55 protein-coding genes (1 of these 55 running past the window's edge) are annotated in these 56,387 nt (G+C 68.8%); 35 read left to right on the top strand and 20 right to left on the bottom strand.

What is annotated here, in order from left to right; genetic code table 11:
• Together ACIBG5_RS37670 and ACIBG5_RS37665 are read right to left on the bottom strand one after the other, a co-directional pair.
• Positions 1-2,855: the 5' portion of a multifunctional oxoglutarate decarboxylase/oxoglutarate dehydrogenase thiamine pyrophosphate-binding subunit/dihydrolipoyllysine-residue succinyltransferase subunit gene (locus tag ACIBG5_RS37670; protein WP_396396564.1), read on the bottom strand. It extends 961 nt beyond the left edge of the window; the window shows 2,855 of its 3,816 coding nt (coding positions 1-2,855); it begins with the start codon at positions 2,853-2,855; its stop codon lies beyond the left edge, outside the window.
• 426 nt (positions 2,856-3,281) lie between these two features.
• A complete protein-coding gene (locus ACIBG5_RS37665; RefSeq protein ID WP_396396562.1) occupies positions 3,282-3,680 on the bottom strand; it encodes a DUF3052 domain-containing protein in 399 nt (132 codons plus the stop codon).
• Positions 3,681-3,830: 150 nt separating this feature from the next.
• On the opposite strand from ACIBG5_RS37665, the gene ACIBG5_RS37660 reads away from it, so the two are divergent.
• The 5 genes from ACIBG5_RS37660 (at position 3,831) to ACIBG5_RS37640 (ending at position 8,716) form a co-directional block, all read left to right on the top strand.
• Complete coding sequence (locus ACIBG5_RS37660; RefSeq protein WP_396396560.1) at positions 3,831-3,971, top strand: hypothetical protein; 141 nt, start codon at positions 3,831-3,833, stop codon at positions 3,969-3,971.
• Positions 3,972-3,996: 25 nt separating this feature from the next.
• Positions 3,997-4,668: a FadR/GntR family transcriptional regulator gene (locus ACIBG5_RS37655; RefSeq protein WP_360444408.1), complete on the top strand. Its 672-nt coding sequence runs from the start codon at positions 3,997-3,999 to the stop codon at positions 4,666-4,668.
• Between the two features lie 14 nt (positions 4,669-4,682).
• Positions 4,683-4,892: a DUF6343 family protein gene (locus ACIBG5_RS37650; protein ID WP_396396559.1), complete on the top strand. Its 210-nt coding sequence runs from the start codon at positions 4,683-4,685 to the stop codon at positions 4,890-4,892.
• Between the two features lie 149 nt (positions 4,893-5,041).
• Complete coding sequence (locus ACIBG5_RS37645) at positions 5,042-6,622, top strand: ABC-F family ATP-binding cassette domain-containing protein (RefSeq protein ID WP_396396557.1); 1,581 nt, start codon at positions 5,042-5,044, stop codon at positions 6,620-6,622.
• A 33-nt stretch (positions 6,623-6,655) separates the two neighbouring features.
• A complete protein-coding gene (locus ACIBG5_RS37640) occupies positions 6,656-8,716 on the top strand; it encodes a copper-translocating P-type ATPase (RefSeq protein ID WP_396396556.1) in 2,061 nt (686 codons plus the stop codon).
• On the opposite strand, the gene ACIBG5_RS37635 is transcribed toward ACIBG5_RS37640, so the two are convergent.
• A complete protein-coding gene (locus ACIBG5_RS37635; RefSeq protein ID WP_396396555.1) occupies positions 8,693-9,244 on the bottom strand; it encodes a TetR/AcrR family transcriptional regulator in 552 nt (183 codons plus the stop codon). The genes ACIBG5_RS37640 and ACIBG5_RS37635 overlap by 24 nt on opposite strands.
• A gap of 69 nt (positions 9,245-9,313) precedes the next feature.
• On the opposite strand from ACIBG5_RS37635, the gene ACIBG5_RS37630 reads away from it, so the two are divergent.
• On the top strand, positions 9,314-9,610 hold the full coding sequence (locus tag ACIBG5_RS37630) for a DUF2218 domain-containing protein (protein ID WP_396396553.1): 297 nt from the start codon (positions 9,314-9,316) through the stop codon (positions 9,608-9,610).
• 82 nt (positions 9,611-9,692) lie between these two features.
• On the opposite strand, the gene ACIBG5_RS37625 is transcribed toward ACIBG5_RS37630, so the two are convergent.
• Genes ACIBG5_RS37625 through ACIBG5_RS37615 form a run of 3 tightly spaced genes read right to left on the bottom strand, consistent with a single transcriptional unit; the run spans position 9,693 to position 12,729 of the window.
• A complete protein-coding gene (locus ACIBG5_RS37625) occupies positions 9,693-10,655 on the bottom strand; it encodes an aldo/keto reductase (RefSeq protein ID WP_396396551.1) in 963 nt (320 codons plus the stop codon).
• A gap of 8 nt (positions 10,656-10,663) precedes the next feature.
• Positions 10,664-11,416: an SDR family NAD(P)-dependent oxidoreductase gene (locus tag ACIBG5_RS37620; protein WP_396396549.1), complete on the bottom strand. Its 753-nt coding sequence runs from the start codon at positions 11,414-11,416 to the stop codon at positions 10,664-10,666.
• The gene (locus ACIBG5_RS37615; protein WP_396396548.1) at positions 11,413-12,729 is read right to left on the bottom strand and encodes an L-fuconate dehydratase; all 1,317 of its coding nucleotides are present in this window, start codon (positions 12,727-12,729) and stop codon (positions 11,413-11,415) included. Before ACIBG5_RS37615 ends, ACIBG5_RS37620 begins: the two co-directional genes overlap by 4 nt.
• A 200-nt stretch (positions 12,730-12,929) precedes the next feature.
• Here ACIBG5_RS37615 and folP point away from each other — a divergent pair, with 200 nt between their 5' ends.
• From folP to ACIBG5_RS37590, 5 genes are all read left to right on the top strand, one after another.
• A complete protein-coding gene (gene folP, locus ACIBG5_RS37610) occupies positions 12,930-13,742 on the top strand; it encodes a dihydropteroate synthase (protein ID WP_360444672.1) in 813 nt (270 codons plus the stop codon).
• Positions 13,739-14,482 carry a pyrimidine reductase family protein gene (locus ACIBG5_RS37605; protein ID WP_396396547.1) on the top strand — a complete coding sequence of 248 codons (744 nt, stop codon included), beginning with the start codon at positions 13,739-13,741 and terminating at the stop codon, positions 14,480-14,482. Before folP ends, ACIBG5_RS37605 begins: the two co-directional genes overlap by 4 nt.
• Positions 14,482-15,168, top strand: coding sequence for a class III extradiol dioxygenase subunit B-like domain-containing protein (locus ACIBG5_RS37600; RefSeq protein ID WP_396396545.1), 687 nt, complete (start codon positions 14,482-14,484; stop codon positions 15,166-15,168). The genes ACIBG5_RS37605 and ACIBG5_RS37600 overlap by 1 nt, the downstream gene beginning before the upstream one ends.
• A 14-nt stretch (positions 15,169-15,182) precedes the next feature.
• Positions 15,183-15,782 carry a hypothetical protein gene (locus ACIBG5_RS37595; protein ID WP_396396544.1) on the top strand — a complete coding sequence of 200 codons (600 nt, stop codon included), beginning with the start codon at positions 15,183-15,185 and terminating at the stop codon, positions 15,780-15,782.
• 68 nt (positions 15,783-15,850) lie between these two features.
• Positions 15,851-16,771 carry an alpha/beta hydrolase gene (locus tag ACIBG5_RS37590; protein WP_396396542.1) on the top strand — a complete coding sequence of 307 codons (921 nt, stop codon included), beginning with the start codon at positions 15,851-15,853 and terminating at the stop codon, positions 16,769-16,771.
• Positions 16,772-17,067: 296 nt separating this feature from the next.
• On the opposite strand, the gene ACIBG5_RS37585 is transcribed toward ACIBG5_RS37590, so the two are convergent.
• Positions 17,068-17,754, bottom strand: a complete 687-nt coding sequence (locus ACIBG5_RS37585; protein ID WP_396396541.1) for a hypothetical protein — start codon at positions 17,752-17,754, stop codon at positions 17,068-17,070.
• A 21-nt stretch (positions 17,755-17,775) separates the two neighbouring features.
• Positions 17,776-18,759 (bottom strand): ABC transporter substrate-binding protein, encoded by a 984-nt coding sequence (locus ACIBG5_RS37580; RefSeq protein ID WP_396396540.1) that lies wholly within the window; start codon positions 18,757-18,759, stop codon positions 17,776-17,778.
• A 75-nt stretch (positions 18,760-18,834) separates the two neighbouring features.
• Between ACIBG5_RS37580 and ACIBG5_RS37575 the strand changes: the two genes are divergently transcribed.
• The 9 genes from ACIBG5_RS37575 to egtD all read left to right on the top strand — a co-directional run bounded on the left by ACIBG5_RS37575 (position 18,835) and on the right by egtD (position 29,460).
• The gene (locus ACIBG5_RS37575) at positions 18,835-19,884 is read left to right on the top strand and encodes a FecCD family ABC transporter permease (RefSeq protein ID WP_396396538.1); all 1,050 of its coding nucleotides are present in this window, start codon (positions 18,835-18,837) and stop codon (positions 19,882-19,884) included.
• Positions 19,881-20,909 carry a FecCD family ABC transporter permease gene (locus ACIBG5_RS37570; RefSeq protein WP_396396537.1) on the top strand — a complete coding sequence of 343 codons (1,029 nt, stop codon included), beginning with the start codon at positions 19,881-19,883 and terminating at the stop codon, positions 20,907-20,909. Before ACIBG5_RS37575 ends, ACIBG5_RS37570 begins: the two co-directional genes overlap by 4 nt.
• A gap of 3 nt (positions 20,910-20,912) precedes the next feature.
• The gene (locus ACIBG5_RS37565) at positions 20,913-21,689 is read left to right on the top strand and encodes an ABC transporter ATP-binding protein (RefSeq protein WP_396396536.1); all 777 of its coding nucleotides are present in this window, start codon (positions 20,913-20,915) and stop codon (positions 21,687-21,689) included.
• Positions 21,686-22,345, top strand: coding sequence for a (2Fe-2S)-binding protein (locus ACIBG5_RS37560; protein ID WP_396396534.1), 660 nt, complete (start codon positions 21,686-21,688; stop codon positions 22,343-22,345). Before ACIBG5_RS37565 ends, ACIBG5_RS37560 begins: the two co-directional genes overlap by 4 nt.
• Positions 22,346-22,448: 103 nt before the next feature.
• Positions 22,449-25,022, top strand: coding sequence for a glycoside hydrolase domain-containing protein (locus ACIBG5_RS37555; protein WP_396396532.1), 2,574 nt, complete (start codon positions 22,449-22,451; stop codon positions 25,020-25,022).
• Between the two features lie 175 nt (positions 25,023-25,197).
• The gene (locus tag ACIBG5_RS37550; protein ID WP_396396531.1) at positions 25,198-26,424 is read left to right on the top strand and encodes a glutamate-cysteine ligase family protein; all 1,227 of its coding nucleotides are present in this window, start codon (positions 25,198-25,200) and stop codon (positions 26,422-26,424) included.
• Positions 26,421-27,758 carry an ergothioneine biosynthesis protein EgtB gene (gene egtB, locus ACIBG5_RS37545; protein WP_396396530.1) on the top strand — a complete coding sequence of 446 codons (1,338 nt, stop codon included), beginning with the start codon at positions 26,421-26,423 and terminating at the stop codon, positions 27,756-27,758. The genes ACIBG5_RS37550 and egtB overlap by 4 nt, the downstream gene beginning before the upstream one ends.
• Complete coding sequence (gene egtC, locus ACIBG5_RS37540; RefSeq protein WP_396396528.1) at positions 27,758-28,498, top strand: ergothioneine biosynthesis protein EgtC; 741 nt, start codon at positions 27,758-27,760, stop codon at positions 28,496-28,498. The genes egtB and egtC overlap by 1 nt, the downstream gene beginning before the upstream one ends.
• Entirely contained in the window at positions 28,495-29,460 is a 966-nt protein-coding gene (egtD, locus tag ACIBG5_RS37535) for an L-histidine N(alpha)-methyltransferase (protein WP_396396527.1), read from the top strand. The genes egtC and egtD overlap by 4 nt, the downstream gene beginning before the upstream one ends.
• Positions 29,461-29,462: 2 nt before the next feature.
• Here egtD and ACIBG5_RS37530 read toward each other — a convergent pair whose 3' ends face one another.
• Genes ACIBG5_RS37530 through ACIBG5_RS37520 form a run of 3 tightly spaced genes read right to left on the bottom strand, consistent with a single transcriptional unit; the run spans position 29,463 to position 32,572 of the window.
• Positions 29,463-30,764, bottom strand: coding sequence for an ABC transporter substrate-binding protein (locus tag ACIBG5_RS37530; RefSeq protein WP_396396525.1), 1,302 nt, complete (start codon positions 30,762-30,764; stop codon positions 29,463-29,465).
• Positions 30,765-30,777: 13 nt separating this feature from the next.
• The gene (locus ACIBG5_RS37525; protein WP_396396523.1) at positions 30,778-31,689 is read right to left on the bottom strand and encodes a carbohydrate ABC transporter permease; all 912 of its coding nucleotides are present in this window, start codon (positions 31,687-31,689) and stop codon (positions 30,778-30,780) included.
• Positions 31,670-32,572 (bottom strand): carbohydrate ABC transporter permease, encoded by a 903-nt coding sequence (locus tag ACIBG5_RS37520; RefSeq protein WP_396396521.1) that lies wholly within the window; start codon positions 32,570-32,572, stop codon positions 31,670-31,672. The genes ACIBG5_RS37525 and ACIBG5_RS37520 overlap by 20 nt, the downstream gene beginning before the upstream one ends.
• Positions 32,573-32,706: 134 nt before the next feature.
• On the opposite strand from ACIBG5_RS37520, the gene ACIBG5_RS37515 reads away from it, so the two are divergent.
• Entirely contained in the window at positions 32,707-33,753 is a 1,047-nt protein-coding gene (locus ACIBG5_RS37515; protein ID WP_396396520.1) for a LacI family DNA-binding transcriptional regulator, read from the top strand.
• A gap of 29 nt (positions 33,754-33,782) precedes the next feature.
• Positions 33,783-34,523 (top strand): alpha/beta fold hydrolase, encoded by a 741-nt coding sequence (locus ACIBG5_RS37510; RefSeq protein WP_396396518.1) that lies wholly within the window; start codon positions 33,783-33,785, stop codon positions 34,521-34,523.
• A 37-nt stretch (positions 34,524-34,560) separates the two neighbouring features.
• On the opposite strand, the gene ACIBG5_RS37505 is transcribed toward ACIBG5_RS37510, so the two are convergent.
• Positions 34,561-35,256 (bottom strand): CHAP domain-containing protein, encoded by a 696-nt coding sequence (locus tag ACIBG5_RS37505; protein WP_396396516.1) that lies wholly within the window; start codon positions 35,254-35,256, stop codon positions 34,561-34,563.
• Between the two features lie 108 nt (positions 35,257-35,364).
• Here ACIBG5_RS37505 and ACIBG5_RS37500 point away from each other — a divergent pair, with 108 nt between their 5' ends.
• Positions 35,365-36,048: an NBR1-Ig-like domain-containing protein gene (locus ACIBG5_RS37500; protein WP_396396515.1), complete on the top strand. Its 684-nt coding sequence runs from the start codon at positions 35,365-35,367 to the stop codon at positions 36,046-36,048.
• 110 nt (positions 36,049-36,158) lie between these two features.
• Positions 36,159-38,018: an alpha/beta fold hydrolase gene (locus ACIBG5_RS37495; protein WP_396396514.1), complete on the top strand. Its 1,860-nt coding sequence runs from the start codon at positions 36,159-36,161 to the stop codon at positions 38,016-38,018.
• A gap of 87 nt (positions 38,019-38,105) precedes the next feature.
• On the opposite strand, the gene ACIBG5_RS37490 is transcribed toward ACIBG5_RS37495, so the two are convergent.
• On the bottom strand, positions 38,106-39,071 hold the full coding sequence (locus ACIBG5_RS37490; protein WP_396396512.1) for a type IV toxin-antitoxin system AbiEi family antitoxin domain-containing protein: 966 nt from the start codon (positions 39,069-39,071) through the stop codon (positions 38,106-38,108).
• 214 nt (positions 39,072-39,285) lie between these two features.
• Positions 39,286-39,798 (bottom strand): GbsR/MarR family transcriptional regulator, encoded by a 513-nt coding sequence (locus tag ACIBG5_RS37485; RefSeq protein WP_396396511.1) that lies wholly within the window; start codon positions 39,796-39,798, stop codon positions 39,286-39,288.
• 97 nt (positions 39,799-39,895) lie between these two features.
• On the opposite strand from ACIBG5_RS37485, the gene ACIBG5_RS37480 reads away from it, so the two are divergent.
• From ACIBG5_RS37480 to rpe, 9 genes are all read left to right on the top strand, one after another.
• On the top strand, positions 39,896-40,810 hold the full coding sequence (locus tag ACIBG5_RS37480; RefSeq protein ID WP_396396509.1) for an ATP-binding cassette domain-containing protein: 915 nt from the start codon (positions 39,896-39,898) through the stop codon (positions 40,808-40,810).
• The gene (locus ACIBG5_RS37475) at positions 40,807-42,405 is read left to right on the top strand and encodes an ABC transporter permease (RefSeq protein WP_396396507.1); all 1,599 of its coding nucleotides are present in this window, start codon (positions 40,807-40,809) and stop codon (positions 42,403-42,405) included. Before ACIBG5_RS37480 ends, ACIBG5_RS37475 begins: the two co-directional genes overlap by 4 nt.
• A gap of 189 nt (positions 42,406-42,594) precedes the next feature.
• Positions 42,595-42,804, top strand: coding sequence for a hypothetical protein (locus tag ACIBG5_RS37470; protein ID WP_396396505.1), 210 nt, complete (start codon positions 42,595-42,597; stop codon positions 42,802-42,804).
• Positions 42,805-42,869: 65 nt separating this feature from the next.
• Positions 42,870-43,025, top strand: coding sequence for a hypothetical protein (locus ACIBG5_RS37465; RefSeq protein WP_396396503.1), 156 nt, complete (start codon positions 42,870-42,872; stop codon positions 43,023-43,025).
• 38 nt (positions 43,026-43,063) lie between these two features.
• Entirely contained in the window at positions 43,064-43,453 is a 390-nt protein-coding gene (locus ACIBG5_RS37460) for a pyridoxamine 5'-phosphate oxidase family protein (protein WP_396396502.1), read from the top strand.
• On the top strand, positions 43,443-44,642 hold the full coding sequence (cbiE, locus tag ACIBG5_RS37455; RefSeq protein ID WP_396396500.1) for a precorrin-6y C5,15-methyltransferase (decarboxylating) subunit CbiE: 1,200 nt from the start codon (positions 43,443-43,445) through the stop codon (positions 44,640-44,642). The genes ACIBG5_RS37460 and cbiE overlap by 11 nt, the downstream gene beginning before the upstream one ends.
• Before the next feature lie 19 nt (positions 44,643-44,661).
• On the top strand, positions 44,662-45,402 hold the full coding sequence (gene cobM / locus ACIBG5_RS37450) for a precorrin-4 C(11)-methyltransferase (protein WP_396396498.1): 741 nt from the start codon (positions 44,662-44,664) through the stop codon (positions 45,400-45,402).
• Positions 45,399-46,121, top strand: a complete 723-nt coding sequence (locus ACIBG5_RS37445) for a cobalt-precorrin-6A reductase (protein WP_396396496.1) — start codon at positions 45,399-45,401, stop codon at positions 46,119-46,121. Before cobM ends, ACIBG5_RS37445 begins: the two co-directional genes overlap by 4 nt.
• A 9-nt stretch (positions 46,122-46,130) precedes the next feature.
• A complete protein-coding gene (gene rpe / locus ACIBG5_RS37440) occupies positions 46,131-46,796 on the top strand; it encodes a ribulose-phosphate 3-epimerase (RefSeq protein ID WP_396396495.1) in 666 nt (221 codons plus the stop codon).
• Here rpe and ACIBG5_RS37435 read toward each other — a convergent pair.
• Positions 46,761-47,987 carry an MFS transporter gene (locus tag ACIBG5_RS37435; protein ID WP_396396493.1) on the bottom strand — a complete coding sequence of 409 codons (1,227 nt, stop codon included), beginning with the start codon at positions 47,985-47,987 and terminating at the stop codon, positions 46,761-46,763. The genes rpe and ACIBG5_RS37435 overlap by 36 nt on opposite strands.
• A 61-nt stretch (positions 47,988-48,048) precedes the next feature.
• Between ACIBG5_RS37435 and ACIBG5_RS37430 the strand changes: the two genes are divergently transcribed.
• Positions 48,049-48,840: an HAD-IIA family hydrolase gene (locus tag ACIBG5_RS37430; RefSeq protein WP_396396492.1), complete on the top strand. Its 792-nt coding sequence runs from the start codon at positions 48,049-48,051 to the stop codon at positions 48,838-48,840.
• A gap of 15 nt (positions 48,841-48,855) precedes the next feature.
• Here the strand turns inward: ACIBG5_RS37430 and ACIBG5_RS37425 are convergent, their stop codons facing one another.
• The 5 genes from ACIBG5_RS37425 to ACIBG5_RS37405 all read right to left on the bottom strand — a co-directional run bounded on the left by ACIBG5_RS37425 (position 48,856) and on the right by ACIBG5_RS37405 (position 52,918).
• A complete protein-coding gene (locus ACIBG5_RS37425; RefSeq protein ID WP_396396490.1) occupies positions 48,856-49,590 on the bottom strand; it encodes a polysaccharide deacetylase family protein in 735 nt (244 codons plus the stop codon).
• A 140-nt stretch (positions 49,591-49,730) separates the two neighbouring features.
• Positions 49,731-50,477 (bottom strand): amino acid ABC transporter ATP-binding protein, encoded by a 747-nt coding sequence (locus ACIBG5_RS37420; RefSeq protein WP_396396489.1) that lies wholly within the window; start codon positions 50,475-50,477, stop codon positions 49,731-49,733.
• Positions 50,464-51,219, bottom strand: coding sequence for an amino acid ABC transporter permease (locus tag ACIBG5_RS37415; protein WP_396396487.1), 756 nt, complete (start codon positions 51,217-51,219; stop codon positions 50,464-50,466). Before ACIBG5_RS37415 ends, ACIBG5_RS37420 begins: the two co-directional genes overlap by 14 nt.
• Positions 51,219-52,082, bottom strand: coding sequence for a substrate-binding periplasmic protein (locus ACIBG5_RS37410; protein WP_396396485.1), 864 nt, complete (start codon positions 52,080-52,082; stop codon positions 51,219-51,221). The genes ACIBG5_RS37415 and ACIBG5_RS37410 overlap by 1 nt, the downstream gene beginning before the upstream one ends.
• A 176-nt stretch (positions 52,083-52,258) precedes the next feature.
• Positions 52,259-52,918 (bottom strand): helix-turn-helix domain-containing protein, encoded by a 660-nt coding sequence (locus tag ACIBG5_RS37405; RefSeq protein ID WP_396396484.1) that lies wholly within the window; start codon positions 52,916-52,918, stop codon positions 52,259-52,261.
• Positions 52,919-53,100: 182 nt separating this feature from the next.
• Between ACIBG5_RS37405 and ACIBG5_RS37400 the strand changes: the two genes are divergently transcribed.
• Positions 53,101-55,146, top strand: coding sequence for a VWA domain-containing protein (locus tag ACIBG5_RS37400; protein WP_396396483.1), 2,046 nt, complete (start codon positions 53,101-53,103; stop codon positions 55,144-55,146).
• Positions 55,147-56,387 lie beyond the last annotated feature (1,241 nt).

Below are 56,387 nucleotides of genomic sequence, written 5' to 3'. Positions count from 1 at the left end.
GCGAGCCGCACCGGGCGCCCGGCCAGCAGCAGCGAACCGAACGCGGTGATCTCCGCGCTGGCCCAGTCGATCGGGCCCTGGGTGATCGCGGTCGCCCGGCGCTGCAGCTGGGGCAGCACCTTCGGGTGCACGGTGAAGCCCTCCGGCAGCGTGGTGTGCGCGTCGGCGATCTTCTTCAGCACCTCGGGCGTTGTCGCGGTTGCGTCCGGGCCCTCCGGCTTGTCCGGGTAGACCGGCACCGTCACGTACGGCGCTGGGGTGTCCGGCTGGCTCTTGGCCTCGCGGACCTCGGCGAACACCCGCTCCAGCCGCTGCTGGAAGTCGCGCATCGCCTGCTCGGCCTCTTCGACCGTGATGTCGCCACGGCCGATCAGGGCCTCGGTGTAGAGCTTGCGGACCGACCGCTTCTGCTCGATCAGGTCGTACATCAGCGGCTGGGTGAAGCTCGGGTCGTCGCCCTCGTTGTGCCCGCGGCGGCGGTAGCAGACCAGGTCGATGACGACGTCCTTGTTGAACGCCTGGCGGTACTCGAAGGCCAGGTCGGCGACCCGGACACAGGCCTCGGGGTCGTCGCCGTTGACATGGAAGATCGGCGCCTGCACCATCCGGGCCACGTCGGTGGAGTACATCGACGAGCGGGACGAGGCCGGCGAGGTGGTGAAGCCGACCTGGTTGTTCACGATCACGTGGATCGTGCCGCCGGTGCGGTAGCCGCGCAGCTGGGACAGGTTCAGCGTCTCCGCCACCACGCCCTGGCCGGCGAAGGCCGCGTCACCGTGGACCAGCACCGGCAGCACCGGGAACGCGACGCCGCGGTCCAGGATGTCCTGCTTGGCCCGGACGATGCCCTCGAGCACCGGGTCGACCGTCTCCAGGTGGGACGGGTTCGCCGCCACCGACACCTTGATCTTGTCGCCGAACTCGGAGACGAACTCGCCCTCGGCGCCCAGGTGGTACTTGACGTCACCGGAGCCCTGCACGGTCCGCGGGTCGATGTTGCCGTCGAACTCGCGGAAGATCTGGCCGTAGGACTTGCCCACGATGTTGGCCAGCACGTTCAGCCGGCCACGGTGCGCCATACCGATGACGACCTCGTCCAGGCCGGCCCCGGCCGCCTCCTCGCAGAGCTCGTCGAGCAGCGGGATGGTGGTCTCGCCGCCTTCCAGCGAGAACCGCTTCTGGCCGACGTACTTGGTCTGCAGGAAGGTCTCGAACGCCTCGGCCTCGTTCAGCTTGGCCAGGATCCGCAACTGCTCCTCGCGCGGCACCTTGGTGTGCGGCCGCTCGACCCGCTCCTGGATCCACTTGCGCTGCTCGGGGTCCTGGATGTGCATGTACTCGATACCGGTGGTCCGGCAGTACGAGTCGCGCAGGATGCCGAGGATCTCGCGCAGCTTCATGAACTTGCGCTCGCTGGCCGCCCCGAACGAGCCGGTGGCGAACTCGCGGTCCAGGTCCCACAGGGTCAGGCCGTGGGTGGCCACGTCCAGGTCCGGGTGGCTGCGCTGCTTGTACTCCAGCGGGTCGGTGTCGGCCATGATGTGGCCGCGCACCCGGTAGGCGTGGATCATCTCGAGGATGCGCGCCTGCTTGGAGACGTCCTCCTCGTGGCTGTGCGGGAGGTCGGCCGCCCAGCGGATCGGCTCGTACGGGATCCGCAGCGACTGGAAGATCTCGTCGAAGAAGCCCTCTCCGCCGAGCAGCAGCTGGTGCAGCCGGCGCAGGAACTCACCCGACTGGGCGCCCTGGATGATCCGGTGGTCGTACGTCGAGGTCAGCGTCATCACCTTGCTGACCGCGAGCTTGGCCATCGTCTCGTCGGCCGCGCCCTGGTACTCCGGCGGGTACTCCATCGCGCCGACGCCGACGATGCAGCCCTGGCCGGCCATCAGCCGCGGCACCGAGTGCTGGGTGCCGATGGTGCCGGGGTTGGTCAGGCTGATCGTGGTGCCCTGGAAGTCGGGCAGCGCGAGCTTGTTGTCCCGGGCCCGCCGTACGACGTCCTCGTAGGCCATCCAGAACTCGGCGAACGTCATCGTCTCGGCGGCCTTGATCGACGGCACCAGCAGCTGCCGGGTGCCGTCCGGCTTCTGCATGTCGATGGCCAGGCCGAGGTTGATGTGCTGCGGCTGGACGTGGGTCGGCTTGCCGTCGGTCTCGTCGTACGACGCGTTCATCTCCGGCAGCGTCTTCAGCGCCTTCACCAGCGCCCAGCCGATCAGGTGGGTGAAGGAGACCTTGCCGCCGCGGGCCCGCTTGAGGTGGTTGTTGATGACGATGCGGTTGTCGATCAGCAGCTTGACCGGGACCTGCCGGACGCTGGTCGCGGTCGGGACCTGGAGGCTGGTCTCCATGTTCTGCGCCGTCCGCGCGGGCGCGCCGCGCATGATCTGGCGCTCGGTGTCCGCGGTGGTGGCGGGAGTGGCCTTGGGCTGGGCGCTGGGCGGCTGGTTCACCGTGCCTCCGGTCGGGGCGGCGGCTTTCGTGGCCGGCGCTTGCTTCGCTGCTGGCTGGCTCTGCGGTACGGCGGCCTGCGTGGCCGGGGTCTGCGTGGCGGCTGCGGCCGCGGCAGGTGCGCTCGAAGCCGGCGCAGACGGCGCAGTGCCGCGGCTCGGTGCCTCGGGAGTCTTGTTGTCCGATACGGCGTCGGGCCGGGGAGCGTCGGCCGGGGTGCTCGTCACCGGCTGCGCGTCACCAGGCTGGGATGCCTTGAAGCTGTCACTCTTGAAATAGGCGAGCCACGCCGGATCCACCGAATTCGGGTCCTGCAGGTACTTCTCGTACAGCTCGTCGACCAGCCATTCGTTCGCACCGAAGGCTGCTAGGGGATTTGTGTCTGATGGCTCGGTGGCCACTTGGCAGTTCGCCTCTTCCGATCGGGTCCGGTACCGCGGTGGTTAATGCTGATGTTATGGGTGGTTCCCCAGGGCAAGGCTAATAGCACGCGACCCTCTTCCACAGCCTGGGACCACCGGACCAGTGTGTCGGGTGGTCGGGCTTTGGCGGCTGGATCGCTCGAGGCCTGAAACACTGTGCTGACAGGTGTTTCAGCTCACCGGGCCGACGCTGATCGACCGGTGCTCCGCCGTCCGGACGAACCGTGTCCGGGACGCCTTGCAGTGGAGGGTTTCCGGCGACTCTGACGGTGACCCACGGTGTACGGTTCCAGCCTAACTGGCCACTGTATGCAGTTGCGCACTCGCCCCAGGTGATGATCAGGACTGTGCAGGAATGTGGCCAACGTCACGCTCCGGATCAGTCCACTTCGACACGACTGGTCTTCAGCGGTTGCTGAGCCGCCGAACCAGCTTGAGGCCGGACCAGGTGGCGTCGACCGCACAGACCTTCACGTCCACGACGCCGAGCGGCAGCGCCAGCTCGCGAATGCCGTTCTCGTCCAGGTCGGTCGGTACGCCGGACGACCGCTTCGGCCATGCGATCCAGATCATCCCCGCGGTCGTCGTCTTCGCCAGCAACACCGGCAGCCGCTTCGCCAGCCGGGCCCGGTCCGGGCAGAACGCGAACACCACGTCGTACGGCCCGCGCCCCAACCGCCGCGTCGCCGGCACGCCCTCGATCACGAACCCGTCCGGAGCGTTGTCGAGGAGCACTGCGTGTTCCGCCTTGATCCCGAGCTTGGCGACCAGCGGCTTACCCGAATACCCAGGTGTCGTGCCCATAGCCGGATGCTATGTTCTGGATATCAAACATCCAGAAAAAGCAGAGGTGCGCGATGGCCTCCACGATCCGGCCGGGTTCGGTTACAGCGGTCCGCCGGGCTCGACTACGAGAACGTCTTCCAGCTGCGGACGTACATCGTCGACCACTCGATGGACAAACTCGCTGCGCTCGGTCGGGTGATCGCGACGTACTGGCCGGAGCGGCCGCCGGTCCAGACCCTGCTCGGCGTCGCCTCGCTCGCGCTGCCGGAGATGAGCTTCGAAGTGGACGCTGTCGCGGTACGTCGTTGAGCGGTGCGGGCGGCATACTGACCAGATGGCGTTGACGGACGAGGCGATCGTCAAGATCAAAGGGATGATCACCTCGGGGGAACTGGGTCCGGGGGATCGGCTGCCGAAGGAGGCGGACCTCGCGGCGAGGCTGGGCCTGTCACGGAACTCGCTGCGCGAAGCGGTGAAGGCGTTGACACTGGTCAACGTCCTCGACGTCCGGCACGGTGACGGCACCTACGTCACCAGCCTGGACTCGTCGCACCTGCTGGACGCGCTGAACTTCATGGTCGACCTGCACCGCGACGACTCCGTGCTGCAGTTCTTCGAGGTACGGCGGTTGCTCGAGCCCGGGGTCGCCGCGCTGGCCGCGGTCCGGATCAGTCGGGAACAGGTCACCGAGCTGCGGCTGCTGTGCAGCGACCTCACGCCCGACGCGGAGGTGGAGGAACTGGTCGCCAACGACCTCAGGTTCCATCGCTGCATCGCCGAGGCGACCGGGAACATGGTTGTCTGCTCGCTGCTCGACGGAATCTCCGGAGCGACCCAGCGGGCCCGGATCTGGCGCGGTGTCACCCAGGCCGGCGCGGTCGAGCGGACGCTGTCCGAGCACGCCGCGATCCTGGACGCGATCGAGGCCGGTGACGCCGAGGCTGCCCGCGCCTGGATGACCGCCCACATCGCCGGCGTCGAGACCTGGCTCCGCAAGGCGCCCTGAGGTAGTCCGGTGGTATGGCGTTCGAACCGCCGCCACCCCGCAGTGCGCTGACGCTACGGCTGGTCCTGTCGTGCTTCGGCGTGGCGCTGTTCGTCACGTCCGCGATCCTGTTCGCGGCGTACGACGTACCGGCCGGCTGGGTGATCACCTGCGTGGTCCTGGCGGTCGTCGCCCTGGTCGACCTGGTGATCGTTGCCTGGCGCAAGCGCCGGGAACATGGTTGAAACGGTGAAGCACGGCCCGCTACTCTGGTGGACGTCCCATTCCCGACGTCAGGGGTCGCGTTGTAACTCCGAGGTCTTTTCTGCAGCCGGTGATCGCCGCCCGTTCTGGTGCGCGGTCTCGTCCAAGACCTCGTTCGGAGTACACGCATATGAGTAATTCCCTGACCTGTACGGACCTCTTCTTCGCCTGGCCGGACGGCGACGTCCTGTTCGACGGACTCAACTTCGTCGCCGGACCCGTGCGGTCCGGCCTGGTCGGCCGCAACGGCGCCGGCAAGTCGACGCTGCTGCGCCTGATCGCGGGCCGGCTGACGCCGCAGCGCGGCACGATCCGGGTGGCCGGCGAGCTCGGGTACCTGCCTCAGGACCTGACCCTCGACACCGGTCTGCGGGTCGACCAGGCGCTCGGCATCGACGCGATCCGCCGCGCCGTCACCGCGATCGAGTCCGGTGACGCCTCGGAGGAGAACTTCGCGATCGTCGGCGACGAGTGGGACGTCGACGAACGCGCCGAGGCGTTGCTGGGCAAGCTCGGCCTGGGCGCGATCGACCTCGACCGCAGTGTCGGTGAGCTGTCCGGCGGCGAGACGATCCTGCTCGGCCTGGCCGCCGAGTTGCTGCGGCGTCCCGACGTACTGCTGCTCGACGAGCCGACCAACAACCTCGACCTGCGGGCTCGCCGGCACCTGTACGACGCCGTCGACCAGTTCCGTGGTGCATTGCTGATCGTCAGCCACGACCGCGAACTGCTCGACCGGGTCGACCAGATCGGTGACCTGCGCAAGGGCGACATCACCTGGTACGGCGGCAACCTGACGGCGTACGAGGAGGCGGTGGCGGTCGAGCAGGACGCCGCGGAGCGGATACTCCGGACGGCCGAGGCCGACGCCCGCAAGCAGAAGCGCGATCTGGTCGAGGCGCGGATGAAGATGGACCAGCGCCGGGCGCGGGGCCAGCGGGCGTTCGAGCAGGGCGGGATCCCGAAGATCATCGCTGGTGGGCTCAAGCGGTCGGCCCAGGTGTCGGCGGGCAAGCATCTCGGGATGCAGTCCGAGCGGCTCGAGTCGGCGCAGGAGGCGGTGGCCGAGGCGGAGGCGAAGGTCCACGAGGACGAGGCGATCCGCGTCGACCTGCCGAAGACCGCCGTACCGGCTGGGCGGGTCGTGCTCCGGCTGGAGGAGCACAAGCTCCGCACCGGCGCGACCGTGGATCTGGAGATCCGTGGGCCGGAGCGGATCGCGCTGACCGGGCCGAACGGCGCAGGCAAGACGACGCTGCTGCAGTCGATCACGAGTGATTCGTTGCCGGTCGTCCCGTTCCGGTACCTGCCGCAGCGGCTCGACCTGCTCCGCGACGACCTGTCGATCGTGGACAACCTGGCGCTGCTGGCATCGAGCACGGAGAACCAGGAACGCCGGTCGCGGCTGGCGCGCTTCCTCTTCCGTGGCCGGGCTGCCGATCAGCTGGTCAGCACGTTGTCCGGTGGTGAACGCTTCCGGGCCACGCTGGCCGCACTGCTGCTGGCCGAGCCTCCGCCGCAGTTGCTGATGCTCGACGAGCCGACCAACAGCCTCGATCTGGCCAGCGTTGCCCAGCTCAAGGGCGCGCTCTCGTCGTACAGCGGTGCGCTGATCATCGCGAGCCACGATGTGCCGTTCCTGCGCGAGATCGGCATCACCCGCTGGCTCGAGCTCACCCCGGAGACCCTGACCGACATCGACCCCCTCTAGTGGTTTCATACCCCTAGGGGGTACCTTCGGGGTATGGAGGAGCACGAGCACGGCGCGCACGTTGAGCCTGCGGATCACGCCGGGCATTCAGGTCATACCGGGCATGGGGATCATGCGGCGCAGTTCAAGGACAGGTTCTGGATCAGCCTGGCGCTGGCCGTGCCGGTGGTGTTCTTCAGCGAGATGTTCGCCGACCTGCTCGGCTACACCCGGCCGGACTTCCCCGGCTCCGAGCTGATCGCGCCGGTCCTCGGCACGGTGATCTTCGTGTACGGCGGCCGTCCGTTCCTGACCGGCGGATGGAGCGAACTGAAGTCCCGCCGGCCCGGGATGATGCTGCTGATCTCGATGGCGATCACGGTCGCGTTCGTCGCGTCGTGGGTGACGACCTTGGAGATCGGCGGGTTCGACCTGGACTTCTGGTGGGAGCTCGCGCTGCTGATCGTGATCATGCTCCTCGGTCACTGGCTGGAGATGCGGGCGCTCGGCGCCGCGTCCGGTGCGCTTGACGCACTGGCCGCCCTGCTGCCCGACTCGGCCGAGAAGGTGACCGACGACGGTGTGGTCGAGGTGATGCTGCACGACCTGCGTGAGGGTGACGTCGTACTGGTGCGGTCGGGCGGGCGCGTGCCTGCGGACGGCACTGTGGTCGAAGGGCAGGCCGAGGTCGATGAGTCGATGATCACCGGCGAATCGCGGCCGGTTGCCCGTGCGGTCGGCGACTCGGTGGTCGCGGGGACCGTTGCCACCGACAGCGCTCTGCGGGTCGAGATCACCGCTGTCGGGGATGACACGGCACTGGCCGGCATCCAACGGCTGGTCGCTGAGGCGCAAGCGTCGTCGTCTCGCGCGCAGGCGCTGGCCGATCGGGCTGCGGCGTTCCTCTTCTACTTCGCGTCGATCGCCGGGCTGATCACGTTCGTGGTGTGGACGTTGCTCGGCGAGGTCGACGAAGCCGTGACGCGGACCGTGACCGTACTGGTGATCGCCTGCCCGCACGCGCTGGGGCTGGCGATTCCGCTGGTGATCGCGATCTCCACCGAGCGCGCCGCGAAGGCCGGCGTACTGGTGAAGGATCGGTTGGCGCTGGAGCGGATGCGGACGATCGATGTGGTCCTGTTCGACAAGACCGGCACGCTGACGAAAGGCGAGCCGGCCGTGACCGGGGTGGCCGCGGCCGGATCCGTATCCGACGAGGAGTTGCTGGAGCTGGCGGCCGCGGTCGAGGCGGACAGCGAGCACCCGCTGGCGAAGGCGATCGTCCGGGCGCATTCCGACCGGGTCCCGGCTGGTCGCGGCCGCGCCGCGGTCGCGTCGGAGTTCCGGTCGCTCACCGGGCGCGGTGTCCAGGCGGTTGTGAACGGCGCGGAGGTCGCCGTCGGCGGTCCGGCGTTCCTGCGGGAGTACGGCGTACCTGAGCCGGCTGAGCTGGAGGCGGATGTCGCGGCGTGGAAGGGGCGTGGGGCCGCGGTGCTGCACGTGGTTCGCGACGGGCGGGTGCTCGGAGCGATCGCGTTGGAGGACGAGGTTCGCGAGGAATCTCGCCAGGCCGTCGATGCGCTGCACCGGCGCGGTGTGAAGGTCGCGATGATCACCGGCGACGCGCACCAGGTCGCTGACGCGGTGGCCAGGGAACTCGGGATCGACGAGGTCTTCGCCGAGGTCCTCCCGCAGGACAAGGACGCCAAGGTCGCCGAACTACAGGCTCGTGGGCTCAAGGTCGCGATGGTCGGCGACGGCGTGAACGACGCGCCCGCCCTGGCTCGCGCCGAGGTCGGCATCGCCATCGGCGCCGGCACCGACGTCGCGATCGAATCCGCCGGCGTGGTCCTGGCCGCCGATGACCCCAGAGCCGTCCTGTCCGTGATCACTCTCTCGAAGGCCAGCTACCGCAAGATGTGGCAGAACCTGGCCTGGGCCACGGGCTACAACGTCATCACGGTCCCGTTGGCTGCCGGCGTACTGGCGTTCGCAGGCATCCTCGTCTCGCCGGCCGTAGGCGCCATCCTGATGTCCATCTCCACCATCGTCGTGGCCCTCAACGCCCAACTACTCCGCCGCCTCGACCTCTCACCCCGACGGCTCGCCGCGTAACCCGGCCAGCGTCACCGCGACCAGACGTCGTACCGCAGCTTTCGACGGTATGGCGCCTGCCGCGGCCAGCGCATGAACACAGTACGTCGCCAGCTCCTTCGGCGGGACGTCGTTGCGGACCTCGGATTCGGCCAGCACCTCCGCCAAGTAGTCGACGAGCCGCTGCCGTGCTTGTTTGACGTGTTCGGCTCGGTGGAGTGAGGCGGCGGGCTCGGTTGCCGGGTGCTCGTGGCAGATCAGTGCGTAGGCTTCGAGCACCGCCTCCAGTCGCCCTGTCGGTGGGTCGATGGCGACGAGTTGCGCCAGATGGTTCCCCACCTGCCGTTCATGCCAGGCGACCAGGATCGCCTCCACGTCCGGGAAGTACTTGTACAGCGTCGCCCGTCCGAGCCCGGTCCGCTTCGCCACCTCCGACATCGTCACGCCGGCCGGCCCACGCTCTGCGACCAATGCCGCCGCGGCATCGAGCGTCGCGTCCCGCACCGCACGCCGATGCGCCTCGATGCTGTCGTCCCACAGTTTCGGCACAGCCACACTCTATCTGGACAATCTGTCGTCGTACGAGACACTATGTATCGAAAAAAGGGAGTGACCTCGATGACAGTCCTGGAAGCGCACGTCACCACCACGCGAGCAGCCCGCTACGTAGAGCAACTCAGCAGCCACTTCACCCACCAGCCAGGCGGCATGCGCCTGCTCGCGGACGACCCGGAACAGCTACTGGTCGACCTCAACGGAGTCACCTGGCTGATCCGAGCCGAGGATGACCGCCTGCTGTTGCGGCTGGAAGCAGATGACCCCACTCACCTGAACGACGCAAGCGCCCACGTCACCCAACGCATCGAACAAATAGGCCGCCGCGACGACCTACGGGTGACCTGGCACCCGGCCTGACCCGCAACGGAGCCCTTGAACAGGAACTGGTGGGCTCGGACAAGGCACAACCTGTTCAAGCCCACCAGATGGTGTCCAAGCGCTACGGCGTGGGGGCGTCTTGGCGGAGGAGGCCTTCGGACTTCAGGTCGGACCAGAGTGCGTTGGGGACCTCGGTCCGGGCCAGCGTCGCGTTGGTGTGGACCTCCTCCGGGGTGCGGCAGCCAACGGCGATGCCGGCTACTGCCGGGTGGAAGAGAGGAAAGGCGAGAGCCGCGGCAGGCAGGGTGGTGTTGTGGGCCTCGCAGACGTCAGCCAGGCGATTCGCCTTGTCCACCAGGGATGCGGCGGCCGGCTCGTAGTTGAAGGTGGCACCGGGCGCCGGGCGGGGCTGGGACAGCAGACCGGAGTTGAAGATGCCCACGGCAACTACCTGTACGTCGTGCTCGAGACAGGCCGGCAGTACGTCGTCCAGGCCGTCGGGGTCGATCAGGGAGTAGCGGCCGGCCAGCATGATCGCGTCGATGTCGATCTCCTGGACGAACCGGGTCAGCATCGCGGTCTGGTTCATGCCGGACCCGATCGCGCCGATCACGCCCTGGTCGCGGAGCTCGACCAGCGTCGGGAAGGCGGTCGCGACGGCCTCCTCGTAGTGGTCGTCCGGGTCGTGTACGAACACGACGTCCAGCCGGTCGGTGCCGATCCGGCGCAGCGAGTCCTCGATGCTCCGCAGCACACCGTCGCGGGAGAAGTCCCAGCGCCGCCGCCGCTTCGAGCTGACCTCGAACCCTTCGTCGTCGGTCGCCGCGTCCTCGGCCTCGTAGATGATCCGGCCGACCTTGCTCGACAGTACGAACTCGTCCCGCGGCTTGCCCCGCAGGCCGACCCCGAGCCGTTCCTCGGCCAGCCCGAGACCGTAGTGCGGAGCGGTGTCGAAGTACCGCCACCCCTCGTCCCAGGCCGCGTTCACGGTCGCGACCGCGTCGGCGTCGTGCACCTCGCCCAGCAGGTTGCCCAGCGGCGCACCGCCGAGTCCGATCCGCTGGTCGTCACCGAAGAGCCTCACGCCGGTGCTCATTTCTGGACCGCCGGAAGCCGCAGGTTCTGCATCCCGCCGTCGACGGCGACCGCCGTACCCGTGGTCGAACCCGACAACGGACTGGCCAGGTAGGCGATCGCGTGCGCGACCTCGTCGGCCGATACCAACCGGCCCATCGGCTGCCGCGCCTCCAGCGCCGCCCGCTCCGCCGCCGGGTCGTCCGCGACGTCGAGCAGCCGGCCGACCCATGGGGTGTCCGCGGTGCCCGGGTTCACGCAGTTCACCCGGATCCCCTCGCGGACGTGGTCCGCTGCCATCGCCATCGTCAGAGCAAGTACGGCGCCCTTGCTCGCGGAGTACAGGGCCCGATTCGGCAGGCCCGCGGTGGCGGCGATCGAGCAGGTGTTGACGATCGCCGCGGATTCGGACTTGCGCAGGTGCGGCAGCGCGGCCCGGGTCACCCGGGCGATCCCGACCACGTTGACGTCGAAGACGCGGTGCCACTCGTCGTCGTCGTTGGCCGCGACCGTGCCCTGCGCGCCGATGCCCGCGTTGTTCACGACGATGTCGATCCCACCGAGCTGCAGCGCCGCCGCGGCAACGGCGTCGCGGACCGAGCCGTCGTCGGTCACATCCGCGGCGATCCCGGTCAGCGGTTCCGCGACATCGGGCTTGAGGTCGAAGACGACCACCCGGGCGCCCCGGGCGGCCAGTAGTTGGGCGGCCGCGAGGCCGATGCCCGACGCGCCACCGGTGACAACTGCACGGAGGCCGGCGAAGTCCGTCACTTGTTCTCCTTTGTGAGGTCGGTCCAGATCTTGCCACTCGGGTACCGGAAGTCGCAGAGCGTCTCGGCATCCATCTCGGCACCGAACCCGGGCCGCACCGGCGCCACGTAGTGCCCGTCCCGGATCACCACCGGGTCCAGGAAGTGTTCGTGCAGGTGGTCGACGTACTCGATCACCCGGTTCTCCATCGACCCGCTGACCGCGACGTAGTCGAACATCGACAGGTGCTGGACGAGCTCACACAGTCCGACCCCGCCCGCGTGCGGGCACACCGGTACGCCGAACTTCGCCGCCAGCAGCAGGATCGCGATGTTCTCGTTCACCCCGGCGACCCGGGCCGAGTCGAGCTGCAGGATCGACAGCGCCTCGGCCTGCAGCAACTGCTTGAACACGACCCGGTTCTGCACATGTTCACCCGTCGCGACCTGGATCGGAGCGATCGCGCGCGCGATGGCCGCGTGCCCGAGTACGTCGTCCGGGCTGGTCGGTTCCTCAACCCACCAGACGTCGTACGGCGCCAGCGCCTCGACCCACCGGATCGCGTCGGCGACGTCCCAGCGCTGGTTCGCGTCGATCGCGATCCGGATGTCCGGGCCGACGGCCTTGCGGGCCAGCCGCATCCGGCGGATGTCGTCGTCCAGGTCCGCGCCGACCTTGAGCTTGATCTGGGTGAAGCCCTCGGCGACCGCCTCGTGGCAGAGCCGCACCAGCTTGTCGTCGTCGTACCCGAGCCAGCCCGGCGTGGTGGTGTACGCCGGATAACCGCGCTCGCGCAGCGTCGCCTCGCGCTCCGCGCGACCGGGCTCGGCGGCCCGCAGGATCTCCAGCGCCTCGTCCCGGGTCAGCGCGTCGGTGAGGTACCGGAAGTCGACCAGGTCGACGATCTGCTCCGGAGTCAGGTCTGCCAGCAGCTTCCACAGCGGTACGCCGGCCCGCTTGGCAGCCAGGTCCCAGACCGCGTTCACGACGGCGCCGATGGCCATGTGCATGACGCCCTTCTCCGGGCCGAGCCAACGCAGCTGCGAGTCGTGGACGAGCGACTTCCAGAAACCACCGAGGTCGGACAGCGTCGCATCCAGGTCGAGCCCGAGCACGTGGTAGCGGAGCGCCTCGATCGCCGCGGTCTGGACGTCGTTGCCACGGCCGATGGTGAAGGCGAACCCGTGCCCCTCGAGCCCGTCGCCGGCATCGGTCCGCAGGATCAGGTACGCCGCCGAGTAGTCCGGGTCGGTGTTCATCGCGTCGGAGCCGTCCAGGTCCAGGGACGTGGGGAAGCGGACGTCGTACGTCTCTAACTCGGTGAACCGTGGCATGGAGGACCCGTTCTGCAGCTGTGGGCGGTCTGTCGCGGGGAATCCTATAGGATATGTGGCGTGAGCGATACCGTCGGCCGACGCTCAGGCCGCCCGGCGGCGGCCCTGGGACCGGCCGATAGAGTCGGCGCGTGGCTCAGGAACCCAGTGGCGTGCTGCGGCTCGGCAGCCGGTCGTTCGGGCCGGGGGAGTTCGCGGTGATGGCGATCGTGAACCGCACCCCGGACTCGTTCTTCGACGGCGGCGCCACCTTCGCGGAAGAGGCCGCGCTGTCGGCGATCGACCAGGCCGTCGCCGACGGGGCGGACCTGGTCGACATCGGCGGCGTCAAGGCCGGGTACGGCGAAGCGGTCGACGAGACCGAGGAACTGCGCCGGACCGTGGACTTCGTCGCCACCGTGCGCGATCGCCACCCGGAGCTCCTGATCAGCGTGGACACCTTCCGCAGCGGGGTCGCGCGCCGGGTCGGAGCGGCCGGCGCGAACCTCATCAACGACACCTGGTCCGGCCACGATCCTGACATCGCGGCGGCGGCCGCCGAGTCCGGCGCCGGGCTGATCTGCAGCCACGTCGGTGGGCTGAAACCCCGCACCGACCCGCACCGGATGGCGTACGACGACGTGGTGGCGGACGTGATCCGGACGACCACCGCACTGGCCGAGCGAGCCATCGCCGCCGGGGTCCGGCCGGACGGGATCGTGATCGATCCGACCCACGACTTCGGTAAGAACACCCTGCACTCGCTCGAGGTCACCCGCCGGATCGACGAGTTGGCCGCGACCGGCTGGCCGGTCCTGGTGGCGATGTCGAACAAGGACTTCCTGGGCGAGACCCTCGACCTGCCGTCCGGCCGGCGCGGACCCGCGACGCTGGCGGCCGTCAGCATCGCCGCCTGGCTCGGCGCCCGGGTGTTCCGGGTCCACGACATCGCCGGGACCCGGCAGGCCCTCGACCTGATCGCCGTACTGCGGAAGACGGCGACGCCCGCGTACACCCGAAGGAGCCTGGTGTGATCCGGAACTGTGCTGTCGGGGCGGAGCTGACCGAGGATGAACTGATCGCCGCCTACACGGTGCCCGATCGGTCGGTCCCGCGGCTGCGGGCGAACTTCGTCACCAGCCTCGACGGCGCCGTGACGCTGGAGGGTCTGTCCGGCGGCCTGTCCAGCAAGGACGACCAGAGCATGCTCGGCCGGCTGCGGATGCTCGCTGACGCCGTCCTGGTCGGCGCGGGCACACTCCGCGCCGAGGGGTACGGCGGTCTCCGGCTCGGCGCGAAGCGTCGTGGATGGCGGAACGAGCAGGGCTGGCCCGAGAACCCGACACTCGCCGTGGTCTCCGCGCGACTCGAACTGGCTGCCGACAGCACAGTCTTCACGGAGGCGCCCGTACGGCCGATCGTCATCACGTGTGCGTCCTCGCCGGACCACCAGCGTGAGGCGCTCGCCAAGGTGGCGGACGTGATGATCTGCGGTGACGAGACCGTGGACCTGAACCAGGCGGTGGCCGGGCTGGTCGAGCGCGGACTGTCGCAGATCCTGTGTGAGGGCGGTCCGCATCTTCTCGGCGCACTCACCGGTGCTGATCTGGTCGACGAGCTGTGCCTGACCGTGTCGCCGTTGCTCGCAGGACCGGGAGCACGCCGGATCACCGACGGACTGGCGGCCACCGAGGCGCGGTCGCTGCCATTGCTGCAGGTCCTCGCCACCGACGACGGTTTCCTGTTCCTGCGCCACGGCCGGGGACTCGGCTAGTGCCGGTCGTCGCTGCCGCGGTCTGCCCGCATCCGCCGGTGATCGTGCCCGAGCTCGCCTTCGGCGCCGCGCCGGAGCTCGATTCGCTGCGCGCGGCTTGCCTGGCGGCCATCGACGTACTGGCAGAGGCCGACGCCCTGGTGATTGTCGGGTCCGGCCCGGTCACCGGGCGCCGGTACGACGCTTCCGCGGGCGGCAGCTTCGCGGCGTACGGCGCTCCGCAGGTGCGAGTCGGAGACGGTGAGGCGGTGTTGCCGTTGTCCTTGCTGGTCGGGGCTTGGCTGGTCGGCCAGAGCAAGGCGGCCGGCGTACGGCGTACCTCGATCTCAGTGGCCGACGACTCGCCAGAGGTGTGCCTGGCGCTCGGACGGGAGATTGCCGAGAGCAACGACAGGATCGGGTTGCTGGTGATGGGCGACGGCTCGGCCCGACGCAGCGATCATGCTCCCGTCCACCTCCACCCTCGGGCCGAGATCTTCGACGCGACGGTCGCAAAGGCCTTGCGGACCGTGGATCTGGACGTTCTCGCCGCCCTCGACCCGGACCTGGCGACCGTTCTTCAGGCGGCAGGCCGCGCTCCATGGCAGGTCCTCGCCGGCGCACTCACGCAGACCGCTCTGACCGGCAACCTGACGTACGATGCCGCCCCGTACGGCGTCGGCTACTTCGTTGCCAGCTTCACTTAAGTGACACTGAGCGGGTGACTGAGGAACGGGCAGGCTACCGGCGATCGGCGAAGTCGCCGCGCGGGGAGGCGCGTCGGCGGGAACTGCTCGATCGCGTCGCTGACGACCTTGGCCAGAACGGGCTGGTGGACTTCTCGCTCCGCCGGGCCGCACGGGCGGCCGGCACGACGCACAAGGTGCTGCTGTACCACTTCGCCGGCTCCGAGGAGTTGCTGACGGAGTCGGTCCTGCAGTTGCGCGAGCGCCGGATCAGCCGCAGTCTCGCGGCCGCGACCGAGGGCGCCGATCGGCCGCTGGCTGATCGGGTCCGAGCGATGTGGCCGATCCTGGTCGGTCCGGAGTCGTGGGTGCTGGACCAGGCGATCGGCCTGGCGATGTACGACCCTGCGCGGTACGCCGATCTGGCCCGGGAGGCGTCGAAGCAGTACCTGCCGGCGTTGCTGTCGATCTGTCCGGCGACGTGGTCCGAGCAGCGGAAGGGCGAGGTCGCGGAGTTGATCCTGGCGACGCTGCGCGGGTTCCTGATCGAGTGGCGAACCAGTGGTGACGGGGCCGGGATCGAGGCCGGGTTCGCCGCGCTGGTCCGGGCGCTCGAGCGCGAAGAGTCCGCCTGATTCCTGCCGGCCGGCGGTTCTGGGTAGAGCCATGGACAGTTTGCGAACCGCGTGGTTCACTTCTGGGTATGCGCGAGAAGGTGTGGTTCAGCAGTGCGGGTGTGGAGTGCGCGGGCTGGCACTATCCAGGGTCGAACGGCGGCTGTGTGGTGATGACCGGTGGGTTCGGCGTCACCAAGGAGCCGGGCACGGACCGGTTCGCCGAGCGGTTCGCGGCGGCGGGGTTCAGCGTGCTGGCGTTCGACTATCGCAACTTCGGTGAGAGCGGTGGTGAGCCGCGTCAGGTCGCGCCGATCGCCGGGCAGTTGGCGGACTGGCGGGCGGCGATCGGTTTCGCCGCGACCCTTCCCGGGGTCGAGCGGGTCGCGCTCTGGTCGTTCTCGTTGTGCGCCGGGTACGTCGTACAACTCGCCGCGGAAGACGATCGGATCGCCGCCGCGATCGCGCAGTCCCCGAACCTCGATGGTCCTGTCGTGACTCGCAAGGCGTCTCGCTACCAGAGCCCGCTCGGCGCACTCCGCTTGGCCGGCCGCGCCGTGCTGGACACACTCGGTGCTCTTGTCGGGCGACCCCCGAAGCTGGTGGCGCTGTCCGGCCCGCGCGGAACAGTTGCCCTGCTCAACACCCCCGACGCCCAGCTGGGCGATGCGGTCCTCAACCCCGGCAACAAGTACCCCGACTGGCAGCAGACGCTGGCCGCGCGCTCAATCCTCCCGGCCGTGTTCTACCGCCCAGCGAAGTACGCCGCCGACATCCGCTGCCCACTGCTGTACGTGGTCTGCGACGACGACCGCTCCGCCCTAGCCGCCCCAGCCATCACCGCCGCCTCCAAGTCCGCCAAAGCCGACCTGGTACGCCTCCCCGGCAACCACTACGCCCCCTTCCTCGAAAGCCACGAGGCCGCAGTCGAAGCCGAGCTCACCTTCCTCCGCCAACACCTCCAACCCCACGGCACCCCCACCCCACCACCCCTGACCCACTCCACCTAACTGCTGGCCCCTGAGCTGGGTCAGCCCAGGAGACGGTGGGTTGGCTACCGGCGTGCGGTGGGCCGACCCGCCGTTTGGTGGGTTCACCCACCGGATGGCGCTGGTCGGTGTGGCTCGTCGTGTCTGGGGGTGGGTCGTGGGCTGGGTCAGCCCAGGAGACGGTGGGTTGGCTACCGGCGTGCGGTGGGCCGATCCACCGTTTGGTGGGTTCACCCTCCGGATGGCGCTGGTCGGTGTGGCTCGCCGTGTCTGGGGGTGGGTCGTGGGCTGGGTCAGCCCAGGAGACGGTGGGTTGGCTACCGGCGTGCGGTGGGCCAACCCATCAAACGGCAGCGCCCGACGGGGACTGGTGGCCAGCGGGATGCGGTGGTCGCGAGGTCTTCGCGGCCGGCGGACCGTAGCTGGGTGACCAGGTCTTCTCGGGCAGCTTGTACGGCGGTGATCGCGGCGTCTGCTGTGTCGTGGGGACCCGACCAGTTGCAGACCGCGTCGCCGGCGTACCAGTGGCCGGAGGTGGAGCGGCGTACATGGGAGGCGGCCAGGCGGGCGGCGGGGAGGTCGCCGGGGAGGTCGGCGTTGGCCAGGTGGATGACAGCCTCGATCGCGACGACGGGGCCGTCCAGGTCCAGCAACGGGCGGAGTTCGACGGCGTCGGTGAGGGCGAACTCGTAGCCGGAGGGGGCGCGGCCGGCGATCCAGGTGAAGGCGCGTTCGGCTGTTTCGGCGAGGTCGCGGGCAAGGTCCGGATCAGTCAGAGTCTGGATGCCGCACGGGCGCGGATCGGTCGGGCGCAGCGCAGCTTGGCAGCGGCGGACCAGCATCTCTTCCGGCAGCGTCTGCCGCCGGCCGAGGATCCGGGACAGCCCGACGATGTCGAAGTTCAACTCGTCGGGCGTCCGCTTCCGCCCCGGCTCGAACGGCGAGCCGGGACGAGTACCCCGCGTGGTCCACGGACCGACATGCCATCGGGTCAGAGCCGTCATACCGCGGACCTTATCGAGTGCTCAGTCGGCCTTGACCGGAGCGGGCACGTCGAAGGTGCTGGCCAGGTCGGTGAGGATCGACCACGCACCCTGCAACCCGACCGCGGTCATCCAGGTGAGGTCGGGCACCTCGTGCACCTTCGGCGCCAGCGGCGTCCACAGGGGGTTGGCCTTGAACTGCCCGGCGGTCTTGGCGCTCAGACCCTTCTCGTCGGCGTACACGGTGACGAAGATCGCGTCGCCGTCGGCATCTTTGATCCGCTCCGGGCTGATCTCCACCGCGAAGTCGTTCACGTCCTGCGGCGCGGGCCGCTTCAGTCCGGCGTCCTTGAGCACGATGCCGGAGAAGCTGGCGTTCTGGTACAGCCGGGTCGGCCCGTCGACGAACCGGACCACCGAGATCGCCGGGTTCTTCGCCTTCGTGTTGATCGCGTCGCCGACGGTCTTGGCCGCCTTCTCGTACGACGAGATCTCCTTCTCGGCCAGGTCCTCCGCGCCGAGCGCCTTCGCCTCCAGCCGGATGTTGTCCTTCCAGGTCGGCCCGGTGGTCTCGGACATGACCGTCGGCGCGATCGCAGACAACTGGTCGTAGAGCTTCTCGTGCCGGACCTTCGCAGTGATGATCAGGTCCGGGTCGAGCGCGGCGATCTTCTCCAGATTCGGCTCGGCCAGCGTGCCGACCGCCTCCGCCTCGCCGCCCAGGGTGTTGCGGTCGTCGCCGAGGTAGTCCGGCAGCTTCCCGTTGATGCTGCGGTAGTCGGTGTACCCGACCACCGGTGTGTCCAGGATCAGCGTCGCGTCGACGAAGCTCGCGTCCAGTGCCACCACCCGCTTCGGCTTGGCCGGGATCTCGGTCTTGCCCATCGCGTGCTCGACGGTGCGCGGGAACCCGGCGGACGACGCTGCGGCCGCATCCGGGGAGTCCTCGGAGTCCGCGGACGAGCCACAGGCGGTCAGAGCCAAGGCGGCGACGGCGAGCAGGGCGGTGGTTCGGGGCAGGCGCACAGGTGTCTCCTGGTCAGGACGGCTCGCAGGTTAAGGTGACTCACCACAACGTTGAACTAAGGTAACCCTAACCATATGTCCTCCGCCGTCCCGTCCGCACGCCCGGTCGTGCCGCCACCGGTCCGCGCCGGCCGTCCCGCAGTACGTCGTACTGCCGCGCTGCTCGTGCTCGTCGTCGTTCTGGTGCTGGCCTTCGCGGCCAGTCTCGCGTTCGGATCGCGGTGGCTCGGGCCTGGCGCGTTGTGGCATGCGTTGACCGCGAACGACGGGTCCGACCCGGATGTGATCGTCCGCAGCCTGCGCTTCCCACGCACGGTGGTGGCTGTCCTGATCGGTGTCTGTCTGGGTGTCGCGGGGACACTCATGCAGGGCCACACCCGCAACGCGCTGGCCGAGCCGGGGATCTTCGGCGTGAGCTCGGGCGCGGCGTTCGCCGTCGTTCTCGGGTTGCAGATCGGCTTGGTCGAGTCGGTCTCGTCGACCGTGTGGGTCGCGCTGGTGGGTGCATTGGTGGCGACGTTCGGCGTACAGCGCCTGGCCTCGCGGGGGAACGGAGCGTCGCCGGTCGGGTTGGCGCTGACCGGCGCCGCGGTGGCCGCGATGCTCGGTGCGTTGACCTCGGCGATCGTGTTGCTCGACGCCAACACCCTCGACGGTTACCGCTTCTGGGCAGTCGGTTCGGTCGCGGGCCGCGGCCTGGATGTCGCCGGGCAGGTGCTGCCGTTCGCCGCGGTCGGTCTGCTCCTCGCCCTGGTCAACGCTCGCGACCTCGACCTGTTGGCGCTCGGTGACGATGTTGCCGCCGGGCTGGGGTTGTCGATCCGCCGGGCCCGGTTGGTCGGCCTGGTTGCGATTGGCCTGCTCACGGCCGCGGGAGTCGCCGCCTGCGGGCCGATCGGGTTCCTCGGACTGCTCGCCGGCCACGTCGCTCGCCGGATCTTCGGCGCTCGCAACACCTGGCTGATCCCGGGCTCGGCTGTCATCGGCGGGACCGCGCTGGTCCTCGCCGACCTGGTCGGCAGGCTGGTCGGCGGTGCCGGTGAGGTCCAGGCCGGGGTCGTCCTCGGCATCGTCGGCGCGCCCCTGTTCGTGATCGTCGTACGGCGCCGGGCGGTGGCGCTGTGAAGTCGCGGACGGTAATGCTCAGCGCGGCCTTCGCGGTCCTCGCCATCATGATCGCGCTCGTCTCCTTGAGCGTCGGTACGACGAAACTCCCGCTCGCCGACGTGATCGAGGTCCTGCTCGGTGGTGGCCGTCGCGGCACCCGTCTCGTGGTGCTCGAGTTGCGGCTGCCACGGGTGGCCACCGGCCTGCTGGTCGGCATCGCGTTCGCCGTCTCGGGGGCGCTGCTGCAGACCTTGTCGCGCAACCCGCTGGCCAGTCCCGACATCGTCGGGGTCAACTCCGGTGCGTCCGCGGGTGCGGTCGCGGTGATCGTGCTGGCCGGCAGCGGCGGTGGGAACATCTCGGGCGCAGCGGCCAAGGTCGGCATCCCGCTGGCCGCCGTACTGGGTGCGCTGATCGCGACGTTGATCGTCGGCGCGTTGTCGATCCAGCGTGGTGTGGTCGACGCGGGACGCGTGGTGCTGATCGGGGTCGGGATCGCGGCCGCGGCCAACTCGCTCGTCGCGTGGTTGCTGGTGATCGGCGATGTCAACGACGCGGGCCGGGCCGCCGCATGGCTGGCCGGTTCGCTGAACGCGCGGGCCTGGAGCGACGCGATTCCGGTGCTGTTCGCCGTAGTCCTCTTGTTGCCAGTAGCAATGATGTTCAACCGGGACCTGTCCGCGCTGGTGCTCGGGGACGATGTCGCGTCGTCGCTCGGCGTGCGGGTCGCCCGGATCCGGCTGGCGTTGCTGATCGTGGCGACGGTGCTGGCCGCGATGGCGACGGCGGGAGCGGGACCGATCGCGTTCGTCGCACTGGTGGCGCCGCAGATCGCGCAGCGGCTGACTCGGATGGAGCGACCGCCGTTGCTCACCACCGCGATGCTCGGTGCGCTGTTCGTCGTACTGGCCGATCTGGTCGCGCGAAATGGCCTGCAGTGGTTGCAGGTCGGGCCGTACGAACTTCCGGTCGGCGTCATCACAGCCGCGTGCGGAGCGCCGTACCTGATACACCTCATCGGCCGCCAGCAGAAGGGACGCTGATCAGTGCACGTCGAGAACCTCACCCTCGCGTACGGCGCGGATGCGCCGGTGGTGTCCGGGTTGACGCTGGAGGTGCCGGCCGGACAGCTGACCGCTGTGGTCGGGCCGAACGGATCGGGCAAGTCCACACTGCTGCATGGGATGAGCCGCCTGCTCACTCCGCAGAGCGGCCACGTGCTGCTGGACGGCAAGGACATCCACAAGTTGCCGGCGCGTGAGCTGGCCCGGAAGCTCGGTGTGCTGCCGCAAGGGCCGGTGACGCCGGAGGGAATCACGGCTGCCGAGTTGGTGTCGCGGGGACGCCATCCGCACCGTGGACTGTTCGGGCGGCTGACCGCTGAGGACGACGCCGCGATCGATGAGGCCCTGGCGGCCGTCGAGCTGACCGAACTGCGGGAGCGCCCGGTCGACCAGCTGTCTGGTGGCCAACGGCAACGGGTCTGGATCGCGATGGTCCTGGCCCAGGGCACGCCAAACCTGCTGCTCGACGAACCCACGACGTACCTGGACCTGGCCCACGCGGTCGACGTGATGAACGTCGTCCACGCCGCCGCGCACGCCTCAGGCCGGACCGTGGTGGTGGTCCTCCATGACCTCACACTCGCTGCGCAGTACGCCGATCACCTCGTGGTGATGGGCGAGGGCCGGATCGCGGCCGAGGGGCGGCCGGTCGACGTACTGACCGAGGAACTGCTGGACGACGTCTTCGGTCTGCAGGCCACCGTGGTCGACGTCGGGGGAGCGCCGGTCGTCGTCCCGGACCGTAGGCTGGTCGAGTGAGCCACTCCGTCAGCGACCTCGCGGACGTCCTCGCCGACTCGGTGACGTGGATGTCCGTGCGTACGGCGGACTCCGTGCCCGGACCGGAGTGGGTGTCGTGCGCTGACGTGCTCTCGGAGCAGCACAGTGGTGGCGATCCGACGTACGCGTGGCGGACTGCTGTGCAGGAGGACTACGGGCGGGAGTACGCCATCGATCCGCCGGTACAGGTCGCCGCGATGTTCACGCTGATGTGGTACGTCCAGGTCCCCTCACTGGTGGCCGGAGTGACGGCAGCCGCAACCGGTGTCTCACCTGAGGTGTCGCCGTCCGCACTGGCGTTCCGGCGGCACCCGACCGCGCACTACCCGGTCGAGGTCGCGCTGCTGTCGCAGGAGGTCGTACCGATGGCCACGGCGGCCGCACAGCTGAAGGCCCACACGACGGCTTTTCTGGACTCCTATGTGCCCGCTGTGAAGCTCGGGTCGCTGCAGCGCTTCGGTGCGGTCGACGATGAGGTGCGGGCCGCGATCCGTTTGCCGGACGAGGCGCCGTACGCCGATCAGGCCGCCGAGGCGTTCGCCGTCTCGCTGGAGCAGAAGCTGCGGACGTCGTGCTGCTACGTCTACATACTGCCGAACGTGAACGCCTGCACCACCTGCCCGCGTTTCCGCTGATTGGTCTAGGCCGCCTTCATCCGAAGGATTGCCGCCGTGCGGTTCCGCGCGTTGGCTGTTCGGCATGCGGTGGACACATGCGGTGGTGGCAGGCGGACTCCTGGTGACTTCGGCAGCGTTCGTGCCGGTGGCACAGGCACGAGAGGCGGCCGGCGTGAAGCCCGGCGTCTGGACCGAGACGGCGTACAACTCCGTCTTCAAGGACAGTGGGCGATCGCCGGAGGCCCGCGACGACATCCGGCTCGACACGGCCAAGAACGACTACGAGGCAGCGCAGATCGTGGTGCGCGGGCTGGCGGCGTTCACGGTGAACAAGGTCGACTTCACGGCGCTGACCGGGCCGTCGGACGCGATCGCGGCGAGCGAACTCAGCTACAACCCGGTCGGGTACGAGTACCTCAACCACAACTCGGTGTTCGGCGGCAACCAGTTCGTCGTGCCGACGACACGGCAGGCCCCGGGCGACTTCCCGGACCGGCTGCTGAACGAGACGAGCATCGCCGTACCGGCAGGCCAGACGCAGTCGCTGTGGGTCCGTGTCCACGTGCCCGCGACGGCGGACGGCGGCGTCTACCGGGGCCAGGCCACGGTGCGGACCACGAACGGCGATCTGCACGTGCCGATCACGGTCAACGCCCGCAACGTGGTGATCCCGCCGGCGAACCAGAGCGAGTTCACCAACGTGATGTGGACGAACTTCCTCGGGCTGACGTCGTACGATCCCGGCAAGGGTGACACGGTCAAGCTCTTCTACGGGCACGATCGATACTCGCCGCAGTGGTGGCAGTTGATCGACAACTGGGCCGACACGATGAAGCGGTACCGGCAGAACAACCTGCAGTTGCCGCTGCTCAACCTGCTCACCGACGGCGGCAGCAAGGTCGATGCCGCTGGCAACTACAGCTTCAACTTCAGCCGCTTCGACGAGGTCGTGCAGCGGTTCCTGGACAAGGGCGTGGTGAACCGGCTCGAGGGCTTCACCGGTGCCGGGCCGCAGAACGCGGAGCACAACAGCCAGTGGCCGCGGTACCTGGTCGAGGTGACGCCGAAGGCGACCGGGCGGCAGGTCCCGGACTACGTCTGGTGGGACACCCCGGAGGCGGAGAACTGGTACAAGCAGTTCTACCCGGCGCTGCGCGAGCACCTGGCCGACAAGGGCTGGAAGGACATGTTCTGGATGCATGTCGGCGATGAGCCGGGCGCCGGCGGTGACCCCGGCTGGTTCGGTGTGGCGAGCAAACTGCGGCAGTACTGGCCGGATGTGAAGATCGGCGACGCAATCGTCAACCAGCTCGCGCCGAGCGTGGCCAAGGCCGAGGACATCGTCATCCCGAACCTGCACACCTACACCGCGAACCCGGCGCCGTACGACGCGGAGAAGGCCAAGGGCAAGCCGTTGTGGTTCTACAACTGCAACATCCCGGTCGGCAACCACCTGAACAGGTTTATCGACCAGCCTGAGTGGAGCCAGCGGCAGACCATGTGGCTCGCATATGGCCGTGGAGCGACCGGCTACCTGCACTGGGCCTACGGCAACTGGCAGTACGCGATGGACGACCAGGATGTGAAGGGTGATGGCTACATCGTTCGCCCGGACAAGGCACACAACACGATCGAGGCGTCACCACGGTACGAGTCGCTGCGGGACGGCATGGAGGACTGGGAGGTCCTCAACAAGCTCGGCAAGACCAATCCGGGACTGGCGCACGACCTGGCGACCAGCGTGGTGCAGCGGAGTGACAAGTACTCGCCGGATGTGTCCTACATGCAACGGATCCGGGCGATCGCTCTGGACGCCGCAGCCGGGAAGCCGGTCGTAGCCAACGACCTGGCGCGTCTTAAGCCGGCTACGGCTTCCAGCGGCAACGCTGCGAAGGCGGTGGACGGCAATGGCTCCACTGCGTGGCAGCCGGCGAGTGGCAGCGGCACCAACTGGATGCAGGTGGACCTCGGCCGCCAGGTGCAGGTGGACGGCGTGCGGCTGCGCTGGGGGAGCACCTACGCGAACAAGTACCGCGTGCTGGTCTCGGCCAACGGGACCAAGTGGGCCGAGGCTGGTCTGGGGACCGGTGACGGTGGCGACGACTTCATCGGGCTGAACGCCAAGGCGAAGCACATCCGGATCGAGGCGACCGGCTCCAGTGGCGGTACGGCGCCGTACCAGCTGCTGGACCTCCAGGTCGCGGGCAACCAGCTGCACCAGCAGAACCTCGCGGCTGGGATGCCGTACGAGCGGACCGATCCGTCCAGTCGCTTCCCGGACGCGGCCAAGACCGAGGCGACCGACGGTGTGATCGGTGACGACTGGGGCGACGGTAAGAGCTTCGGCTACGAGCTGCTGAACGTCGGCGATAGTGTGCAGCCGGTCGTCACCATCGACCTCGGCCGTCCGCAGGCGGTCGGGACCGTGCGGGTACACGCGTACGAGGAGTACCCGGACTACCGCCCGGACAAGATCACCGTGGCCACCAGTGCCGACGGAGTGCACTTCGCCGACCGGGGTGAGGCGACGGCCGTGAACGGTGCCTCGAACGTCTGGTACGACCTGTCGTTCACGCCGGCCGAGGCCCGCTGGGTACGGGTCACATTCGACAAGAAGCGGACCAACGACCGCAACACCGGCATGTTCGTCGACGAGATCGAGGCGTACGGCGCCGGTTACCCAGGCACGAGCTGACCTTCGTGCAGATTTCGCTGAGAGCGAACCCGCACGCTCCGGACTGATCGGGCCCGGAAATTGTCGGTGGCGCCCGGCAGCATCGCGGGCATGACTCGAGATGCGCTGCAGGCGTCACCGACGGGTAACCCGCTGTCGGTTGTCCGGCCGCAGGTCCGGCGTTAGGTTCGCTGACGTGACCTCGCCCGGTGGTACTCCGGCGACGACTCCGATCGGCTCCCGGGCCGAAGCGGAGGGGTTCGTCGCGATGGTCTGTTTCAAGCACGGTCCGCCGCGGTTGCACGGCGTCGAACTCGAATGGACCGTGCATCATGCGGAAGATCCGCGCCGGCCCCTCGACGCCGACCGATTACGCACTGCCCTGGGCGCGCACGCGCCCGCGACCCTGGTCCCCGGCAGCCCGCAACTGCCGCTCGGCCGGGGCGCTCTGGTCACTGTGGAGCCCGGTGGCCAGGTCGAGATCTCCTGTCCCGCCGCGGCCTCGGTCGCCGGGCTGATCGACGACACCGCCGCCGACGCGGCCGAGCTGACAGCGCTCCTTCGCACCGCGGACCTCGTTCCGGGCGACCACGGCCTGGACGCGCACCGCACACCCCGCCGCATCCTCACTGTCCCGCGCTACGCGGCGATGGAACGCGCCTTCCAACGACTCGGGCCACACGGCCCCCGGATGATGTGCAGTACCGCGGGCCTGCAGATCTGCCTCGACGCCGGCGAGGCAGATCAGACCGCTCTGCGCTGGCGCGCCCTGCACGATCTCGGTCCGGCGCTGGTCGCGCTGTTCGCCAACTCCCGCCGCCGCGCCGGCAGCGACACCGGCTGGGCGTCGGCGCGGACCGAGGCCACCTTCGGCACCTATGCCCCGTTCACCGAGCCGCCATCGCTCGACGGCGACCCGGCTGCCGCGTGGGCTCGGATGGCGATGGAGGCGCCGGTGCTGTGCTTCCGCCGCGGCGACCGCTGGGATGCGCCCCGCGGACTGACCTTCGGCGCCTGGGCGGATGGCGAGTTGCCCGGCGACCAACCGACGTACGACGACCTGGCGTATCACCTGTCCACGCTGTTCCCGCCGGTCCGGGCGCGTGGGTATCTGGAGGTGCGTTACCTGGACGCGCAGCCGGGGGACGGGTGGATCGCCCCGACCCTGCTGCTCACCGCACTGATGTCCGACCCGGCCGTGCTCGGCGACGTGCTCGCTGCTGCCGAGCCAGCGGCGGGACGCTGGTTCGAGGCGGCCCGGGAAGGGCTGGAGGACAAGCTGGTCCGGCAGGCCGCGGAGGACGTGGTCGAGCTGGGAGCCAGGGTGCTGGACCGGACCGGTGCGGACACCGAACTCATCGATGAAGTCGCGACCCGGCTCCATCGCATCGTCGACGAAACCCACGGAAGGCGAGCTTCATGAATCACCAACTGTCCGAACTGTCTCCCGAGGGCTTGCGCGCGTTCGTCGCCGAGCAGCTCGAGCGGTCCCGGGCGCGGACGGTCCACCTCACCGACGCCGTCGACACCGACGATCTGGTCAAGCAGCACTCCAGACTGATGTCGCCGCTGGTCTGGGACTACGCCCACGTCGGCAATCAGGAGGAGCTCTGGCTCGTCCGCGACGTCGGCGGCCGCGAGCCGCTGCGGCAGGACATCGACGAGCTGTACGACGCGTTCATGCACCCGCGCGCGGACCGGCCGACGCTCCCGCTGCTCGGCCCGGCCGAGACTCGGACGTACGTGACCGAGGTGCGGGACAAGGTGATGGACGTACTCGACCACGTGAAGTTCGATGGCGGGCGTGAGCTGGTCGACAACGCGTTCGCCTTCGGGATGATCGCGCAGCACGAGCAGCAGCACGACGAGACGATGCTGGCGACACACCAGCTCCGCATCGGGGTCCCGGTGCTCGATGCACCGGCGCCACCGACCGGACGCCGGCTCGCCGCACCTGAGGTGCTGGTGCCCGGCGGAGTCTTCGAGATGGGTACGTCGGTCGAGCCGTGGGCGCTCGACAACGAGCGACCGGCGCACGCCGTCCAGGTCGCGCCGTACGTGATCGACACCGCGCCGGTGACGAACGAGGACTACCTGCGATTCGTGATCGGTGGCGGCTACCAGGATCCGCAGTGGTGGTCCGAAGCCGGCTGGGCCCACGTGCAGAAGGCGTCGCTGGTGGCACCGCGGTTCTGGGAGCAGGTCGACGGTGTGTGGTGGCGGACGCGGTTCGCCAACCGTGAGTTGCTGCCGCTGGACGAGCCGGTGATGCACGTCTGCTTCTACGAGGCCGAGGCGTACGCGAAGTGGGCCGGGAAGCGGCTGCCGACCGAGGAGGAGTGGGAGTTCGCGGCGCGGTTCGACCCGGCGACCGGGCGGACCAGGCGCTTCCCGTGGGGCGACGACAGTCCGGGTCCGCACCATGCGAACCTGGGTCAGCGCCACCTCGCGCCGGCGCCGGTCGGTGCGTATCCGGCGGGCGCGTCGCCGTTGGGCGTCGAGCAGCTGATCGGCGACGTCTGGGAGTGGACGTCCAGCGACTTCCGGCCGTACCCGGGCTTCCGCGCCTGGCCGTACGACGAGTACTCGCTGGTCTTCTTCGGCCCGGACTACAAGGTGCTCCGCGGCGGCTCGTTCGGCACTGACGAGGTCGTTGCCCGAGGCACCTTCCGGAACTGGGACTACCCGATCCGGCGGCAGATCTTCGCCGGCTTCCGGTGTGCCCGCGACCCCCGGCCCGAGGAGCTGCACGGCTGATGTGCCGCCACCTGGCCTACGTCGGCCCACCGGTCACGCCGGCCTCCCTGGTCCTCGACCCCACCCACTCCCTGTACGAACAGAGCTGGTCCCCGCACGACATGCGCGGAGGCGGCACGGTGAACGCCGACGGCTTCGGCCTCGGGTGGTACGTCGACGGCCGACCGGTGCGCTATCGGCGGAATGTGCCGATCTGGACCGACGAGAACCTGCCCGGGCTGGCAGGCTCGGTCCGGTCCGGCGCCGTGCTGGCGGCCGTCCGCGACGGGACAGTGGGCATGCCGTACGGCGAAGCTGTGGTCGCGCCGTTCCAGACCGGGGACTGGCTGTTCAGCCACAACGGCCGGATCCCGGGGTGGCCGGAGTCGACCCTCAAACTGGCCGAGACGCTCCCGGTAGCCGATCTGCTCCGGCTGGAGGCGCCGGTCGACTCCCAGTTGCTGTGGGCACTCATCGCCAACCGCTTGAAGGATGTGCCGGCGGCTGATGCCGTCTCGTCCGTCGTACAGGACGTGGAGGCGGTGGCGCCCGGGTCGCGGCTGAACGTGCTGCTGACCGATGGCGAGCAGATCATCGCTACCTCCTGGACGCATTCGCTCTGGGTGCAGCACACCGCAGACTCCACCACGGTCGCCTCCGAGCGGTTCGGGACCGGCGACTGGGACGAAGTACCGGACCGCTCGTTGCTCGTGGCCACCGCCACGACGCTGAGTATCACGCCGATGGAAGGACCAGAGTGACCCCGATCGACGTACATCTGACCCCGGACTACGCCGGCCGCGCGCTGCGCGAGGATGTCCGGGCCGGGCTGACCGCCGACCCGAAGTGGCTGCCCCCGAAGTGGTTCTACGACGCCCGCGGCAGCGACCTGTTCGAGCAGATCACCCGGTTGCCGGAGTACTACCCGACCCGCGCCGAGCGGGAGATCCTGCAGGCCCGGGCCGGCGAGATCGCGGCCATCACCAAGGCGCACACCCTGGTCGAGCTCGGATCCGGATCGTCGGAGAAGACCCGGCTGCTGCTGGACGGACTGCGCGACCGGGGCACGCTGACGACGTTCGTACCGCTGGACGTGTCGGAGTCCGCGCTGCGGGACGCGGCGGACGCGATCAACGTGGACTACCCGGCGCTCGAGGTGCACGGCGTTGTCGGCGACTTCACCGCGCATCTCGACAAGCTGCCGGGCGACCCGCCACGGATGGTCGCGTTCCTCGGCGGCACCATCGGCAACCTGCTGCCGAGCGAGCGCGCGACGTTCTACGCGTCGATCCGCGAGGTGCTCGAGCCAGGCGAGTGGCTGCTGCTCGGCACCGACCTGGTGAAGGATCCGGCCACGCTGGTCGCGGCGTACGACGACAGCGCGGGCGTCACCGCGGAGTTCAACCGGAACGTTCTGCGAGTGATCAACCGGCAGCTGGGCGCGGACTTCGACGTGGAGGCGTTCAGCCATGTGGCGATCTGGGACGCCGAGAACGAGTGGATCGAGATGCGTCTGCGGGCCGACCGCGCGATGCGGGTGCTGATCCCCGAGGTCCACCTCGAGGTCGACTTCGCCGAGGGTGAGGTGCTCCACACCGAGATCTCCGCGAAGTTCCACCGCCACGGTGTCGAGGCCGAGCTGGACACAGCGGGCTTCGCGTCGGCCGCGTGGTGGACCGACTCCGAAGCCCGCTTCGCCCTCTCGCTCTGGCAGGCCGTCTGACGTCAGCCGGCCGACTTGATCAGCCCGTTGATCTTGTCGATGTACGCCGGCAGCTCGGACACCGGCTTCTTGCCGCTGAGGATCGGCTGATAGTTCGCCGTGGTCAGGTCGCCGACCTGCTGCGCCCACTGCGTGGTGAACCGGACGCCGACCGTCTTCTCCGCGGCCAGGTCGGCCTTGACCGTGTCGACCACGGTCGACTGCTCTGCCTTGGTCAACGCGTCGAAGTAGCTGGTCTGCGCCGGGGTGTACGCCGGGGGAGCGACCGGAGAAGCCGGGAGTACGGCGTCCCACACCTTGGTGTTGATGTACTCCAGCACCTTGAACGTCGCGTCCTGGTTCTTCGTGTACTGGGGCGTGCAGATGCCGACCGAGTCGTACAGGGTCGCCGGGGCGTCGACCTGCGGGAACGGCGCGAACCCGTACTTCACCTTCGGCTTGTCGGTCTGGAACCCGGCCGCCAGCCACTGCCCGCCGAACATCATCGGCACCTTGCCCGCGGAGAACAGCGACTGCACGTTCGCGGCGTCGTACCCGGGTGGGGAGACCGAGCCACTCTTGATCGCGTCGACGAGCTTCTGCACACCCTCGGTGTACTTGGCGTCCGCTTCGGCCTTGGTCGGGTGGTTCACGTTGTCGGTGAACGGTGCACCGCCGGCCGAGACGGAGTACATGCTCATCGTGAACGGACCGTCCGGGGAGGTGAGCTGGTCGGCCACGAGCCCGTACTTCGCCCCGTTCTTTCCTGCCAGCTTCGCGGCCGCGGCGTACATCTCGTCCCAGGTCCAGCCGGCCTTCGGCACCGGTACGCCGGCGGCGGTGAAGGCGTCGGCGTTGTACCAGACGCCGTAGGTGTTCATCAGTGACGGCAGGCCGCCCATCTGGCCGTCGGCGGTCTTCCAGTTCTCCATCGCGGACGGCACGAACTGGTCGGCCTTGAAGTCGCCGTCCCCGTCCTTGATCTTCTCGGTCCAGTCGACCAGCAGGCCTTGCGAGGTGTACTGCTGCTCGGTGTCGTTGCCGCACCAGAACAGGTCCGGCAGCTTCTTCGCCTGGGTCAGGGAGGCGAGCTTGTCGCCGAAGTTGCCGGCCGGGGTGTCGAGCAGCTGGACGGTGATGTTGTCGTCCTTGAAGTCGGCCAGTGCCTTCTTGATCGCGGCGTTGGTCTGGGCCGATTCCCACGTCATCACGGTCACGGTGACCGGTCCGTCGCTCGACCCGCCGCCGGAGTCCGATCCGCTGCAGGCCGTTGCCGTCAGCAACCCGGCACAGGCCAGGGTGGTTACCAGGAAAGTGCGTTTCACAGGAGGATCCCCTCTATTTCTGGGTCGTGCTGCCGAGCGAGCCGAGGCCCTGGATGAAGTAGCGCTGCGCGGCGAAGAAGACGATCAGTGGCGGCAGCATGTAGAGCAGGTTGGTGGCCATGTAGTAGCTCCAGTCCGGTGTCTTCCCGGCGAACGGCGAGATGAACGACGCCATCCCGACCGACAGCGGCCACTTGTTCGACGAGTACAGGTAGACCAACGGGTTGAGGAAGTCGTTCCAGGACGCCTGGAAGGCCAGGATCGCCATCGTGATCCAGGCCGGCCGGGTCAGCGGGAGCATCACACTCGTGAAGATCCGGAAGTGCCCGGCGCCGTCGATCTTCGCCGCCTCGTCGATGGAGTACGGGATGGCCAGGAAGTACTGCCGGGCCAGGAAGATGAACAACGGGTTCCCGCCGAGGAAGGCCGGCACGATCAGCGGCAGCCAGGTGTCGTACCAGCCGATGCTCTTGTACAGCTGGAACAACGGGATCAGCCCGACCACACCGGGCAGCAGCATGCTCCCGACGAACAGGTAGAACCACACCTTGCGGCCGGGGAAGCGCAGCCGGGCCAGCGCGTAGCCGGCCATCATCGCGGTCATCACGCCACCGAGCACGCTGAGTGCGGTGATGATGGTCGAGTTCACCAGGAGTCGCGGGAAGTGGATCGCCTCCGGCCCGTTGACGAAGTTGCTCCAGGTGAACTCGTGCGGCAGCAGCTTCGGCGGGATGTCGAACACCGCGGTCCGGCTCTTCAGGCCGATGGTGATCATCCACAGCAGCGGGACGACCATGACCGCGCTGATGAACAGCGCGACGACGTACCAGGACGTCGTACCGACCAGGCGGGGTTTCTTGGGGGAGGGCGTGGTCCGGGTGGTCAGGACCGTGCCCTCGGCGGCTTCAGTCTGGAGTGTTGTCACTGTAGGTCCATAGCGAGGAGAACTTCGCGGTCAGGGCGATCACGGCGATGATGAGCACGAACAGCACCCACACCTGCGCCGACGCGTAGCCGAGCTGCGGGATCTGGCCGAGGTTGGGGAAGCCGTTCTTGTAGATCGACAGCATCAGGACGTTGGTGCTGAAGCCGGGTCCGCCGTTGGTGAGGATCTTCGGCTGGTTGAACGTCTGCAGTGCGGCCGTGGTCTGCAGGATCACCTGCAGCAACATGATCGGGCTGATCATCGGCATGGTGATCCGGAAGAACACCGACCACGACCCGGCGCCGTCCACCCGGGCCGCCTCGTACAACTCGTTCGGCACGGCCTGCAACGCGGCCAGGAAGATGATCATCGTGCCGCCGACACCCCACAGCATCACCAGCACGACCGCGGGCATCGACATGCTCGGACTCTGCAACCACAGACTGGTCGGCAGGCCCAGTCGATCCAGGACCGTGTTCAGCAGGCCGACCTGCGGATCCAGGATGAACTTCCACAACGTGATCGTCGCGATCGCCGGGAGTACGACGGGCAGATAGGCGAGCGTCCGGACGACGCGCACCCCGGCGAACCGCTGGTTGCAGAACATCGCCAGCGCCAGCCCGAGGGCCAGCGACAACGGCACATAGAGAACGACCAGGTACCCGGTCGCACGCAGCGACGGCCAGAACGCCGGGTCGACCGTGAACAACCGGCGGAAGTTGCCCAGGCCAACGAAGATCGGGTCGGTCAGGCCGTTGTACCTGGTCAGGGCGAGGTAGAACGAGCGGACCAGCGGATACACCACGAAGACGGTGAACCCGATGATCGCCGGCGCGATGAACAAGTACGCCGCCTTGACGTCGGACCCGGCGTTGCGACTCATGCCACCGCGGGAGGCCCGGCTCACTCTCGCCTCACTGAGCTCGCGGAAGGACTCATTCGGACTCCTGGACGGTAACGTTTCCAAGGACTTACTGTTGGGTGACGATGCCGTGTCGTGAACAGGAAGTCAACACCGTGCCCGAAACGTTTCCACCGCCAGAGGCCAGCCGGCCGACGATGATCGACGTCGCCCGCCGGGCGGGGGTCGGGCTGGGCACTGTGTCCCGGGTGGTCAACGGCGGGCACGGGGTGCGGGACGAGACCGCGCACCGGGTCCGGAAGGCGATCGACGAGCTCGGCTTCCAGCGCAACGAGGTCGCCCGGGCGCTCCGGCCGGGGAAGAAGTCGTCGAGTCTTGCGCTGGTGCTGGGCGACCTGACCAACCCGTTCTTCGCGAGTATCGCGAAGGCGTCGCTGGAGGTCGCCGGGCAGTCCGGCTTCGCTGTCGTACTGGGCAGCGTCGACGAGGATCCGGAGGGGGAGAAGCGGGCGATCCAGGAGCTGGTCAGCCGTCAGGTCGCCGGGCTGATGATCGTGCCGGACCAGGGCGACCACTCGTTCCTGGCCGGCGCCGGCGTACCGGTGGTGTTCGTCGACCGGCCGGCCACCGGCCTCGACGCCGACATCGTGATGGTCGACAACGAGGGTGGCGGCCGGCTCGCCGCCGCACACCTGCTGGCGCAGGGGCATCGGCGGATCGCGATCCTGCTCGCGCCGTCGTACTACACCACCGGCCGGCGGCTGCGGGGGTACCGGCGGGCGCACCGCGAGGTTGAGGCCGACGTCGACGAGTCCCTCGTCATCCAGTTGCCCGAGGGCAACGCCGAGGCCGCCGAGAAGGCGACCCGCGAGGTGATGCTCCGCGCCGATCCGCCGACCGCGATCTTTGCCTCGACCAACTTCCTCACCGAGGGCGTACTGCGGGCCCTGCGCGAACTCGGCCGGGAGCCGGCGGTGGTCGGCTTCGACGACTTCCGGCTGGCGGACATGCTGCCGACCCCGGTGACAGTCGTTGCCTCCGACATCGCTGAACTCGGCCGGAGCGCGGCCCGCCTGCTGCTCGACCGGGCCTCGGGCGCGGACCGACGGCCACCCCAGCGGATCGTGCTGCCCTGCGCCCTGATCCAGCGCGGCTCCGGCGAACGCCCACCGGATTCTGCCGGCAACAGAAAGCCTCGCTGACCTTCGGCTGCCCGACTAGGGTCGGTTGCATGTACTACGAGTCCTTCGGCGTGGGCCGCCCGATCGTGTTCCTGCCCGGCTGGGGTGGCGCCAACGGCGAGGGCCGTGACGTGCACGAGCCGGTGTTCGAGGAGCACCCGGGATGGCGACGGATCTACGTCGACCCGCCCGGCACCGGCAAGACGCCGTCGGTCCCGTCGATCACCGACCAGGACGGCATGCTCGACGCCATCGCGGCCACGATCGAGGACCTGGTCGGCGGTGAGAGGTTCGCCCTGGCCGGTACGTCGGCCGGCGGTCTGCACGCCCGCGGCCTCGTCAAGCGGGATCCGGCCCGCATCCTCGGATTGCTGCTGCGCGTCCCCGGCATCGTGGTCGACCGGACCAAGCGCACGCTGCCGACCGATCAGTTCCTGCTCCGTTCGGAGGACTTCGTCGCCGCTTGGCAGGACAAGCAGGACCGGTACTACGACCCCGCCGAGCAGCAGGCCGACCTGGAGTTCCTGGGTCACATCCAGAGCGACGTCAGCAGGTACGCGCTGCGCGAGGACCCGGTGGCCCGGTTCGAGCGGCCCACCCTGATCATCACCGGCCGCCAGGACACGATGACCGGGTACGCCGATGCGTGGTCCGTCGTCGAGGACTACCCGCGCGCGACGTACGCCGTACTCGACCAGGAGGATCACGACCTGCCGGTCCGGCGGAACGGGCTGTACCAAGCGCTGGTCTCGGACTGGGTCCGGCGCATGGAGGAGCACCCGGACGCGTGAGGGGCGGGCGCGCGTCCGGGTGCTCGGGTGAGAAGGGTCAGAAGTTCGGCCAGGCCCAGCCGAGGTAGCTGGAGAAGTACGGCAGCTTCGCCAGGCCGATCTTGCTGTTGACGCTGCTGGCCCAGAAGTAGCCGTCGCCGCGGGCCACCCCGACGTGGCCGTACGGTGCGCCGATGTCCCAGAAGACCAGCGCGCCCTTCGGCGGGTTCAGGTCGCCGCGGTGCGCGACGCCGCGGGCGACGGCGTCGTTCCAGTCTGCCTTGGCTGAGGCCCAGATGCCGGACTTGCCGTAGGACGTCTCGGCCGCCAGCTCGCAGTACCCCTGGTAGGCGGTCGAGCCGCTGTGGGCGACGTACCAGGCGATCGCCTTGTCCGCGCGCGGGTTGCTGGTGCACAGCGGGGCGACGAGCCCGGAGCTGCCGGTGTTCACGTACGCGTCGGAGATGTAGCCCTTGCCGGGCACGTGGTCCCAGATCAGGCTGCGGCCGAACTTGCCGGTCACCGGCTCGCCGTAGAGCTGGCAGTCGATCTCGACGGAGCCGTTCGGCTGGGTGCCGACCGAGCCGAAGCTGACGGCGTTGCCGGACCGGATGGTCACGCCGAGGCCGCTGTCGGTGACGACGGTGCCGGTGGCGGCGCTGGCCGGCAGGACGCCGACGCTGAAGACGGCCGCTCCGCCGAGCAGGGCAGTGGCGGCGAGGCGGGCGGTGATGCGCAGAAGGGCGGTACGCATGGGCGGTGGTCCTTTTCGCTCGGAGAGTGGCGAACTGACACTGATTTACAGAGAATCAGAGGGTTACGGTGTTGTCGCAGTGGGCAACGATCGACCGGGGAGTGCGGTGTGAGGCCAGCCCAGGCTCGCTTTGTGATCGGCTGCCGGATGCGCGAGCTCCGGGAGGCCGCAGGCGTTCCGCTGTCGCGGGCCGCCGTACTGTCCGGCTGGGACAAGGGCCACCTGTCCCGGGTCGAGCGCGGCCACACCAAACCCAGCCGCGAGCTGATCGAGTGGTACGACGCCTCGTTCGGTGCCGGCCAGGCCCTGGTGAACCAGCTGGTGGAGCTGGACGCCGCGGTTCGGGCCGGCCGCGATATGTCCCAGCGGGACATCCGGCGGCATGTCCAGCCGGTGCTGCTGGGCGGATCGGTGCCGGTCGACCACCATCCGGAGGACCGGGCCGAGCTGGTGGGTGAGACGGTGCCGGACGGGACGCGAGTGTGCCGGGACCAGGGGTTCGAGAAGGCTTGGGAGATCCGGAACAGCGGAGAGCGGTCGTGGCGCGATCGCTGGCTGACCAGACAGGGTTCCGCCGGGGCGCCGGGCTGGCTGCGATCGCCGCAGCGCGAGCGGCTGCCGGACGCCGTACCGGGCGAGACCGTGACGGTGACGATGCGGTTGCAGGCCCCGTCCCAGGTCGGCGCGTCAACGGCGCACTTCAAGATCACCGACGACGCAGGGCGTCTGTACTACCCCGGACTGGAGTCACCACCGATGTACTGCACGATCTTCACTGTGTACGAGCTCTAGTGTTCAGTGCTAGGGAATGCCCTTGACCTTGCGTTGACGGGTATTCAGAACCGCCTGGTCCGGCATACGTTGCTGTCTCCTGAACCCGCCCGGACAACAGGAGTTGCAGCGTGATCAGATTCCACAAGATCGCTCTGGCCCTCGCTGTGGCACTGGTCGTGCCCCAGCTGGCCATCAGCTCGGCCTCGGCAGCCCGCCCGGCCAGGGGTCCGGTGGATCCGCCGGTCCCATCCATCCCGCAGAAGTACCTCGACCAGCAGATCCAGTGGTCGGTGTGCTCGTTCGACGCCGCGGTGAAGGCGTTGTACCCGCAGGCACCCACCACCAACTGCGCCAAGGTGACGGTTCCGATGGACTGGGCCCACCCGGACGCGCACCCCGACGTCCAGGTCGCCATCGCCTACAGCCAGGCCACCGGTACGTCGAAGGGCCTGATGACCACCAACCCCGGGGGACCGGGTGGCGCCGGGCTGACGCTGTCGGCCTCGCTGGCCATCGACAAGACCCAGCTGTTCACTGACTTCGACCTGCTCGGCTTCGACCCGCGCGGCTTCGGCCAGAGCACGCCGCTGCAGTGCCTGACCACGACCGACAAGCTGAACGCGCTGCCGACCACGCCCGACTACAAGGAGCGCACCCGGCAGACCCACAAGACCGAGGTGGCCGAGGCGAAGCTGTACGCCGAGGCGTGCTCGTCGACGGAGTTCGGTCAGTTCGTCAGCAGCCAGCAGACCGTGTACGACATGGAGTTCCTGCGGGCGCTGTTCAACGCACGCCAGCTGAACCTCATCGGCTACAGCTACGGCACCTGGCTCGGCGGCTGGTACGCCGACACCTACCCGTCACGGGTCGGCCGGTTCGTGATCGACTCGAACATGGACTGGACCCACACCCAGTGGGACAACGTGAACTTCGACCCGTTCTCCGGCCAGCGCCGGCGCGACACCCAGTTCTTCCCGTGGATCGCCCGGCACGCCGACCAGATCCAGGGACTCGGGTCCACACCGAAACAGGTGACGGCGAAGTACAACCAGGTCCGCGCCGACCTGGTGAAGCTGGTCAAGGCCGGCACCAGCAACGTCCGCGGCGACAACCTCGACGGGACGATCTACAGCACCATCTACGGCAACGTCCGGTTCATCCGGGCGACGGTCGACATCCTGGTGCACGACGAGTACGTCAAGGACCCGTCGGCGTCGGGCGAGATCGAGCTGCGGCACGTGGACAAGGCGTGGGCCCGGCTCTCCCCGGAGCTGCAGGCGTTCGACAGCCTCGCCGCGATCCGGGCCCGGTACGGCGTGACGCCGGCCGCGGCGGGCACCGACTCGGCCGTGCCGGTCGACTCGACCCGGTCGATCCTGGCCGACGCCCGAGCGGCCGCGGCCAAGTCCTCCGGCGACGCCACCGTCAACCTCGGCCCGATCGGTACGACGGTCCGCTGCAACGACACCGCGTGGAACAAGGACCCGAACTTCTACCTGCGCGAGGCCGACCGGATGGCGGAGAAGTACACCTTCTTCGGCTACATGAACGGCGTACCGTTCTGCGCCTTCTGGCCATACAAGCCGCAGGACCGCAAGCTCGACCTGACCGGTTCGCCACGGATCCTGATGATCCAGGGTGAGGTCGACCCGGCGACGGCGTACGAAGGTGCGCTGCGCACCCACAAGGACACCTCGAAGGTGACGCGCTTCGTCGCCATCGACGACGAGGGCCAGCACGGTCAGTACGTCGGTTCCGCGTCAGCGTGCGCGGAGGCGATCGGTGACAGATTCGTTTTCAGCGGCGAACTGCCCGGCAAGGACCAGGTCTGCGGCACCAGCCCGCTACCGGCCGAACTATCGGTCTACCCGGTCAACGGCCCGGTCGACGGCAACGCCGTACACCTGCCCAACTCGAAGTCCCGCCACACCGTCAACCCCCTCCTCCAACGAGCGCTCGACACAGTAGCCACCACCACCCTCCGGTAGCGGCGGCGCGCTCCAACGAGCGTTGGCACAGCGCGGTAGCCGTTGGCGAACACACGAACCGGTGGCCTTGAACAGGGAGTTTCCTGTTCAAGGCCACCGGATCCTGTCCGCGGGCCCTAAGCCGGGCAGGTGGCCGAGGGCCCAGCGGATGCGATCGGCGGTAGCTTTCGGCTGATCCAGGTCGGCCCAGCTCGTCCGCACGACGCCGTAGCCGCAGGCGCGGAGCCGGTCCTCACGCCATTTCTCCGCGAGTACTGCATCGGCCGTCTCGCCGTACTTCTCCGCGCCATCGAACTCGACGATCAGCCGACCACCCACCAGAAAGTCGACTCGGCCGACCAGTCGCCCGGTCGCATCGTGAATCTCCGCTTGAAGCCTTGGCACCGGCAGACCGTGGTTCGCCATCAGGACCCGCAGTCGCGACTCCCCGACCGACTCGCTCAGCCCGTCGGCGAACCGAGCAGCCGCCCGCGCCGCCGGCGCACCACTCCAGTACTTGTGCCGGTTCGCGATCGTCACCAGTGCCTCCGCTGTCACGAGCTGCTGATGAAGAGCCGCATCCCCCAGCACAACTCCCACCTCGTACGACGAGACGCAGGCGGTTTCGGTGATCGCGCGGGCAGCCGTGACAACCTGGAAGCCGTCGACCATGGTGATCTCGCCCGGTTCGAATCGTGAACGGTGAACTTCCGCGATGGCCTCCGACCGTTGGCGCCCGCTCGGCTTGGTCACGTGGACCTTGGTCAGATCCAGACCCCAGCTCGGAAGCCCATGCAACACGGCCGCGGACTGATGGCTGACCACCGCTGCGCCGCCCATCCGCTCGACCACGGCCCGCGTCCTCAACAGGTGCAGTCGCCTCGCCCTGTCCCACGGGGCCTCGCCGGTTGGCCAGGCGGCAGGTTCGGCGTACGCGTCACGGGACAGGCGGGTCCAGTGTCCGGCGCGGAGGCGTCGCCGGAGCTCGCTGTCGGAGTAGCCGGCGTCCATCGCGTCCGTCCGGGTGAACCAGCCGCGGCGGGCGGCGGTCAGCACACTCAACTTGGGGTTCATACCGGCAACATGCCGTCGAATCACCCGTCCGCCGCGCACAGATCCGCACTTGTGGACAGCCATGTCCGGGGACCCTGCACACCACCCCGTGGCCTTGAACAGGAAATAGCGTGTGGAAGCCCCCGACTTCCGGTTCAAGCACCCGGCTCGGGTACGGCGGGGACGGCGGCGGGACGGCGGGGGGCGGGGGGACGGTGGGTGGGGGTGGGTGGGGTCAGGGGTCGCGGGGGCCGTATTGGGCGTCCAGGTCGGCGTCGATCTCGGCTTTGCGTTTGAACCAGCGTTCGCTGAGGCCTTTGACTTCTTCCTCGATGAAATCGATGAAGGCCAGGGAGGCGCGCACGCGGCGGTGGGCCGCGGTGCCTTCGCCGGCGGCGTCGAGGACGTGGTGGAGCGAGTCGGACCAGCGGGCCAGCGCCTGGTCCTGGCTCATCATGCTCTGGTACCAGAAGTCGTCCTGGACCACGTAGACGTCGCGTCTGCTGCCGGGCTCACGCTCACGGTTGGCCAGGCGGAGCTGGAGCAAGTAGTTGACCGCGCCGGACACCGCGGCCGGACTGGCCTGCAGTTGGTCGGACAGCTCGGCCGCCGTCAAGCGGCCCTCCTCGCTGGACAGGATGGCGGCGAAGACCCGGGCTGCCATCCGCGGCCAGCCCGTGTCGGCCAGCAGGTTGCCGAACTGTTCGGCGTACCGCCTGACGGCTTCGTCGTCTCGTTGTGCACTCACCGCCCCATCATCCCCTCTACGTGACCCAAAAACCTGACGCGTGAGAGACGCGTTAGTAAGATTCACAATCTTCTGAATGAAGTGTACGTTATGAATCATGACATCAGCCATCGTGGTCTCAGGACTGCACAAGTCGTACGGCAGTACGCACGCCCTCGACGGTCTCGACCTGGACGTCGCGACCGGTGAGGTGCACGGATTCCTCGGACCGAACGGCGCGGGGAAGTCCACGACCATCCGGGTGCTGCTCGGTCTGCTGCGCGGTGACGAGGGTGACGTCTCGCTGCTCGGGGGCGACCCGTGGCACGACGCGGCGAAGCTGCACCGGCGGCTGGCCTACGTCCCCGGTGACGTCAATCTGTGGCCGAACCTGACCGGCGGCGAGGTGATCGACCTGCTCGGCCGGCTCCGCGGCGGGCTGGACTCCAAGAAGCGGGACGACCTGCTGCGCCGGTTCGACCTCGACCCGACCAAGAAGGGCCGTACCTACTCCAAGGGCAACCGGCAGAAGGTCGCACTGGTCGCGGCGCTTGCGTCGGACGTCGAGTTGCTGATCCTGGACGAGCCGACGTCCGGCCTGGACCCGCTGATGGAGGAGGTGTTCCGGCAGTGCATCGAGGAGGAGCGCCAGCACGACCGCACCGTGCTGCTGTCGAGCCACATCCTCTCCGAGGTCGAGGCCCTGTGTGACCGGATCAGCATCATCCGCCGCGGCAAGGTCGTCGAGACCGGCACGCTGTCCGAGCTGCGGCACCTGACCCGTACGTCGATCCAGGCCGAACTCGCCGGGGCAGTGAACGGCCTGGCCCAGCTGCCCGGCGTTCACGACCTCAATGTCGAGGGCAACCGGGTCCGCTGCGAGGTGGACACCGCACAGCTCGACGCGGTGATGCGGCAGCTGTCTGCGAGCGGGATCAAGAGCCTGGTCGCGCAGCCGCCGACGCTGGAGGAGCTGTTCCTGCGACACTACGAGGACGACGTCGCGGCCGAGCCCGAGGCGGCCTTGCGATGAGCGACTTCGTCGGTACCGGCACCCTGGTGCGCCTCGCGCTGCGCCGGGACCGGGTCCTGATCCCGGTGTGGATCGTGGTGTTCGTGATCACGGCGGCCGGGTCCGCACAGGCTTCCATCGACCTCTACCCGGACGTCCAGTCCCGGATCGAGGCGGCGCGGACGTCGAACGCCTCGCCCGCCCTGGTCTCGCTGTACGGCCGGATCTTCGACGAGACCTCGCTCGGGGAGCTCTCGCTGTTCAAGCTGACCGCGTTCGGTGCCGTACTGGTGGCGCTGCTCGCTGCGATGCTGGTGGTCCGGCACACCCGGACCGAGGAGGAGGCCGGCCGGCTCGAGCTGCTCAGCGCCGGAGTCGTCGGACGGTACGCCGCTCTGGCCGCGGCGCTGATCGTGTCGTCGGGGACCGTCGTACTGATCGGCATGCTGTCCGCGCTGGCGTTGATCGGCGTCGGCCTGCCGGCGTCCGGTTCGTTGGCCTTCGGGCTGCTGTGGGCGTCGGCCGGTCTGTCCTTCGCCGGTGTGGGTGCGCTGACCGCGCAGCTGACCGAGGGGGCCCGGACCGCCAACGGGTTCACCGGGATCGTCCTGGGTGTCTCGTACGTACTGCGGGCGATCGGCGACTCGTCCAGCGACGGCAAGTCCGAGTGGGTGTCGTGGTTGTCGCCGATCGGCTGGTCGCAGCAGATCCGTGCGTACGCGGGCGACCGCTTCGTCGTCGTTCTGGTTCCGTTGGCGTTCATGGCTGTGCTGGTGGCCGGCGCGATGGCGCTGATCCGGCGCCGCGATGTCGGTGCGGGCCTGGTGCGGCCGCGTCCGGGTCCGGCCACCGCTGCGCCATCGCTGCGGTCGCCGCTGGCGCTGGCCTGGCGACTGCACCGGGGTTCCTTGTACGGCTGGGGTTTCGCGTTCCTGCTGCTCGGGCTGCTGGTGGGCAACATCGCCAGCAACGTGGACGGGTTCGTGACCAGCGACAGTGCCCGGGAAATGGTCGAGAAGCTCGGCGGCGTCAACGGCATCACCGACGCGTTCCTGGCGACCGAGATGGGGATGGTCGGTCTGCTCGCCTCGGCGTTCGGCATCCAGGCGGCCCTCCGGCTCCGGTCGGAGGAGACCGCGCTCCGGGCCGAGCCGTTGCTCGCGACTGGTGTCAGCCGCACTCAGTGGGTCGGCAGCCACGTGCTGATGGCGCTGTTCGGTATCGCTCTGCTGATCCTGGTCGCAGGACTCGGGTCCGGCATCTCCAGTGGTGCTTCGCTGGGCAACATGGGCCGTCAGCTGCCCCGCATGCTCGCTGCGGCCGCCGTGCAGTTGCCTGCGATCTGGCTCGTCACCGGACTGGTCGTCGTACTGTTCGGGTTCGCTCCGAAGCTGGTCACCGGTGCGTGGGTGCTGTTCGGCATGTTCCTGCTGATCGGGCAGTTCGGCAGCATCTTCGACCTGCCCCAGTCGGTGATGAACCTCAGCCCCTACGGGCACACTCCGCGGCTGCCGGGCGGCGACTTCTCCGTCGCTCCGGTCATCTGGCTGACCGCGATCGCAGCAGCGCTCATGGGGGCAGGGATCGCCACCTTCCGCCGCCGGGACGTGGGCTGACCGTCCGAATGACTGCGCTGGTCTGAGGGGTCCAGCGCCTCCGGCCCGCCCGGTGCCTCACCGGGCGGGCCGGCCTGTCAAGCGGCAGCGTCAGAGCTGCAGCCAGCTGCAACCGTTCTCCCTATCCGGACATCTCCCTGTTAAGCTCTCCGCCCGCTCGGGGTGGGCATTCTGGGGAGGAACGGGTCGATGAGTGTGCTCGCATGGTGGTTGCGCACGCCCGAACGGGTGGTTCGCGGCCTCTGCGTCGTTCTGCTCGCGATCCTGTTTCCACTCGTTCCCGCCTGCGCGGCCGGACCGGTCGAGGCTGTGCCGGTGGCCGGCGAGCCTCCGGTCGCTGTCTTCGGGCTCAGCGGCATCACGCCGGCGGTGGCGGCGCAGGGACGACGGCGACGCTGACGGTGCACGGTGAGTTGCTCGAGTCGACGGACGTCGTGCGGTTCACTGCAAGGTTTCGGCTTCCGATGGCCGGGGTGGTGACGTCGGTGTCGGCGGACCACACCGCGGCGACGGTGACCGGCGATCTGACGAAGGCCGCACCCGGGGCGTGGGATCTGATGGTCGCGTCGACGTCCGGGGAGGCTCTGTTCATCCCGAAGGCGTTGACGGTGAGCCCCTGATCACTGACCTCGCGGCGCCTGCTGTCTACGATCGCGGGGTGCGATGGACTGAGGGACTGATCGGGTTCTGGACGGAGCGGCACCTGTGCGTGCTGAGTACCGTCCGTGCGGACGGCACGGTGCATGCGACACCGGTGGGCGCGACGCTGGACCCGGAGACGGGGACGGCCCGAGTGATCTGCTCCGGTACGTCGCACAAGGCCCGGATCATCCGGAAGGCAGGCCCTGAGGGAGCCGCGGTCGCGGTGACCCAGGTGGATGGACGCCATTGGTCCACGCTCGAGGGCCGGGCGGTCGTCAGTGACGACCCGGACCGGGTGGAGGACGCCGTACGCCGCTATGCGAAGCGGTACCGCGAACCGCGGGTGAACCCACGCCGCGTGGTCATCGAGATCACCGTGACGAAGGTGCTGGGCAATGCCGGCTGAGGTCACCGTCGTAGGTGTCGGCGCCGACGGGTGGGACGGGTTGTCCCCGGCGGCTCAGTCGGCCGTGCTGGCGGCCGAGGTACTGATGGGGAGCGCCCGGCAACTGGCTCTCGTGCCGACTGTCGAGGCAGAACGGGTCAAGTGGCCGTCACCGTTGTCCGAGGCGTTGCCCGGGCTGCTGTCGCAGTACGCCGGCCGGCAGATCTGTGTGCTGGCTAGCGGTGACCCGACGTTCCACGGCATCGGTACGACGCTGACGCGGCTGCTGGGGGCGGACGCCGTACGAGTGATTCCGCATCCGTCGAGTGTGTCGCTGGCGTGTGCACGGCTCGGGTGGCCGCAGGACCAGGTACAGGTGGTCAGTCTGGTCGGGCACCCGACTGAACGCGTGCACCCGCACGTCCAGCCGGGGCGTCGGCTGCTGGTGCTGAGCTGGGGTGCTCACACGCCGGCTGAGGTCGCCGCACTGCTTGCCGAGCGAGGCTATGGCGCGAGCGAGCTGACCGTGCTCGAGCAGCTCGGAGGACCGTCGGAGCGGGTGCGGACTGCGACCGCCTCGGAGTGGTCGTACGACGTTGACGCGCTCAACGTGATCGGTGTGCTGTGCCAGGCCGGTGCTGACGTGGCGCTGCTGCCGACGGTGCCCGGGCTGCCGGATGAGGCGTACGAGAGCGACGGACAGTTGACGAAGCGCGAGGTGCGGGCGGTGACGTTGTCGCGGCTCGCACCGGTGCCAGGTCAGTTGCTATGGGATGTGGGCGGCGGTGCGGGAAGCATCGCGATCGAGTGGTCGCGCCACCACCCGGCCTGCCGGGCGATCGCGATCGAACGCGATCCCGAGCGGGCCAAACGCCTCGATCGCAACGTTGCGAACCTCGGCGCGCTTGTCACCACAGTGGTCGGCCCCGCGCCCGCGGCCCTGGATGGGTTGGAGACGCCGGACGCGATCTTCATCGGCGGGGGAGCGACGGCACCGGGCCTGATCGGCGCCTGCTGGAATGCGCTCCGGCCTGGTGGCCGCCTCGTGCTGAACGGCGTGACGCTGGAGACCGAGGCCCTGATCGCGCAGTGGTACGGCGAGCTCGGTGGTGACCTGGTCCGGCTCGACGTACAACGCGCCTCGGCGATCGGAACCATGACCGGCTGGCGGCCCGCCATGCCCGTGACGATCTGGAGCGTGACCAAGTGACCGTCTGGAGCGTGACCGAGTGACCGTGCATTTCATTGGGGCCGGTCCGGGCGCCGCCGACCTGATCACGGTCCGCGGCCGCGACCTGATCGCCTCGTCGCCGGTCTGCCTGTACGCCGGTGCGCTCGTTCCGGTCGAGCTCCTCGACCACTGCCCGCCCGGCGCCCGCAAGGTCGACACGGCCTCGCTCAACCTCGACGAGATCATCGCCGAACTCAGCGCCGCCCACGCCAGCGGACTCGACGTCGCCCGGCTGCACTCCGGCGACCCGTCCGTCTTCAGCGCGATGGCCGAGCAGATGCGCCGCCTCGACGCCCTCGACATCCCGTACGACGTGACGCCCGGAGTTCCTGCCTATGCGGCGGCCGCGGCCACCCTCGGTCGTGAGTTGACCGTGCCGGAGGTCGGGCAGACCGTCATCCTGACGCGCATCGGCGGCCGGGCTTCCGCGATGCCGCCGGGAGAGGATCTGGCCACCCTCGGTGCGAGCCGATCCACGCTCGTGCTGCACCTGGCCGTCCAGCAGATCGATCGCGTGGTCGACGAACTCGAACCCAGCTACGGCGCCGACTGCCCGGTCGCCGTAGTGGCCCGCGCGTCCCGCGACGACGAGGTCGTCCTGCGCGGCACGCTCGCCGACATCGCGGACCAGGTGCGCGCCGCGGACATCCGTCGTACTGCGGTCATCATCGTCGGGAAGGTACTGGCGGCGACGGCGTTCCGCGACAGCCACCTGTACTCGGCGACGCGGACCCGATGAAGGTTCTGCTGCTCGGCGGCACCGGCGAGGCACGTGAACTCGCGCAGACCCTGGTGTCCGCTGGGGTCGACGTGGTCTCTTCGTTGGCCGGCCGGACCGCCGAAGCCCGGTTGCCTGTTGGTGCTGTCCGCCAAGGCGGCTTCGGCGGCGCGGCGGGTCTGGCGAGATGGCTCCACGACAATCCGGTCGACGCCGTGGTCGACGCGACCCACCCGTTCGCCGCCACGATGACCGAGCACGCCGTCAGCGCTGCCCGGGAGGTCGGCGTACCGCTTCTCGTTCTTCGCCGTCCCGGGTGGACGCCTGGCGACCGTTGGCATTGGGCCGACACCACGCTCGCCGCAGCCGAGCTCTTGCCGACGCTGGGTGCTCGGGCGTTCCTCACCATCGGCCGTCAGGGACTGGACGCCTTCGAGCACAGCGGTGTCTGGATGCTCGCCCGCTGTGTCGACCCGCCGGAGCCACGACCGACCTGGTGCACGCTGATCCTCGCCCGCGGCCCGTACGACGTGGACGGAGAGCTGACGTTGCTGCGCGACCACCGCATCGACGTCCTGGTCACCAAGGACAGCGGCGGGCCGCAGACCGCGGCAAAGCTGACCGCGGCCCAACTGCTCGGCATCCCGGTCGTCGTCATCCGTCGGCCGGCACTCCCCGCCGGCGTCGAGGCGGTCGAATCGGTGGACCGGGTCGTCGAATGGGTCGAGGCACGTCGGTAGATTGACGCCATGGGGATTCAGATCGCGCCGAGCATCCTGTCCGCCGACTTCGCCCGGCTGGCCGACGAGGCGACGGCCGTGTCGAACGCCGACTGGCTGCACGTCGACGTGATGGACAACCACTTCGTGCCGAACCTGACGATCGGCATGCCGGTGGTCGAGTCCCTGGCCAAGGCGACCAGTACGCCGCTCGACTGCCACCTGATGATCGAGGACCCGGACCGCTGGGCCCCCGGGTACGTCGAGGCGGGGGCTGCCAGCGTCACCTTCCACGTCGAAGCGTGTCGCGCACCGATCCGGACCGCCCGCGAGATCCGCGCCAAAGGTGCGCGGGCCGCGATGGCGCTCCGGCCGGCCACGCCGATCGAGCCGTACGAGGACCTGCTGTCCGAGCTCGACATGATCCTGATCATGACGGTCGAGCCGGGCTTCGGCGGGCAGAAGTTCCTCGACGTGTGCGTCCCGAAGATCCGCCGGACCCGCCAGTTGCTCGACAAGCACGGTCTCGACCTGTGGATCGAGATCGACGGTGGCGTCTCGGCCGACACGATCGAGCGTTGCGCCGAGGCCGGAGCCGACGTCTTCGTCGCCGGATCCGCTGTCTACGCCGCCGACGACCCGAACGCGATGGTCGAGCAGCTACGCGGTCTCGCCCAGCAGGCCACCGGTCGCTAGAGCCGGCTCGGGCTGGTGCTGCGGCGGAATGCGGAGCAACAGCACCCAGGAGATCGCAGCGAAGACGGCGGCGAGCAGCCAGACGTAGCGCACCCCGAAACTCTCGACGACCGCGCCCGACAGCGCCGCCCCGATCGCAGCGCCGCCCATGGCCGCGCTGCCCATCCAGCCGAACACCTCGGTCCGCACGGTGTCCGGTGTCAGTGCGCCCAGACGCTCGTACAAGGCTCCGATCGCCGGCGCGAGCGTCAGCCCGGACAACGCCAGTGCCACCCCGAGCGACAGCGGTGACCAGGTCGCGAACACGCACAGCAGCATCCCCGCCGCGACCAGGGCAGCCCGGCGCCACAAGTACGACGTACGTCGGCCTGGCAAGGCACCCGCGACAGCGCCACCCACGAGGCTGCCGAAAGCCCAGACGGCCTCCAGGACGCCCGCGATCAACCGCTCGCCGTGCTCGTCCGCGAACGCGACGATGCCGAGGGAGATGCCGTTGAAGGCCATCACCCACAGACCGAACGCGAGGATCAGCGGCAACCGGCATCGATGCCACAGCAGTTGGCGAGCGGTCAACGGCGGCGCGCTCTGGTCGTCGCGGGCGAGCGGCGCGGGTTGTCGGAGCGCGTACCACCAGATGAAGATCGCCGACATCAAGGCCGCGAGCAGCACCCCGAGCCGCGGGCTGGCGACGCTCACAGCCGTTGCCCCGAGCATCGGACCCACCATGAACAGCAGCTCCTGCGCGGTCGCGTCCACCGAGTACGCCGTTCGCAGCGCCGGTCCCTCGACGACGCGCGGCCAGCTGGCACGCAGCGTCTGCATGACCGGTGGGACGAGCGCACCAGCGAGCAGAGTCAGCAGCGGCATCAGCCGATACAACCCGGACGGCAGGGCGGCGAGCAGGGCGAGCGCCACGCTCCAGGCCATGCCGGTAGTGAGCAACACCCCACGTGACCCGCGGCGATCGGCCGTCCGGGACCAGAGTGGACCGGCGATCGCCATGCCCACCGAGTACGCACCTGCCACGAATCCGGCCCAGCGGAACGAGCCGCCCGCGTCCTTCGCGAGGAATGCGACCGGAACCAACGTGGCGAGCATGGGCAACCGTGCCAGCAGCGACGACGCCAGCAACGTGATCACGCCGCGCGTGCGCCACAGCTCGCGGTACCCGGACAACTCCATGAACGGCATTCTTGCTCCACCCACCGACAACTTCCGGCGGTGCACGGATCGTCGCACCTACGATTGCCCCATGACCGAGCACAAGCCGGTGGAGAGTTGGCTGACGGACATGGACGGCGTGCTGGTGCACGAGGAGCGCGCGATCCCTGGAGCCGGTGAGTTCATCGCGTCGTTGCAGGCGTCCGGGAAGAAGTTCCTGGTGCTGACCAACAACTCGATCTTCACACCCCGCGACCTGCGCGCCCGCCTGCTTGCCGGAGGCATTGACGTCCCCGAGACCGCGATCTGGACCAGCGCGCTGGCCACCGCCCAGTTCCTCGACGACCAGCGTCCGGGCGGTACGGCGTACGTGATCGGCGAGGCGGGGCTGACCACGGCGCTGCACGAGGTCGGGTACGTGCTGACCGAGCGCGCGCCGGACTACGTCGTACTGGGTGAGACGCGCACGTACTCCTTCGAAGCGATCACCAAGGCGATCCGGCTGATCTCCGCCGGTGCCCGGTTCATCGCGACCAACCCGGATCCGACCGGGCCGTCCACCGAGGGGCCGCTGCCCGCGACCGGGTCGGTGGCCGCGCTGATCACCCGCGCCACCGGAATCGCGCCGTACTTCGTCGGCAAGCCCAATCCGCTGATGATGCGCAGCGCGCTGAACCGGATCGAGGCGCACTCCGAGACCACCGTGATGATCGGTGATCGGATGGACACCGACATCATCAGCGGCCTCGAAGCCGGCCTCCGCACCGTCCTGGTCCTGTCCGGCTCCACCGGCGAACACGAAGTCGAGCGCTTCCCCTACCGCCCGACCCGCATCGCCGAATCCATCGCCGACGTCGTCCCCCTGGTCGCCTCGCTCGACTAGGGCCTGGCTGACGGCCTAGCAGGTCAGTGTGCGGAAGCCGTAGCCCTTGGCTTTGAGGGATTTCAGGATGGTGGGGAGCGCGGCCACGGTCTGCGTGCGGTTGCCGCCTCCGTCGTGCATCAGGATCACCGATCCGCTGTGGACGTTCTTCAGCACGCGTTGGACGATCGCCGTCGTACCGGGCTTGGTCCAGTCCCGCGAGTCGACGGTCCACACCACGAGGGCCTTGCCGAGCGCCTTGGCTCGTTGCCGCACGGTGGGGTCCATCCCGCCGTACGGCGGTCGCAGGCAGGCCGGCGTACTGCCGATCGCGGCCTGGATGGCCTGGTCGGTCGACGTGACCTGCTGCCGGAACGCGGTGGCGGACAGGTGCCGCAAGTCGGCGTGTGTCCAGGTGTGATTCTGCACGCTGTGCCCGGCGTCGTGGATGCGTTTGGACAGTTCCGGATGCTTCGTGACGTTCTTGCCGATCTCGAAGAACGTCGCCTTCGCCTCGTACTTCGCCAGGATGTCGAGGATCTTGGGGGTGTACGCCGCGTCTGGTCCATCGTCGAACGTCAGTACGACGTACTTGGTGGGGAGGGCCGCCTTCGCCGGCACTGCGGACGGTGGCGAGGGCGCTGCGGTCTGTGGTTGCTGGCTCGGGTTGCGGGCGGCTGCGACGACGACGGTGCCGATCACTGCACTGACCACCATCATCATCGCCAGACCGATGAGCCGATGGCCGGTGCGCGTCAAGCGAACATCCATGCGTCCTCCCGGACGTGGGCGGGCGGGCCTCACTACCTCACCTGTCCACGATCCGTGGGATCACGCTCGGCGCCGGGATCCACGCCGCTGCCGCGTCAACAAACTACGCATAGCGGACGCGCCGGCGTTGCTTCCTGTCGCTAGAGCACCTGCGAGAGGAACTGCCGCAGCCGCGGTGACTCCGCCGCGGTGAAGACCTGCTCGGGTACGCCGGACTCCACCACGACTCCGTGGTCCATGAACGCGACCTGGTCGGCGACCTCCCGAGCGAACCCCATCTCGTGGGTGACGACGACCATCGTCATCCCGGTCTGGGCGAGATCGGCCATCAGGGCGAGCACGCCCTTGACCAGCTCCGGATCGAGGGCCGAGGTGGCCTCATCGAACAGCATGACCTCGGGCTCCATCGCCAGCGCGCGGGCGATGGCGACCCGCTGCTGCTGACCGCCGGACAGGTTGCCCGGTCGCGCCGCGGCTTTGTGGCTCAGTCCGACGAGCTCGAGTTGTCCCAGCGCCGCGGCCCGTGCCTGGTCGGGGTCGAGCTTCTTGATCTTGCGCAGCGGGAGGGTGATGTTCTCCAGCACCGACTTGTGCGGGAACAGGTTGAAGTGCTGGAACACCATCCCGATCCGGCGCCGCAACTCGTCCGGGTTGCCGCTGAGCACCGACTCGCCGGCCAGCCGGATGTCGCCGGTGTCGGGTTCGAGTAGCCGGTTGATCGCTCGGAGCAACGTCGACTTCCCGGAGCCCGAGGGCCCGATCACGCATGCCGTACGCCCGGCCGGCACCCGCAGATCTACGCCGCGCAGGACCTTGTTGGTGCCGAAGGCGAGCTCGACGCCAGAGACCTCGAGGCTGGCGGCTGTGGTGATCTCAACGGTTTGCATGGGCCAGCTCCTCCAGTACGACGTCCTCCGACTCGGCTGGGCGGCCCTCTCGCAGACGCTTGTCGAAGTAGTTCACCAAGTGGGTCAGCGGGACCGTGATGATCAGGTAGAAGATGCCGGCCAGCAGCAACGGCGACTGGTTGCCGTTGGTCGCGGCCGCGTCCTGCCCGATCCGGAACAGCTCCCGCTGGCTGGCGAGCAGACCGAGGAAGTAGACCAGGCTCGACTCCTTCACCAGGGCGATGAACTGATTGACCAGCGCGGGGAGGACCCGGCGCACGCCCTGCGGGATGACGACCAGCCGCATCCCGTCCGGGTAGCTGAAACCGAGTGCCCGCGCCGCTTCGAGCTGGCCCTTCTCCACGCTCTGGATGCCGGAGCGGAAGATCTCGCCGATGTACGCGGCGGCGATGAGGGAGAGCGCGAGGATGCCGAGCGGATATGGGTTCGGGCCCCACCAGTGCCGGGTGACCGGGGACAGGCCCTGGCCGATCAGCAGGATGGTCAGGATCGCCGGCAGGCCGCGGAAGATGTCGGTGTAGATCTTCGCCGGCCAGCGCAGCCAACGCTTCCGGGACAGGGCCAGGACCGCCACGACCATGCCGAGCACGGTGCCCAGCACGACCGAGGCGGCCGCCAGGATGAGTGTGTTGACCAGGCCTACTGTGAGCATCTCAGGCAGGACTGCCTTCATCGACTCCCAGTCGAGGAAGGTGTCGCCGAGCGTGGACCAGACGTCCATCAGCCGGCTGCGGCGGTCGTGCTCGCCGCGGGCGTGACGCTGCCGCTACCCGGCTTGAAGGTCGCCGGTACGGCGCGACCCGGGTAGTACTGATCGACGAGCTTGGTCCAGGTTCCGTCCGCGATCACCTCGTCGAGCGCCTTGTTCACCGCGTCCCGTAGCTTGTCGTTGCTCTTGGCCACGGCGAACGCCATCGGCGCGTCACTGAGTTCCTTGGCCGCCAGGATCACCGTGCCGCCGCCCTGATCCTTGGCCATCTTCTCGCCGATCTCGGCGGGGGACACCCACGCGTCCGCCGTACCGGCCTTGAGCAGGCCGAGCGCGGCGTTGTAGTTCGGCACGCGGACCGGGTCCAGATTCTTCCCGGTGGCGTAGTCGTCCTGGACGGTGCCTTGGACCACGACGACCCGCTTGCCCTTGAGCTGGCCGAACGTCGTGATGCCGGAGGTCTTGGTGGTGTTCAGGCCGAGATACCCGAAGTCGTACCCATTGCTGAAGGCAACTGTCTTCTTGCGCGCCTCGGTCACTGTGATGGACGAGCTGCCGAGGTCGAACTGGCCGCCGTTCACCTGCGACAGCAGGGCGGAGAAGTCGGTGCCGACGAACTCCGGCTTCAGGTTGAGCTTCGCCGCGACCGCGGTGATCAGGTCGTTGTCGAACCCGGTGAACTTGCCGTCCTTCACGTACACGTTCGGCGGCGCGTCGGTCAGCGTCCCGATCCGCAACGTCCCGGACTTGATCAGCCCGAGGTCCGGTCCGCTCGCGGCCGGGTCGTCATTGCTGCCGCAGGCAACCATCGCGGCCGCCAGCGTGACGGCGGTGGCTACTGCGGCGATCCGGTGAAGGGCGCTGATGGCGCGCACGACTGTCTCCTCACAAACGTCAACGAATGCAGGGCAAACCACCCTGCCGCGGCAACAGAACATCGCCTGGGTGCCCGGCATTCCACACCGACACCCAGTGAGACAGGCCGAGATGTCTACTCGGCTTGTGCTATATCAACGCCTGATTCGCGTGCGCGGGCGTCGATGCCGACTGGTCAACCGTGGTGTTTCTCATAGTGCGCGACCGCATCGGCGGTCCGACCGGTCCCGTAGGCGAGCAGTAACTCGGCGATCGCCGGTGACTCCGCCGCGGCCGCATCGGCGGCTCGTTGGATCTCCTCGGCGGACGCGACCGCACGGAACAGATCCTGGATCTCCCGCACAACGGCCCGGGCGCTCGGTGGCGCATTCGTGGGCGCATCGGTGGGGGCGACTCCTGATGGCCAGGACTGTCCCGTCGGCGCGTCCGCGGCCAGCCCAGGGGGTGTCGCGAAGGGTGGCGTCGAGCTCGTGGTCTGCCCCGGTGGGGGGCCGGGTGATCGCCGCAGTGGTGTGGTGGTGGCGTCGGTGTAGGCGCCCGTCGAGGCGCGGATCCGGTCCAGTGCGTGGGGAATGTCGTGGGGACCGAGCTCATTGGCAATGGCCAGATCGGCGAGCTCGGACACGGCGCGAAGGCGCGACACCACCGCAGGATTGCCGATCTTCACCCGTTGCGCGCTCATCAGCTGTGACAACATCGGCGCCGACAGCCCGATCACCTGCGCGAGCGCGCTCTGGGTCAGGCCGAGTGGCGGGGCGACTCGGCGGACGGTTTCACCGAGCGTCTCGCCGTACAGCTCGATCTGCTGCTGGAGGTTGTGCGCTGTCTGGTCCATCAGTGTGATCCCCTTACCCGGCCGTCGTCCGTGACCGACTGCAAACATCTTCGCAGTTGCGAAGGCAAATTGCCAGCGCATCTGTTTGCAGTTGTGGATATCCAGGCGTGCAACTCGTCGTCTTGACATTTGCGATCGCAAACTGTCAAGGTTTGCGGCAGCGAATCTCACTGGAGGAAACGATGACGGCTCTGCAGGGACACCGCCGCCCCGCGGTGTGGGCGCTCCTCGCCATCACCTTGACCGCAGTCCTGGCCGGACTGACCACCGGGACAGCCTCGGCCGACCCCGAGCCGGGTGACACCGGCAAGCTCGTGATGGTGCTCGACTCGTCCGGGTCGATGAAGGAGCCGGCCGGCGACGGCAAGACGAAGATCGTCGCGGCGCGCACCGCGCTGACCCAGGTGGTCAGCAAGCTCCCCGAGGACGCGCAGGTCGGCCTGCGGGTCTACGGCGCGACCGTGTTCAAGCGCACCCAGCCAGGCGCCTGCACCGATACCCAGCTGACCGTCCCGATCGGCACCGGCAACCGGCCCGAGCTGCAGGCCGCGATCGCCAAGTACAAGCCGTACGGCGAGACGCCGATCGCGTACGCCCTGCAGCAAGCCGCGAAGGATCTCGGTCCGACCGGCCAGCGCACGATCGTGCTGGTGTCCGACGGTGAGGCGACCTGTGCTCCGGAGCCGTGCGAGGTGGCGCGCTCGATCGCCAAGCAGGGCATCGATCTGAAGATCGACGTGGTCGGGTTCCGTGTCGGCGGCAATGCCCGCACCCAGCTGCAGTGCGTCGCCCGTGAGGGCCGCGGCGACTACTACGACGCCGACTCGACCATCGATCTCGAGACCGGTCTGGATCGCCTGTCCACCCGCGCCTTCCGCCCGTTCCGCATCTCAGGCACGCCGGTCCATGGTGCGCCCCAGCAGGAGGGTGCCCCGGTCCTTGCCCCGGGCCACTACTCGGACACCTTCGGGGTGGACGACACGGCGAAGCACTACCTGATCAAGCGGACCATCACCGGCTCGACCCTCCGTGCCGGTGTCAGCTTCCGGCGGCCATCCGGCGGCAGCTTCGTCATCCAGACCGAGGTGCGGCTCAACACGCCCAGCGGTGAGCAGTGCGGATGGAGCTACCCGAGAGGGTTCGACGGCGACCAGGGGCTTGCGACGGGGACGGCCGCAAGCTGGTCGAAGTACGAGAAGCAGAACGAGGAGTGCTCGGGGTCCGATCAGATGGTGCTCACCGTGAATCCAGGCAAGGACTTCCGGGAGCTCAAGGGCGTGCCGTACGAGCTGCGGATCGACGAGGAGCCGCCGGTGGACTCGACCACCAGCCTGCCGGCGCCGGCTACCGACCCGGTCTGGGCTCCGATGCCCGGGTCGACCCCGCGCGAGATTGTTCCCGGTTCGAGCTTCCCGGATGCATCACTGCTCGAGCCGGGTAGTTACAAGACGACGCTGATGCCGGGGGAGCTGCAGCTCTACAAGGTGAAGGCCGACTGGGGACAGCGGATTCAGGCGCAGATCACGGTGCCCGAGATGGCCGGAGCCCAGGCCGAGGCGCTCGACGGGATCCGTTACCTCGACACCGCGCTCATCTCGCCGATCGGCGAGGACGTCTACGCAGTCTTCGCCAAGAACGTGCCGGGCGGCTCCTACACCCGCGGTGTCCTCACCAAGCGGGGCCTGGTCAAGGCCGTCACAACCAAAGAGATCCGCTACCTCAACCGCAACGGAGCCAACAACCAGGACACCGGTACCTCGATGCCCGGTGAGTACTACATCGCCGTATCGCTGAGCCGCAAAGACAACGACAAGGCCTTCACCATTCCCCTCACCCTGACAGTCGGAGTAGTCGGTATGGCGGGCACCGGCAAACCGGAGTACGTAGACGGTGCAACCCCGGTCTCCGGCGAGTCCGTAATACCGTCCCCGACCAACACGCCCTCCCAACCGGCAGACTCCGGCGACAAGAACGAGGCAGGCGGTCCGGTCCAGGCCCGCGACAACTCCGACGACGGCACGCCCACCGCCCTGATCGCAGGCCTCGGCGGAGGCGGTCTCCTCCTCCTGATCATCGGCACCTTCACCGTCCTACGCCTACGCAAGAAGCCCGCCACCGCCCACCCAGCCCCCCAACCCTGGCCCCAACACCCCAACCAGCCCCCGCAGTACCCAAACCAGGCCCCGCCGCAGCACCCCAGCCAAGGCGGCCAACACCCACCCCACTAACCACCAAAGACGCAGAGCCCGGGCCACCACCAGCTGGGCAGGAGCAGGTGCGCTGACCGCCGAAGCACTCAGGCAAACGCGCAGAGCCCGGGCCGCGACTGGTGGCCCGGGCTCCAGCAACCAGCCCAACAGAGGGCACCGAGCGGTCCAGCAGCCCAACGAATTCCACCGCCGCCCGACGGGTCCGTTGGGCCGCTGCACTGCTGGTCACCGGTGCTCTGCGCGTCCGAAGCACCCTCGGCTTCTCTCCGGGTCGGCGATCGGACCATGGTGGGCAGTGGCCGGCGAGGTGGGCGCACCGTACGGCCGGCACATGCGCGGAGCCTGCTCCTGCACTGGGCCGCGGGTTTTGCGGTTAGTGCAGGAGGAGCCAGGCGGCGCTGCCTAGGAGGGCTGCGGCGCCCGCGAAGCAGCCCGCTGCTACCCACGCCAGTCCTCTGCTCTTGCGTGATGCCTTCGACTTCTCCGCGGTAGGCAGCGGCTCGGCGGTTGCTACGCGGGTCGGTTGAGTTGCGTGGGGCGGCTGGGAGTCGGGGTGTGGTGCAGCGGATGGCTGAGCCGCGGCGGCTGGTGCGGCGGGTGGTTGGGCGGTGGGTGCTGTGGCGGCGATCGCCCCGCGTGCCGGTCGAGTTGCCTGTGCGGGCTGGGACGCGCGGGTTGGCTGGGGTGGAGGAGCCGGCTCAGGTGAAGGAGCTGGCCGGGGTCGAGGAGTTGGTTGCGGTGCCTGGATCGGTTGCAGGACGGGGCGAGGTGGTGGGGACTGCGGGGCTGGGCCGGTGGGGGTCCAGGTGGATGGGAGGGGTGGGAGTTGGTCGAAGACCTCGGGGGAGTCCGGGTGGTTGGCCCACGGAGTCTCCCCGGCGGGTGGGAGGAGGCCGGATTCGGCGAGGAGGCGGGCGGCGGCGTGGGCGGACTCGGGGCGTTCGGACGGATCGGTTGCCATGCAGCGCCGGATGAACTCGGCGAGTGGTGCAGCGACGGCTGCTAGCGGCTTGGCGCTGGCTGCGGGTGGTCCGGCGGCTGCGTGTGGCCCGGCGCTGGCGGGTGGTGCGGCGGGTGTAAGGGGTCCGGCGGATGCAGGTGATTCGGCGTTGGCGGGGGGTGTGGTGGTGGGTGAGAGGGGGGTAGGGCGTTGGCCGGTGAGGAGTTCTAGGTGTACTCGGCCGAGACGTTGGTGACGTTGGGGTTGGTGGTTGACGTAGGGAAGACCTCCGGAGTGCGGTGGAGATAGCCGTCTTCAC

It is taken from the genome of Kribbella sp. NPDC050241 (assembly GCF_044459685.1).
Taxonomy (GTDB): domain Bacteria; phylum Actinomycetota; class Actinomycetes; order Propionibacteriales; family Kribbellaceae; genus Kribbella.
Note: the sequence above shows the minus strand (reverse complement) of the source record. Positions and strands in the feature narration are given on the sequence as shown.

What these genes read in the sequence shown, in the direction of transcription:
- ACIBG5_RS37465 (WP_396396503.1), top strand. Translation starts at nt 42,870, where the DNA reads ATGGCCGGGGTGGTGACGTCGGTGTCGGCGGACCACACCGCGGCGACG.
- ACIBG5_RS37475 (WP_396396507.1), top strand. Translation starts at nt 40,807, where the DNA reads ATGAGCGACTTCGTCGGTACCGGCACCCTGGTGCGCCTCGCGCTGCGC.
- ACIBG5_RS37615 (WP_396396548.1), bottom strand. Translation starts at nt 12,729, where the DNA reads ATGCCACGGTTCACCGAGTTAGAGACGTACGACGTCCGCTTCCCCACG.
- ACIBG5_RS37575 (WP_396396538.1), top strand. Translation starts at nt 18,835, where the DNA reads ATGTCCTCCGCCGTCCCGTCCGCACGCCCGGTCGTGCCGCCACCGGTC.
- rpe (WP_396396495.1), top strand. Translation starts at nt 46,131, where the DNA reads ATGGGGATTCAGATCGCGCCGAGCATCCTGTCCGCCGACTTCGCCCGG.
- ACIBG5_RS37480 (WP_396396509.1), top strand. Translation starts at nt 39,896, where the DNA reads ATGACATCAGCCATCGTGGTCTCAGGACTGCACAAGTCGTACGGCAGT.
- ACIBG5_RS37445 (WP_396396496.1), top strand. Translation starts at nt 45,399, where the DNA reads ATGAAGGTTCTGCTGCTCGGCGGCACCGGCGAGGCACGTGAACTCGCG.
- ACIBG5_RS37470 (WP_396396505.1), top strand. Translation starts at nt 42,595, where the DNA reads ATGAGTGTGCTCGCATGGTGGTTGCGCACGCCCGAACGGGTGGTTCGC.
- egtC (WP_396396528.1), top strand. Translation starts at nt 27,758, where the DNA reads ATGTGCCGCCACCTGGCCTACGTCGGCCCACCGGTCACGCCGGCCTCC.
- ACIBG5_RS37400 (WP_396396483.1), top strand. Translation starts at nt 53,101, where the DNA reads ATGACGGCTCTGCAGGGACACCGCCGCCCCGCGGTGTGGGCGCTCCTC.
- ACIBG5_RS37590 (WP_396396542.1), top strand. Translation starts at nt 15,851, where the DNA reads ATGCGCGAGAAGGTGTGGTTCAGCAGTGCGGGTGTGGAGTGCGCGGGC.
- folP (WP_360444672.1), top strand. Translation starts at nt 12,930, where the DNA reads ATGGCGATCGTGAACCGCACCCCGGACTCGTTCTTCGACGGCGGCGCC.
- ACIBG5_RS37660 (WP_396396560.1), top strand. Translation starts at nt 3,831, where the DNA reads ATGGACAAACTCGCTGCGCTCGGTCGGGTGATCGCGACGTACTGGCCG.
- ACIBG5_RS37665 (WP_396396562.1), bottom strand. Translation starts at nt 3,680, where the DNA reads ATGGGCACGACACCTGGGTATTCGGGTAAGCCGCTGGTCGCCAAGCTC.
- ACIBG5_RS37630 (WP_396396553.1), top strand. Translation starts at nt 9,314, where the DNA reads ATGACAGTCCTGGAAGCGCACGTCACCACCACGCGAGCAGCCCGCTAC.
- ACIBG5_RS37425 (WP_396396490.1), bottom strand. Translation starts at nt 49,590, where the DNA reads ATGGATGTTCGCTTGACGCGCACCGGCCATCGGCTCATCGGTCTGGCG.
- ACIBG5_RS37490 (WP_396396512.1), bottom strand. Translation starts at nt 39,071, where the DNA reads ATGAACCCCAAGTTGAGTGTGCTGACCGCCGCCCGCCGCGGCTGGTTC.
- ACIBG5_RS37420 (WP_396396489.1), bottom strand. Translation starts at nt 50,477, where the DNA reads ATGCAAACCGTTGAGATCACCACAGCCGCCAGCCTCGAGGTCTCTGGC.
- egtB (WP_396396530.1), top strand. Translation starts at nt 26,421, where the DNA reads ATGAATCACCAACTGTCCGAACTGTCTCCCGAGGGCTTGCGCGCGTTC.
- ACIBG5_RS37520 (WP_396396521.1), bottom strand. Translation starts at nt 32,572, where the DNA reads ATGAGTCGCAACGCCGGGTCCGACGTCAAGGCGGCGTACTTGTTCATC.
- cbiE (WP_396396500.1), top strand. Translation starts at nt 43,443, where the DNA reads ATGCCGGCTGAGGTCACCGTCGTAGGTGTCGGCGCCGACGGGTGGGAC.
- ACIBG5_RS37510 (WP_396396518.1), top strand. Translation starts at nt 33,783, where the DNA reads ATGTACTACGAGTCCTTCGGCGTGGGCCGCCCGATCGTGTTCCTGCCC.
- ACIBG5_RS37655 (WP_360444408.1), top strand. Translation starts at nt 3,997, where the DNA reads ATGGCGTTGACGGACGAGGCGATCGTCAAGATCAAAGGGATGATCACC.
- ACIBG5_RS37505 (WP_396396516.1), bottom strand. Translation starts at nt 35,256, where the DNA reads ATGCGTACCGCCCTTCTGCGCATCACCGCCCGCCTCGCCGCCACTGCC.
- ACIBG5_RS37405 (WP_396396484.1), bottom strand. Translation starts at nt 52,918, where the DNA reads ATGGACCAGACAGCGCACAACCTCCAGCAGCAGATCGAGCTGTACGGC.
- ACIBG5_RS37415 (WP_396396487.1), bottom strand. Translation starts at nt 51,219, where the DNA reads ATGGACGTCTGGTCCACGCTCGGCGACACCTTCCTCGACTGGGAGTCG.
- ACIBG5_RS37585 (WP_396396541.1), bottom strand. Translation starts at nt 17,754, where the DNA reads ATGACGGCTCTGACCCGATGGCATGTCGGTCCGTGGACCACGCGGGGT.
- ACIBG5_RS37650 (WP_396396559.1), top strand. Translation starts at nt 4,683, where the DNA reads ATGGCGTTCGAACCGCCGCCACCCCGCAGTGCGCTGACGCTACGGCTG.
- ACIBG5_RS37435 (WP_396396493.1), bottom strand. Translation starts at nt 47,987, where the DNA reads ATGCCGTTCATGGAGTTGTCCGGGTACCGCGAGCTGTGGCGCACGCGC.
- ACIBG5_RS37430 (WP_396396492.1), top strand. Translation starts at nt 48,049, where the DNA reads ATGACCGAGCACAAGCCGGTGGAGAGTTGGCTGACGGACATGGACGGC.
- ACIBG5_RS37645 (WP_396396557.1), top strand. Translation starts at nt 5,042, where the DNA reads ATGAGTAATTCCCTGACCTGTACGGACCTCTTCTTCGCCTGGCCGGAC.
- ACIBG5_RS37640 (WP_396396556.1), top strand. Translation starts at nt 6,656, where the DNA reads ATGGAGGAGCACGAGCACGGCGCGCACGTTGAGCCTGCGGATCACGCC.